At 33.3% G+C, this 55,238-nt stretch carries 58 protein-coding genes and 1 riboswitch (1 of these 59 only partly in view); of the genes, 43 read left to right on the top strand and 15 right to left on the bottom strand.

The annotated features are described in order from the left end of the window. Positions 1-160: 160 nt before the first annotated feature. Positions 161-481 carry a thioredoxin family protein gene (locus RPL90_RS10715; protein WP_313549182.1) on the bottom strand — a complete coding sequence of 107 codons (321 nt, stop codon included), beginning with the start codon at positions 479-481 and terminating at the stop codon, positions 161-163. Positions 482-623: 142 nt separating this feature from the next. Here RPL90_RS10715 and RPL90_RS10710 point away from each other — a divergent pair, with 142 nt between their 5' ends. The 18 genes from RPL90_RS10710 to RPL90_RS10625 all read left to right on the top strand — a co-directional run bounded on the left by RPL90_RS10710 (position 624) and on the right by RPL90_RS10625 (position 17,466). Next, a complete protein-coding gene (locus tag RPL90_RS10710) occupies positions 624-977 on the top strand; it encodes an arsenate reductase family protein (protein WP_313549180.1) in 354 nt (117 codons plus the stop codon). Positions 978-1,128: 151 nt separating this feature from the next. Beyond that, positions 1,129-1,509 carry a glycine cleavage system protein GcvH gene (gene gcvH, locus RPL90_RS10705; protein WP_313549178.1) on the top strand — a complete coding sequence of 127 codons (381 nt, stop codon included), beginning with the start codon at positions 1,129-1,131 and terminating at the stop codon, positions 1,507-1,509. A 174-nt stretch (positions 1,510-1,683) separates the two neighbouring features. Next, positions 1,684-2,076 carry a toprim domain-containing protein gene (locus RPL90_RS10700; RefSeq protein WP_313549175.1) on the top strand — a complete coding sequence of 131 codons (393 nt, stop codon included), beginning with the start codon at positions 1,684-1,686 and terminating at the stop codon, positions 2,074-2,076. Continuing rightward, on the top strand, positions 2,073-2,378 hold the full coding sequence (locus RPL90_RS10695; protein WP_313549171.1) for a thioredoxin family protein: 306 nt from the start codon (positions 2,073-2,075) through the stop codon (positions 2,376-2,378). Before RPL90_RS10700 ends, RPL90_RS10695 begins: the two co-directional genes overlap by 4 nt. Positions 2,379-2,425: 47 nt before the next feature. After that, a riboswitch (SAM riboswitch) is annotated at positions 2,426-2,534 on the top strand. An 81-nt stretch (positions 2,535-2,615) separates the two neighbouring features. Next, a complete protein-coding gene (locus tag RPL90_RS10690) occupies positions 2,616-3,641 on the top strand; it encodes a methionine ABC transporter ATP-binding protein (RefSeq protein WP_313549167.1) in 1,026 nt (341 codons plus the stop codon). Beyond that, on the top strand, positions 3,634-4,329 hold the full coding sequence (locus RPL90_RS10685; RefSeq protein WP_313549163.1) for a methionine ABC transporter permease: 696 nt from the start codon (positions 3,634-3,636) through the stop codon (positions 4,327-4,329). The genes RPL90_RS10690 and RPL90_RS10685 overlap by 8 nt, the downstream gene beginning before the upstream one ends. Positions 4,330-4,347: 18 nt before the next feature. Further along, positions 4,348-5,157 (top strand): MetQ/NlpA family ABC transporter substrate-binding protein, encoded by an 810-nt coding sequence (locus tag RPL90_RS10680; RefSeq protein WP_313549160.1) that lies wholly within the window; start codon positions 4,348-4,350, stop codon positions 5,155-5,157. A 386-nt stretch (positions 5,158-5,543) separates the two neighbouring features. After that, a complete protein-coding gene (gene sufC / locus RPL90_RS10675; protein WP_313549156.1) occupies positions 5,544-6,305 on the top strand; it encodes a Fe-S cluster assembly ATPase SufC in 762 nt (253 codons plus the stop codon). A 94-nt stretch (positions 6,306-6,399) separates the two neighbouring features. Beyond that, positions 6,400-7,707 (top strand): Fe-S cluster assembly protein SufD, encoded by a 1,308-nt coding sequence (sufD, locus tag RPL90_RS10670; RefSeq protein WP_313549150.1) that lies wholly within the window; start codon positions 6,400-6,402, stop codon positions 7,705-7,707. Between the two features lie 120 nt (positions 7,708-7,827). Then, a complete protein-coding gene (locus tag RPL90_RS10665; RefSeq protein WP_313549146.1) occupies positions 7,828-9,066 on the top strand; it encodes a cysteine desulfurase in 1,239 nt (412 codons plus the stop codon). Further along, positions 9,056-9,505: a Fe-S cluster assembly sulfur transfer protein SufU gene (gene sufU, locus RPL90_RS10660; RefSeq protein ID WP_313549142.1), complete on the top strand. Its 450-nt coding sequence runs from the start codon at positions 9,056-9,058 to the stop codon at positions 9,503-9,505. Before RPL90_RS10665 ends, sufU begins: the two co-directional genes overlap by 11 nt. 198 nt (positions 9,506-9,703) lie before the next feature. Continuing rightward, positions 9,704-11,101, top strand: a complete 1,398-nt coding sequence (gene sufB / locus RPL90_RS10655) for a Fe-S cluster assembly protein SufB (protein ID WP_048792649.1) — start codon at positions 9,704-9,706, stop codon at positions 11,099-11,101. A 307-nt stretch (positions 11,102-11,408) separates the two neighbouring features. After that, entirely contained in the window at positions 11,409-12,422 is a 1,014-nt protein-coding gene (locus RPL90_RS10650; protein ID WP_313549135.1) for a hemolysin family protein, read from the top strand. A 23-nt stretch (positions 12,423-12,445) separates the two neighbouring features. Next, entirely contained in the window at positions 12,446-13,507 is a 1,062-nt protein-coding gene (locus RPL90_RS10645) for an NAD(P)H-dependent flavin oxidoreductase (RefSeq protein WP_313549132.1), read from the top strand. A 153-nt stretch (positions 13,508-13,660) separates the two neighbouring features. After that, positions 13,661-14,509 (top strand): DUF72 domain-containing protein, encoded by an 849-nt coding sequence (locus RPL90_RS10640; RefSeq protein ID WP_313549129.1) that lies wholly within the window; start codon positions 13,661-13,663, stop codon positions 14,507-14,509. A gap of 68 nt (positions 14,510-14,577) precedes the next feature. After that, entirely contained in the window at positions 14,578-15,897 is a 1,320-nt protein-coding gene (locus tag RPL90_RS10635) for a bifunctional metallophosphatase/5'-nucleotidase (protein ID WP_313549126.1), read from the top strand. A gap of 82 nt (positions 15,898-15,979) precedes the next feature. Further along, the gene (lipA, locus tag RPL90_RS10630; protein WP_048792654.1) at positions 15,980-16,903 is read left to right on the top strand and encodes a lipoyl synthase; all 924 of its coding nucleotides are present in this window, start codon (positions 15,980-15,982) and stop codon (positions 16,901-16,903) included. 182 nt (positions 16,904-17,085) lie between these two features. Next, positions 17,086-17,466: a YutD family protein gene (locus RPL90_RS10625; RefSeq protein ID WP_313549120.1), complete on the top strand. Its 381-nt coding sequence runs from the start codon at positions 17,086-17,088 to the stop codon at positions 17,464-17,466. Between the two features lie 121 nt (positions 17,467-17,587). Here the strand turns inward: RPL90_RS10625 and RPL90_RS10620 are convergent, their stop codons facing one another. Next, positions 17,588-17,854 (bottom strand): DUF3055 domain-containing protein, encoded by a 267-nt coding sequence (locus tag RPL90_RS10620; protein WP_313549117.1) that lies wholly within the window; start codon positions 17,852-17,854, stop codon positions 17,588-17,590. Between the two features lie 113 nt (positions 17,855-17,967). Here RPL90_RS10620 and RPL90_RS10615 point away from each other — a divergent pair, with 113 nt between their 5' ends. The 8 genes from RPL90_RS10615 (at position 17,968) to dltD (ending at position 24,886) form a co-directional block, all read left to right on the top strand. After that, entirely contained in the window at positions 17,968-18,399 is a 432-nt protein-coding gene (locus RPL90_RS10615; RefSeq protein ID WP_313549111.1) for a DUF86 domain-containing protein, read from the top strand. A 5-nt stretch (positions 18,400-18,404) separates the two neighbouring features. Next, a complete protein-coding gene (locus RPL90_RS10610) occupies positions 18,405-19,184 on the top strand; it encodes a TIGR01457 family HAD-type hydrolase (RefSeq protein ID WP_313549106.1) in 780 nt (259 codons plus the stop codon). Positions 19,185-19,194: 10 nt separating this feature from the next. Continuing rightward, positions 19,195-20,157 carry a 2-hydroxyacid dehydrogenase gene (locus tag RPL90_RS10605; RefSeq protein ID WP_313549103.1) on the top strand — a complete coding sequence of 321 codons (963 nt, stop codon included), beginning with the start codon at positions 19,195-19,197 and terminating at the stop codon, positions 20,155-20,157. A 463-nt stretch (positions 20,158-20,620) separates the two neighbouring features. After that, positions 20,621-20,767: a teichoic acid D-Ala incorporation-associated protein DltX gene (locus tag RPL90_RS10600; RefSeq protein ID WP_313549097.1), complete on the top strand. Its 147-nt coding sequence runs from the start codon at positions 20,621-20,623 to the stop codon at positions 20,765-20,767. Between the two features lie 14 nt (positions 20,768-20,781). Beyond that, complete coding sequence (gene dltA / locus RPL90_RS10595) at positions 20,782-22,242, top strand: D-alanine--poly(phosphoribitol) ligase subunit DltA (RefSeq protein ID WP_313549093.1); 1,461 nt, start codon at positions 20,782-20,784, stop codon at positions 22,240-22,242. Next, positions 22,239-23,453 (top strand): D-alanyl-lipoteichoic acid biosynthesis protein DltB, encoded by a 1,215-nt coding sequence (dltB, locus tag RPL90_RS10590; protein WP_313549088.1) that lies wholly within the window; start codon positions 22,239-22,241, stop codon positions 23,451-23,453. Before dltA ends, dltB begins: the two co-directional genes overlap by 4 nt. 18 nt (positions 23,454-23,471) lie before the next feature. Beyond that, positions 23,472-23,708 carry a D-alanine--poly(phosphoribitol) ligase subunit 2 gene (gene dltC / locus RPL90_RS10585; protein WP_313549083.1) on the top strand — a complete coding sequence of 79 codons (237 nt, stop codon included), beginning with the start codon at positions 23,472-23,474 and terminating at the stop codon, positions 23,706-23,708. After that, positions 23,705-24,886, top strand: a complete 1,182-nt coding sequence (gene dltD / locus RPL90_RS10580) for a D-alanyl-lipoteichoic acid biosynthesis protein DltD (RefSeq protein ID WP_313549079.1) — start codon at positions 23,705-23,707, stop codon at positions 24,884-24,886. Before dltC ends, dltD begins: the two co-directional genes overlap by 4 nt. A 25-nt stretch (positions 24,887-24,911) precedes the next feature. On the opposite strand, the gene RPL90_RS10575 is transcribed toward dltD, so the two are convergent. After that, a complete protein-coding gene (locus tag RPL90_RS10575; protein ID WP_042739763.1) occupies positions 24,912-25,154 on the bottom strand; it encodes a NifU family protein in 243 nt (80 codons plus the stop codon). 105 nt (positions 25,155-25,259) lie between these two features. Between RPL90_RS10575 and RPL90_RS10570 the strand changes: the two genes are divergently transcribed. Beyond that, positions 25,260-25,580 carry a YuzD family protein gene (locus RPL90_RS10570; RefSeq protein ID WP_313549067.1) on the top strand — a complete coding sequence of 107 codons (321 nt, stop codon included), beginning with the start codon at positions 25,260-25,262 and terminating at the stop codon, positions 25,578-25,580. A gap of 29 nt (positions 25,581-25,609) precedes the next feature. On the opposite strand, the gene RPL90_RS10565 is transcribed toward RPL90_RS10570, so the two are convergent. After that, a complete protein-coding gene (locus RPL90_RS10565) occupies positions 25,610-26,674 on the bottom strand; it encodes an NAD(P)/FAD-dependent oxidoreductase (protein WP_313549066.1) in 1,065 nt (354 codons plus the stop codon). Positions 26,675-27,118: 444 nt separating this feature from the next. On the opposite strand from RPL90_RS10565, the gene RPL90_RS10560 reads away from it, so the two are divergent. From RPL90_RS10560 to RPL90_RS10535, 6 genes are all read left to right on the top strand, one after another. Then, a complete protein-coding gene (locus RPL90_RS10560; protein ID WP_313549065.1) occupies positions 27,119-27,355 on the top strand; it encodes a YuzB family protein in 237 nt (78 codons plus the stop codon). Between the two features lie 12 nt (positions 27,356-27,367). Continuing rightward, positions 27,368-27,727 (top strand): HesB/IscA family protein, encoded by a 360-nt coding sequence (locus RPL90_RS10555; protein ID WP_313549063.1) that lies wholly within the window; start codon positions 27,368-27,370, stop codon positions 27,725-27,727. A 290-nt stretch (positions 27,728-28,017) separates the two neighbouring features. Beyond that, entirely contained in the window at positions 28,018-29,226 is a 1,209-nt protein-coding gene (locus tag RPL90_RS10550; RefSeq protein WP_313549060.1) for an NAD(P)/FAD-dependent oxidoreductase, read from the top strand. 110 nt (positions 29,227-29,336) lie between these two features. Then, positions 29,337-30,815 carry a M17 family metallopeptidase gene (locus tag RPL90_RS10545; RefSeq protein ID WP_313549056.1) on the top strand — a complete coding sequence of 493 codons (1,479 nt, stop codon included), beginning with the start codon at positions 29,337-29,339 and terminating at the stop codon, positions 30,813-30,815. A gap of 225 nt (positions 30,816-31,040) precedes the next feature. Beyond that, positions 31,041-32,357 carry a Na+/H+ antiporter family protein gene (locus RPL90_RS10540; RefSeq protein ID WP_313549051.1) on the top strand — a complete coding sequence of 439 codons (1,317 nt, stop codon included), beginning with the start codon at positions 31,041-31,043 and terminating at the stop codon, positions 32,355-32,357. Positions 32,358-32,387: 30 nt separating this feature from the next. Continuing rightward, positions 32,388-32,765, top strand: coding sequence for a PaaI family thioesterase (locus RPL90_RS10535; protein ID WP_313549046.1), 378 nt, complete (start codon positions 32,388-32,390; stop codon positions 32,763-32,765). Between the two features lie 54 nt (positions 32,766-32,819). Here RPL90_RS10535 and RPL90_RS10530 read toward each other — a convergent pair whose 3' ends face one another. From RPL90_RS10530 to kapB, 9 genes are all read right to left on the bottom strand, one after another. After that, positions 32,820-33,965 (bottom strand): FAD/NAD(P)-binding protein, encoded by a 1,146-nt coding sequence (locus tag RPL90_RS10530; protein WP_313549041.1) that lies wholly within the window; start codon positions 33,963-33,965, stop codon positions 32,820-32,822. 124 nt (positions 33,966-34,089) lie between these two features. After that, positions 34,090-34,446: a Na+/H+ antiporter subunit G1 gene (locus RPL90_RS10525; RefSeq protein WP_313549036.1), complete on the bottom strand. Its 357-nt coding sequence runs from the start codon at positions 34,444-34,446 to the stop codon at positions 34,090-34,092. Beyond that, positions 34,424-34,717, bottom strand: coding sequence for a Na(+)/H(+) antiporter subunit F1 (locus RPL90_RS10520; RefSeq protein WP_313549032.1), 294 nt, complete (start codon positions 34,715-34,717; stop codon positions 34,424-34,426). The genes RPL90_RS10525 and RPL90_RS10520 overlap by 23 nt, the downstream gene beginning before the upstream one ends. Further along, positions 34,714-35,196 carry a Na+/H+ antiporter subunit E gene (locus RPL90_RS10515; RefSeq protein WP_313549027.1) on the bottom strand — a complete coding sequence of 161 codons (483 nt, stop codon included), beginning with the start codon at positions 35,194-35,196 and terminating at the stop codon, positions 34,714-34,716. Before RPL90_RS10515 ends, RPL90_RS10520 begins: the two co-directional genes overlap by 4 nt. A gap of 1 nt (position 35,197) precedes the next feature. After that, positions 35,198-36,694 (bottom strand): Na+/H+ antiporter subunit D, encoded by a 1,497-nt coding sequence (locus tag RPL90_RS10510; RefSeq protein WP_313549021.1) that lies wholly within the window; start codon positions 36,692-36,694, stop codon positions 35,198-35,200. Beyond that, positions 36,681-37,028 (bottom strand): Na+/H+ antiporter Mnh1 subunit C, encoded by a 348-nt coding sequence (mnhC1, locus tag RPL90_RS10505; protein WP_103294906.1) that lies wholly within the window; start codon positions 37,026-37,028, stop codon positions 36,681-36,683. Before mnhC1 ends, RPL90_RS10510 begins: the two co-directional genes overlap by 14 nt. Then, entirely contained in the window at positions 37,028-37,456 is a 429-nt protein-coding gene (locus tag RPL90_RS10500; protein WP_061855137.1) for a Na(+)/H(+) antiporter subunit B, read from the bottom strand. Before RPL90_RS10500 ends, mnhC1 begins: the two co-directional genes overlap by 1 nt. After that, positions 37,437-39,854 carry a Na+/H+ antiporter subunit A gene (locus RPL90_RS10495; RefSeq protein ID WP_313549013.1) on the bottom strand — a complete coding sequence of 806 codons (2,418 nt, stop codon included), beginning with the start codon at positions 39,852-39,854 and terminating at the stop codon, positions 37,437-37,439. The genes RPL90_RS10500 and RPL90_RS10495 overlap by 20 nt, the downstream gene beginning before the upstream one ends. A 126-nt stretch (positions 39,855-39,980) precedes the next feature. Then, the gene (gene kapB / locus RPL90_RS10490; RefSeq protein ID WP_313549010.1) at positions 39,981-40,361 is read right to left on the bottom strand and encodes a sporulation phosphorelay system protein KapB; all 381 of its coding nucleotides are present in this window, start codon (positions 40,359-40,361) and stop codon (positions 39,981-39,983) included. Between the two features lie 66 nt (positions 40,362-40,427). Between kapB and RPL90_RS10485 the strand changes: the two genes are divergently transcribed. The 5 genes from RPL90_RS10485 to RPL90_RS10465 all read left to right on the top strand — a co-directional run bounded on the left by RPL90_RS10485 (position 40,428) and on the right by RPL90_RS10465 (position 45,985). Next, complete coding sequence (locus RPL90_RS10485) at positions 40,428-41,024, top strand: peptidylprolyl isomerase (protein ID WP_313549007.1); 597 nt, start codon at positions 40,428-40,430, stop codon at positions 41,022-41,024. Between the two features lie 213 nt (positions 41,025-41,237). Then, on the top strand, positions 41,238-41,618 hold the full coding sequence (ygs, locus tag RPL90_RS10480) for a S1 domain-containing post-transcriptional regulator Ygs (protein ID WP_313549002.1): 381 nt from the start codon (positions 41,238-41,240) through the stop codon (positions 41,616-41,618). A gap of 176 nt (positions 41,619-41,794) precedes the next feature. Next, on the top strand, positions 41,795-42,928 hold the full coding sequence (locus RPL90_RS10475; RefSeq protein ID WP_313548998.1) for an NADH-dependent flavin oxidoreductase: 1,134 nt from the start codon (positions 41,795-41,797) through the stop codon (positions 42,926-42,928). A 510-nt stretch (positions 42,929-43,438) separates the two neighbouring features. Next, the gene (locus tag RPL90_RS10470) at positions 43,439-44,629 is read left to right on the top strand and encodes an ornithine--oxo-acid transaminase (protein ID WP_313548993.1); all 1,191 of its coding nucleotides are present in this window, start codon (positions 43,439-43,441) and stop codon (positions 44,627-44,629) included. Positions 44,630-44,740: 111 nt separating this feature from the next. Beyond that, on the top strand, positions 44,741-45,985 hold the full coding sequence (locus tag RPL90_RS10465) for a Glu/Leu/Phe/Val family dehydrogenase (RefSeq protein WP_313548987.1): 1,245 nt from the start codon (positions 44,741-44,743) through the stop codon (positions 45,983-45,985). Positions 45,986-46,220: 235 nt separating this feature from the next. Here the strand turns inward: RPL90_RS10465 and argH are convergent, their stop codons facing one another. Further along, the gene (argH, locus tag RPL90_RS10460) at positions 46,221-47,597 is read right to left on the bottom strand and encodes an argininosuccinate lyase (RefSeq protein ID WP_313548982.1); all 1,377 of its coding nucleotides are present in this window, start codon (positions 47,595-47,597) and stop codon (positions 46,221-46,223) included. Beyond that, positions 47,590-48,792 (bottom strand): argininosuccinate synthase, encoded by a 1,203-nt coding sequence (locus RPL90_RS10455; RefSeq protein WP_313548976.1) that lies wholly within the window; start codon positions 48,790-48,792, stop codon positions 47,590-47,592. Before RPL90_RS10455 ends, argH begins: the two co-directional genes overlap by 8 nt. 336 nt (positions 48,793-49,128) lie before the next feature. Between RPL90_RS10455 and RPL90_RS10450 the strand changes: the two genes are divergently transcribed. The 5 genes from RPL90_RS10450 to addB form a co-directional block, all read left to right on the top strand. Beyond that, positions 49,129-50,460: a glucose-6-phosphate isomerase gene (locus tag RPL90_RS10450; RefSeq protein WP_313548970.1), complete on the top strand. Its 1,332-nt coding sequence runs from the start codon at positions 49,129-49,131 to the stop codon at positions 50,458-50,460. 227 nt (positions 50,461-50,687) lie between these two features. Continuing rightward, the gene (locus RPL90_RS10445) at positions 50,688-51,263 is read left to right on the top strand and encodes a TVP38/TMEM64 family protein (protein ID WP_313548964.1); all 576 of its coding nucleotides are present in this window, start codon (positions 50,688-50,690) and stop codon (positions 51,261-51,263) included. Between the two features lie 4 nt (positions 51,264-51,267). Continuing rightward, positions 51,268-51,789, top strand: a complete 522-nt coding sequence (gene lepB, locus RPL90_RS10440; RefSeq protein WP_313548958.1) for a signal peptidase I — start codon at positions 51,268-51,270, stop codon at positions 51,787-51,789. A gap of 18 nt (positions 51,790-51,807) precedes the next feature. Then, on the top strand, positions 51,808-52,380 hold the full coding sequence (lepB, locus tag RPL90_RS10435; RefSeq protein WP_313548952.1) for a signal peptidase I: 573 nt from the start codon (positions 51,808-51,810) through the stop codon (positions 52,378-52,380). 129 nt (positions 52,381-52,509) lie between these two features. Next, on the top strand, positions 52,510-55,238 hold the 5' portion of the coding sequence (gene addB, locus RPL90_RS10430; RefSeq protein WP_313548946.1) for a helicase-exonuclease AddAB subunit AddB. The gene runs 745 nt beyond the window's last position; only the first 2,729 of its 3,474 coding nucleotides appear in the window; the start codon lies at positions 52,510-52,512; its stop codon lies off the right edge, out of view.

Below are 55,238 nucleotides of genomic sequence, written 5' to 3'. Positions count from 1 at the left end.
GAATCAAATTGTCGAGTCTATACCTAATGAAGAATTCTACCAAAGTTTTCTTTTTCTATAAAATCAACTCATTTCTAACAGATTCAATCATTGAAATGAGTTATCGTTTATTATGAGCTAGGTTTTCTGTCCTAGACTTTTTATCTAATTAAAAGATGAATTAATTGAAAGTCTCAGCCAAAAAAGACTCAACTTGTTCTGGTGATTTCGCATTTGCTGAATGTAAATGAGCTAATTTTTCTCCATTTTTAAATACTAATAAACTAGGAATACCCATGACTTCATTATCTGCGGCAACATCTTCAAGTTCATCTCTATTTACTGTATACCAATTGTAATCGTTATATTTTTCTTGTATTGGATCAATCCACATATCCATTGCTTTACAATCAGGGCACCAGCCAGCTTCGAATTTAACAATTACTGGATTATCGCTATTTACAGTAGTGTTAAAATCTTCATTTGTTTTAATAGGTTGCATAATAACGCTCCTTTTTATAATTTATTACTTTTTATTATAACGAATAATTAATATTAATTAAAAACTTTAAGCTTAAAATTAAGAGCGTTTTTAATATAATTCTGCTATATTAGTGATAATAACGTATAGGAGGTACAGAAATATGATTAAATTTTACCAATATCCTAATTGTACTACTTGTAAAAAAGCTGCTAAATTTTTACAAGCATATGGTGTGAGTTACGAACCTATTGATATCGTTCAACACACGCCAACAAAAAGTGAATTTAAAGAAATCATTGAACGTACGGGCTTAGAAGTGAACAAATTATTTAATACACACGGCGCAAAATATCGTGAGTTAGAATTAAAAGATAAGTTGAGCTCAATGTCAGACAATGATAAGTTAGACTTGTTAGCTCAAAATGGTATGCTTGTTAAACGCCCATTGGCTATATCTGGAGATAAAGCCACAGTAGGTTTTAATGAAGAAGTTTATAAAGAAACTTGGTTGTAATTAATAGATGTCGAAATTAAGGTGTTTATATATTAGGCACTTTTTTTATCTCTACATGTCGTTTATTATTTTATTTTTATTATAAACAGTTGCCTTTAAGCATTGTCATATGGCATCATAAAAGTGTGAAATCATATAGGAGGGGATACTTGTGGCAGTACCGAGCGAATTAAAATATTCTAAAGATCATGAATGGGTTAAAATTGAGGGTAATACAGCAACAATTGGTATTACTGAATACGCACAAAACGAATTAGGAGATATCGTTTTTGTCGAATTACCAGAGGTTGATGATGAAATTAATGAAGGAGATACTTTTGGTAGCGTAGAATCAGTTAAAACCGTATCAGAATTATATGCACCTATTTCAGGTAAAGTCTTAGAATCAAATGAAGAATTAGAAGATAGCCCTGAATTCGTTAATGAATCACCCTACGAGAAAGCTTGGATGGTTAAAATAGAAATTACTGATGAAAGTCAATTAGACGGTTTATTATCAGCTGAACAATATTCAGAAATGATAGGCGAATAATTAAAAAGTTGAACTCCTTGATATATATATCTGGGAGTTTTTATTATTACTACAAAATTTATTAAAACTTAAGCATATTTTTGGCCGTATGATCATAATTCATGTTTAATGAGTGAATACATCGTGGAATAGTATAATAGCGTATAGATAATCGACTTTGAGAAGGTGGATGTCATGACTATATTAAATAATGTAATTGTCGTTGAAGGTAAATCAGATAAAATGCAAGTAAACAAAGTGCTTGATGAGCCTGTACAAATCATTTGCACTAACGGTACAATGAGTATTGATAAAATTGATAGTATGATAGATACACTTTACGATAAACAAGTATTCATCTTAGTTGATTCAGATGATGAAGGCGAAAAAATTCGTAGTTGGTTCAAAAGATATTTAAGTGAAAGTAAACATATAAAAGTAGATAAACAATATTGTGAAGTGGCAAGATGTCCAAAACAATATTTATCTAGATTATTAGAAAAAAATGGCTTTATAGTTAAAGACGAGGAACAGTTAGACAAAGCACAATTAGAGAATATAGCTGAGAGGGTAAGTTTGATAACATGAACGTAACAAAAGAGCAACGAGTTAATGTAGAAGAACATTTCAATGAAGAAAAGCACTTAATTTTTGGCTATACACCTACATGTGGTACGTGTAAAGTTTCAGAAAGAATGTTAGATATTGCGAACGACATTTTAAAATTACCACTCACTAAGATTGATTTGAATTTACATCCTGATTTTAGTCAGCAATATGAAATTCAGTCAGTGCCTGTTTTAATGGTGATGTCAAAAGGTTCGGAACTAAAAAGATTATACGCTTTTCAGTCCGTTCCTTATTTGTTAGAAAATTTAAAAAGTAATTGACGAAACATTAGTGTAATGGTAGGATTAAAAATAATTAAATTATGTAACTCTTATCGAGAGAGGTGGAGGGATGTGCCCTATGAAACCCGGCAACCGTCTAATTAATAGAAATGGTGCCAATTCACATAAAGTTAAACTAACTTTAAAAGATGAGAGAGGGTATATTGCTTTCTCTATTCTGGATAAGATAGAGGAAGCATTTTTTAATTTATCGAGCATATCAAGGAGGCAATCACAATGATTGAGTTAAATCAAATCGTCAAACGTTATAAGACGAAAAAGCAAGAAGTACTTGCTGTCGATCATGTTGATTTAAACATAGAAACTGGCTCAATTTTTGGCGTGATTGGTTTTTCAGGAGCGGGAAAAAGTACTTTAGTTAGACTTTTAAACAATTTAGAACAGCCAACATCAGGTGATGTCATTATTGATGGAGACAATATAGGACAATTGTCTAAATCGGCATTACGCCAAAAACGTCAAAAAGTAAGCATGATATTTCAACACTTTAATTTATTATGGTCTAGGACCGTATTAAACAATATTACGTTCCCTTTAGAGATTGCTGGCGTATCACGTCAACAAGCTAAAAAGAGAGCACAAGAATTAATCGAACTTGTTGGCTTACAAGGAAGAGAAAACGCCTATCCTGCGCAACTTTCAGGTGGACAGAAGCAGCGTGTAGGTATTGCACGTGCGCTTGCAAATGAGCCAACTGTATTACTTTGCGATGAGGCGACAAGTGCATTAGACCCTCAAACGACAGACGAAATTCTTGATTTACTGTTGAAAGTTAAAGAACAAAGCAATATAACTATCGTAATCATCACTCATGAAATGCATGTAATTCGTCGTATTTGCGATGAAGTTGCTGTAATGGAAAGTGGACGAGTGATTGAACAAGGAGCAGTTAATGATGTTTTTGAACACCCTAAACATCAAGTGACAAAACGTTTTGTTAAAGACGATTTGAATGATGATTTTGATGAATCTATCGATGACTTAGGTGCATTACAACCTGGAGATTACATAGTTAGATTAAATTTTGTAGGCAATAATACTACAGAACCCATCGTTTCATATATAACTAAAACGCATAATATTGATGTGAATATTTTAGAAGCAAATATTAAAAATAGTAAAAATGGATCAATTGGATTTTTAGTATTACATTTGCCAAATGTAGGTACTGATCAATTCGACACTTTCAAAGAAAACTTAGAGTCACAACAAGTATCAGTGGAGGTGTTACGTCATGGGTAAGTCATTTGGAGAAATTTTGCAAGAGATGATAACTATGCCAAATGTACAATGGCCTGAAGTTTGGCAAGCAACATACGAAACGTTATACATGACAGTGATTTCGACTATTTTTGCGTTTGTTTTCGGTATTATTTTAGGCGTACTATTATTTTTATCAGCGAGAAGTAAATCCAAAATTGCGCAAGTGTTTTATTCAATCGTGTCATTTGTCGTTAACTTATTTAGAGCAATTCCGTTCATTATTTTAATTTTGCTACTCATTCCTTTTACAAGCATAGTCTTAGGGACAATTAGTGGACCAACTGGTGCGTTGCCAGCATTAATTATAGGTTCAGCGCCATTCTATGCTAGATTAGTTGAAATTGCATTCAAAGAAATTGATAAGGGTGTTATTGAAGCGGCATGGTCTATGGGTGCCAATACTTGGACGATCGTAAGAAAGGTACTATTACCAGAAGCGATGCCAGCATTAGTTTCAGGTATTACCGTTACTGCAATTGCCTTAGTTGGATCAACTGCAATCGCAGGTGTCATTGGTGCAGGAGGATTAGGGAATTTAGCATATTTAACTGGATTTACGCGTAACCAAAATGATGTCATTTTAGTTTCAACAATTTTAATTTTAATCATAGTATTTATTATCCAATTCATTGGTGATTGGGCTACAAATAAAATCGATAAAAGGTAAGATGAAAGGGGACTTAACATGAAAAAGTTTTTAAGTTTAGCGTTAGTTGCAATTTTAGCAGTCGTATTAGCAGCTTGTGGTAAAGGCGGAGATGATAAAAAAATCACAGTAGGTGCATCTCCATCACCACATGCTGAAATTTTGGAAAAAGCGAAACCTTTATTAAAAGATAAAGGTTATGATTTACAAATTAAAACAATCAACGATTACACAACACCTAACAAATTGTTAGATAAAGGCGAAATCGACGCTAACTATTTCCAACACACACCATATTTAAATACTGAGAAAAAAGACAAGCACTATAAAATTGAATCAGCTGGAGATGTTCATTTAGAACCAATGGCTGTGTATTCTAAAAAATATAAAAGTTTAAAAGATTTACCAAAAGGCGCTACAGTTTATGTTTCAAATAACCCAGCTGAAGAAGGTCGTTTCATTAAATTCTTCCAAGATGCTGGATTAGTTAAAGTTAAAAAAGGCGTGAAAATTCAAGACGCTAAATTTAGCGATATTGTAGAAAACAAAAAAAATATTAAATTTAATAATAAACAATCAGCTGAGTACTTACCTAAGATTTATCAAAATCAAAAAGCGGATGCAGTAATTATCAACTCAAACTTTGCTATTGATCAAAAATTAAGCCCACGTAAAGATTCAATCGCTTTAGAAAAGTCTAAAGACAATCCTTATGCTAACTTAATTGCAGTTAAAGATGGTCATAAAGATGATAAGAAAGTTAAAGCTTTAATGGAAGTTTTACAATCTAAAGAAATCAAAGACTATATTAACAAGAAATATGACGGCGCAGTTGTACCAGCTAAATAATATAGAAATAAACACTCCCTTATCCTATGGAAAGGGAGTGTTTTGTAATATTTCACTACTATCAAATAGAGCGTTGCACATAAGAAAGTAAATGGTTATAGCACATGTTTCGTTGTCATAAATATTAAGTTGAAAGCTTAACTTAAAGAAGCGTTTAGCTATTGAGAACAAACGTTTAATCATTATCAGTTACTTTTAGAAAGTAAGTCTTAATAAAAATTGTTGCTTTATAATAATTATTATAAAATACCACGCCAAAAGGTTTATATTAGCTAGTAAGTGCGTTATAATTAGACGATGTAATACGTTTGCAGTTTTTTGACTGCAGATTAAAATTATTATAAACTAGTAAGGAAAACATATTATTTATTACGGAGGGAATATGTATGCCATCAACATTAGAGATCAAAGACCTACATGTGTCTATTGAAGATAAAGAAATTTTAAAAGGTGTTAATTTAACAATTAATACTGGTGAGATTCATGCAATTATGGGACCAAATGGTACGGGTAAATCAACATTATCATCTGCAATTATGGGGCACCCAAGTTTTGAAGTAACTCAAGGCGAAGTACTTTTAGACGGCGTAAACATTTTAGAACTTGAAGTTGACGAACGTGCAAAAGCTGGTTTGTTCCTAGCTATGCAATATCCTTCAGAAATCACAGGCGTTACAAATGCTGACTTCATGCGTTCTGCAATTAACGCTAAACGTGAAGAAGGAGAAGAAATCAATTTAATGCAATTTATCAAAAAATTAGATAAAGAAATGGATTTCTTAGACATTGACCAAGATATGGCTCAACGTTATTTAAATGAAGGTTTCTCTGGCGGTGAGAAAAAACGTAACGAAATTCTTCAATTATTAATGTTAGAACCAAAATTCGCTATCTTAGACGAAATCGACTCTGGTTTAGACATCGATGCGTTAAAAGTAGTATCTAAAGGTATTAATGAAATGCGTGGAGATGAGTTTGGTTCATTAATCATCACGCACTATCAACGTTTATTAAACTACATTACACCTGATAAAGTACACGTAATGTTCGGCGGAAAAGTCGTTAAATCAGGCGGACCAGAATTAGCTAAGCGTTTAGAAGAAGAAGGTTACGAATGGGTTAAAGAAGAGTTCGGTGCTACAGAATAAGTCTCAACTCATATTAATTTGTATAACTGATTTTTACTAGTCAGTATATCCAAATCAAGGCAACAACTAATCATCTTAATGGGAGGAAAATAGTATGACGACTGAAACTTTGAACATTTCTGAAGCGCAACTTGTTGAATATTCACAAGCCCATAATGAACCTTCGTGGATGACGGAATTACGTAGAGAAGCGTTAAAACTAACTGAAACTTTAGAAATGCCAAAACCAGATAAAACTAAAATAAATAGATGGGATTTTGACTCATTTAAACAATTTGAAACAACAGGTGAAACGTATGACGATTTAGATGCGCTACCTGAAGAAGTAAGCGCAATTATCGATGTTGATAAATCAGAAAACTTGATTATCCAACATAATAATTCATTAGCTTTTACACGTGTTTCTCAATCAGCTAAAAAAGATGGCGTAATTGTAGAAGGCTTATCAGAAGCTCTAGTTAACCATCCTGATTTAGTACAAAAATATTATATGAAAGACGCGGTTTCTGTTGATGAACATCGTATTACTGCTTTACACACAGCACTAACGAATGGTGGGGTCTTCGTCTATGTACCTAAAAACGTAGTCGTAGAACATCCAATTCAATATGTCGTATTACACGATGATGAAAATGCTAGTTTTTATAACCACGTAATCATTGCTACTGAACAAAGTGCTGAAGTAACTTACGTTGAAAACTATCTTTCAACTGCAAGTGGTGAAGGAAACCAGCTTAATATTGTATCAGAAGTAATTGCAGGACCTAACTCAAATATTACTTACGGTTCAGTGGACTATTTAGATAAAGGCTTTACTGGTCATATTATTCGCAGAGGTACTGCAGATGCAGATGCTACGATTAATTGGGCATTAGGCTTAATGAACGAAGGTAGTCAAATTATTGATAATACTACTAACTTAGTAGGTGACCGTTCAACAAGTGAATTAAAATCAGTAGTTGTAGGTACTGGTGATCAAAAAGTAAACCTTACTTCTAAAATTGTTCAATATGGTAAAGAAACAGACGGTTATATTTTAAAACATGGTGTTATGCGTGAAAATGCCTCATCAGTATTTAATGGTATTGGTTACATCAAGCACGGTGGTACAAAATCAATCGCGAACCAAGAATCTCGTGTTTTAATGTTATCTGAAAATGCACGTGGCGATGCTAACCCTATCTTATTAATCGACGAAGATGATGTTGAAGCAGGACATGCTGCATCAGTTGGTCGTGTTGACCCAGAACAACTTTATTATCTAATGAGTCGCGGTATCTCACAAAGGGAAGCCGAAAGACTTGTTATTCACGGTTTCTTAGACCCTGTAGTTAGAGAGTTACCTATTGAAGATGTTAAACGTCAATTACGTGAAGTAATCGAATTAAAAGTAAACAAGTAATAAGCCTTAGCACAGTCACCTTATGAAAAAGTGATTGATATAAAATGTATGAAGTACATGTTAGTAACTTCAACTAAGGTCTAATCAGAGATTCTTAATTAAGAAAGGTCTGTGGGTAATGTGACCGAATCATTAAATGTACAAGAAATTATTAAAGACTTTCCAATTTTAAACCAACAGGTTAATGGGAATCGTCTCGCTTATTTAGATACTACAGCAACAAGTCAAACACCCGTTCAAGTGTTAAACGTACTTGACGATTATTATAAAAAGTATAATTCTAACGTTCATCGTGGTGTACACACATTAGGTTCATTAGCTACTGATGCATATGAAGGTGCACGAGAAACGGTTAGACGTTTTATAAATGCACGTTACTTTGAAGAAATTATCTTCACACGTGGTACAACGGCATCAATAAATGTAGTTGCACGTAGTTACGGTGATGCTAATTTACAACCTGGAGATGAAATTGTTGTTACCGAAATGGAACATCATGCCAATATCGTCCCATGGCAACAATTAGCTAAACGTACTAATGCTAAACTTAAATTTATTCCGATGACAGCTGATGGCGAACTAGATATCGAAGATGTTAAAGCAACAATCAATGATAATACTAAAATTGTAGCTATCGCTCACGTATCAAACGTATTAGGTACGATTAACGATGTTAAAGCAATAGCTGAAGTAGCACATGAACATGGTGCTGTTATAAGTGTTGATGGCGCACAAGCTGCACCTCATTCTGCTTTAGATATGCAAGATTTAGATGTCGACTTTTATAGTTTTAGTGGCCATAAGATGCTTGGACCGACAGGAATAGGTGTTTTATATGGTAAACGAAATTTATTACAAGAAATGGAACCTGTTGAATTTGGAGGAGACATGATTGACTTCGTAAGTAATTACGACGCAACATGGTCAGACCTACCAACTAAATTTGAAGCAGGTACACCATTAATTGCACAAGCTATTGGTCTTGGCGAAGCGATAAAGTATCTAGAAAATTTAGGTTTCGATGCAATTCATGAGCACGAAAAACAATTAACTGAGTATGCTTATGAACAAATGTCTACTGTTGATGGTATAGAAATATATGGACCGCCAAAAGATCGTCGTGCTGGAGTAATTACTTTTAATATTAAAGATATTCATCCACACGATGTAGCTACAGCTGTTGATACTGAAGGCGTAGCTGTACGTGCGGGTCACCATTGTGCGCAACCATTAATGAAATGGTTAAACCAATCATCAACTGCACGCGCTAGTTTTTATATTTACAACACGACTGAAGATATTGATCAATTAGTTGAAGCGTTGAAGCAAACGAAGGAGTTTTTCTCATATGAATTTTAATAATTTAGATCAATTATATCGTTCAGTCATTATGGATCATTATAAAAACCCTAGAAATAAAGGGAAATTAAATAATGGTACGATGACTGTAGATATGAACAATCCAACATGTGGGGATCGTATTAATTTAACGTTTGATATCGAAGATAATGTAATTAAAGACGCTAAATTCGATGGAGAAGGCTGTTCTATTTCTATGTCTAGTGCTTCAATGATGACGGAATCAATTAAAGGCCATACTTTAGCAGAAGCTATGGAAATGAGCCAACAATTCACTAAGATGATGCTTGGTGAAGATTACGACATTACTGAAGATATGGGTGACATTGAAGCGCTACAAGGTGTTTCACAATTCCCTGCACGTATTAAATGTGCAACATTAGCGTGGAAAGCATTAGAAAAAGGCACAGTTGAAAAAGAAGGTAAAACAGAAGAATAATCATTGTAATACGTTGACAAAGTGTAATATGCCATTCAAACTAGAATAAACAACATGAATACGCTAAAGTGATTAAACTAGCAAATGTTTAATGTAACTTGATAGTGGCATAAATGAATATACCATGCAACGTGTTACAATCTTATAGAAATATAACTCGCACGATGAGGTTTTAAATATATAAAAGGAGTGATTAACATGGCTAAGAAAGCACCTGATGTTGGAGATTACAAATATGGTTTCCACGAAGAAGATGTTTCCATTTTCAGATCAGAACGAGGTTTAACAGAAAACATCGTTAAAGAAATTTCCAATATGAAAGAAGAGCCAGAATGGATGCTTGATTTCAGACTTAAAGCATTGAAGTATTTTTACAAAATGCCGATGCCACAGTGGGGTGGAGATTTATCTGAATTAGACTTCGATGATATTACGTATTATGTAAAACCATCTGAACACGCTGAACGTTCATGGGATGAAGTTCCAGAAGAAATTAAACGTACATTTGATAAATTAGGTATTCCAGAAGCAGAACAAAAATACCTTGCAGGTGTATCTGCGCAATATGAATCTGAAGTTGTTTACCATAATATGGAAAAAGAACTTGAAGAAAAAGGTATTATCTTTAAAGATACAGATAGTGCTTTAAGAGAAAATGAAGAATTATTCAAAGAGTATTTTGCTTCAGTAGTACCTGCTGCTGACAATAAGTTTTCTGCATTAAACTCAGCTGTATGGTCTGGTGGTTCATTTATTTATGTTCCTAAAAACATTAAATTAGACACACCATTACAAGCATATTTCCGTATTAACTCAGAAAATATGGGTCAATTCGAACGTACGCTAATTATTGCTGACGAAGGCGCTTCAGTCAACTACGTAGAAGGCTGTACTGCACCAGTTTACACAACAAGTTCATTACACTCAGCGGTCGTTGAAATTATTGTTCATAAAGATGCTCACGTGCGTTATACTACAATTCAAAACTGGGCTAATAACGTTTATAACTTAGTTACTAAACGTACATTAGTTTATGAGAATGGTAATATGGAATGGGTAGACGGTAACTTAGGTTCTAAATTAACAATGAAATACCCTAACTGTGTGCTTATGGGTGAAGGCGCTAAAGGTAGTACTTTATCAATTGCCTTTGCAGGTAAAGGTCAAGTACAAGATGCCGGCGCGAAAATGATTCACAAAGCACCAAATACGTCTTCAACAATTGTTTCAAAATCTATTTCTAAAGATGGCGGAAAAGTTGTTTATCGTGGTATCGTTCACTTCGGACGTAAAGCGAAAGGTGCACGTTCAAATATTGAATGTGATACGTTGATTTTAGATAATGAATCAACTTCAGATACTATTCCTTACAACGAAGTATTTAACGACAACATCTCATTAGAGCACGAAGCGAAAGTGTCTAAAGTGTCTGAAGAACAGTTATTCTATCTAATGAGCCGTGGTATTTCAGAAGAAGAAGCGACAGAAATGATCGTAATGGGCTTCATTGAACCATTTACGAAAGAACTACCAATGGAATATGCAGTTGAAATGAACCGTCTAATCAAATTCGAAATGGAAGGTTCAATCGGTTAATAAATCGAGCTGAATGTTTATTGATAATATGAAGAGGTGCCTCTGGGGCGCCTCTTTTTTATCGTTATAGCAATTGAACAATGTGCAAATTTCAATATGAGAACATAAATCAATTTTGCTTTATGCCATGTTATGTTTAACAATGAGTATAGCTATCGTGTTAAACTATGTAGTGTACAAATACATTCTTATGAAGAACAATGTGTGTTAGAATGAATTTATTTCATCAATAAAGTAGTTTTTAGTCAAAGTCTTAGGGAATAAGAATTCAAACAGCAAATAAAACGTAACGAAGGGGATATGCTTTTTGGTTATATCGATAATCATTTTATTGTTTGCCTCGTTTTTCTTTTCAAGTAGTGAAACAGCATTGACTGCTATAAACAAAATTAAATTAAGTGAAGAAGCACAACAAGGAAATAAAAAAGCACAAAAATTATTAGATTTTTTACATAAACCCAGTGATTTTATCACGACAATTTTAGTGTGCAACACAATAGCGAATCTATTAATTTTAACGCTAATGACTATTGTCGCAATTAATCATAACTTAAATATTATTGGGACAATTATACTGTCAATTATCGTAGTTATACTAATAGGTGAAGTCTTTCCGAAATCTATTGCGGCATCAATACCGAATGCTGTCGGCCGATTTAATTATGGTCCACTAAAATTAATAACGATGGTTTTTAAACCGATCACGATGATTCTAAATGGATTAACGGATAGTATACACCACGCATTAACAAAAAATCAGGAAAATGATCAAAAATATTCTAAAGAAGAAATACGACAACTTGTAACAATCGCTGGTAGCGAAGGTGCATTTAATGAGATGGAGAGCAAACGTATTCAAGGTGTTATGGATTTTGATAAATTAAAAATCAATGATGTTAATACTACCCCAAGAATCAATGTAACTGCATTTTCGGACGATGCGAGCTATAAAGAAGTATATGAAACGGTAAAATCCAACCCATATACTAGGTACCCAGTTTACGAAGGCGACATTGATAATATAGTTGGGGTCTTTCATTCTAAGTATTTATTAGCGTGGAATCATGAACAAGATAAATCCATTATTGATTATACCTCCGTGCCATTATTTGTTAACGAGCATAATAAAGCTGAGTGGGTATTAAGAAAAATGACCGTAACACGTAAACATTTAGCAATTGTACTAGATGAATATGGTGGAACGGATGGTATCGTTTCTCATGAGGATTTAATTGAGGAAATGCTTGGCATGGAAATTGAAGATGAAATGGACGAAGAAGAAGAAGAAAAATTATCTTCAAACATAAAGAAAAATAATTAGCCATTGATCGTGAGGTGTTAAAGATGCAATTATCAACACAACTTACCAAACGTTTAAATATAGATTATCCAATAATTCAAGCAGGTATGGCTGGGAGTACAACGCCAGAATTAGTCGCTGCGGTATGTAATGCAGGTGGTTTAGGTATGATCGGTGCCGGTTACTTTGATGGTGAAAAACTGGAAAGTGAAATTGATGCTGTAAATGACTTAACGACTAAACCTTTTGCAGTGAATTTATTCGTTCCAAGTAATAATGAAATAGATAATGGACTCATAGAACATATGCAAGCTTGGCTTAAACCTTATCGCAAGGCGTTTAATTTAGAAGAACCCGTTGTGAATATCACTGAACAACAACAATTTGAACGTGCCATAGACATTATAATTAATAAGCAAGTTCCTATTGTCGCTTTTACTTTTGGTATTCCAGATCAAGGGACTATTGCCAAATTAAAAGCACATGACATTACTTTATTAGGGACTGCTACATCGGTTGACGAAGCCAAAGCTAACGAAGATGCAGGTATTGATATTGTCGTTGCACAGGGTAGTGAAGCGGGTGGTCATCGCGGGTCGTTTATAGACACGAGCCATAATGGCGCCCTCGTAGGTACGATGTCATTAGTACCACAAATTGTCGATAATATTTCTATACCCGTAGTTGCTGCTGGTGGCATTATGGATGGCAGAGGTTTAATTGCGAGTATGGCATTAGGCGCGCAAGCCGTACAGATGGGTACAGCGTTTTTGACTACATTAGAAAGTGGTGCCAATAACGTTTTACGCAACGCTATTTTGAATAGTAAAGAAACAGATACGGTAGTTACACCTGTGTTTAGTGGTAAGCCGGCTCGTGGTATAGATAATGAATTTATTCATGAAATGAATAATTATGACGACGCCATTCCGAGTTATCCTATACAAAATCAGCTAACAAATGCTATTCGGAAGGCTGCCGTGCAAAAAGGCGATGCCGATATGACGCATTTATGGAGTGGACAAAGTCCAAGACTCGCTCAAGCAGTTAGTGTTGATGACTTAATGCAACACATCCTTGAGCAATCAAAAAAAGTATTACAATAATAATTGGATAAGCACCATTACATTGAAAGATAGTTTTTAGCTGAAAATTATGCATTAGTGTAGTGGTGCTTTTTATATATGAAAAGCGAGTTATTAAGCTTAAACAAGTGAATGAATTATTATATGTATGGTATTATGTAGTCGGTGATATGAATGATAAATATTGGACTCACTGGTTGGGGTGATCATGATACATTATATGAAGATCTACAACGGAAATCAGATAAGCTAAAAAAATATGCGAGTCATTTTCCAATTGTCGAACTTGATGCATCATATTATGCCATTCAACCAGAAAGAAATATTTTAAAATGGATTAAAGAAACACCCGAAAAATTTAAATTCATAGTAAAAATACATCAAGCACTAACTTTACATGCAGACTATAAAGAGTACGCAGATTCTAGGCAAGAATTAATAGACCAATTTAAACTAATGTTACAACCATTAAAGCAAGAAAACAAATTAGCGATGGTATTAGTTCAATTTCCACCATGGTTTGATTGTACTGCTCAGAATATTACATACATTAGGTTCATTAGAGAACAATTAAAGGCATTTCCTATTTGCGTTGAATTCCGACATCAATCTTGGTTTTCTGATGATTTTAAAGAACAAACATTGTCATTTTTAACAGAGCAAAATATTATCCATTCTGTATGTGATGAACCTCAAGTAGGACAAGGTTCTATACCATTAGTGAACAGAATTACTAATAGCGTTGCATTTGTGAGATACCATGGACGTAATACGCATGGTTGGACCAAACAAGACATGACAGATGAAAAGTGGCGTGATGTACGTTATTTATATAATTATAGCCAAGAAGAATTAACTAATTTAGCAAATAAAGTAAAAGTGTTGGATCAAAAAGCTAGCGAAGTTTACGTTGTGTTTAACAATAATTCTGGAGGACACGCAGCGAACAACGCTAAATCATATCAGACCATATTAGGTATAGATTATGATGGTTTGGCACCGCAACAATTACGTTTATTTTAGTGAAGTATTATAGAGCATTATCTGAAGTTTAAATTTGTAACTTTGTAAGTTATCAGGAGAGGATATAGATGCAATTAACTATTTATCATACAAATGATATACATAGTCATCTACACGAATATTCAAGAATTTCTGCGTATTTAGCTGATGTAAGACCACAATTAACACACCCCTCTCTGTACTTAGATATTGGAGATCACGTAGATTTATCGGCACCGGTGACTGAAGCAACGATGGGGATTAAAAACGTAGATTTATTAAATGAAGCACATTGCGATATAGCAACAATTGGTAACAATGAAGGCATGACAATATCACACGAGGCACTGAATAATTTATATAATGACGCACATTTTGCAGTGACATGTGCTAATGTTTTTGATAAAGAGGGAAATTTACCACATAATATTTCGTCATCTTATATAAAGACTATCGATGGCGTACGTATATTATTTGTGGCTGCTACTGCACCGTTTACGCCGTTTTATAGAGCATTAGATTGGGTTGTAACAAATCCGTTAGAAGCCATTAAAGATGAAATTCATGCCAATAAAGGTCAATATGATGTATTGATCATTATGAGTCATGTCGGTGTCTTTTTTGATGAAAAATTATGCCAAGAAATGCCTGAGATAGATGTGATCTTAGGAAGTCATACACATCATTATTTTGAAAATGGCGAAGTCAATAATGGTGTATTAATGGCAGCGGCAGGAAAGTATGGTAACTATTTAGGCGAAGTAACTTTAGAAATAAACAACAGCAAAGTAACGTCCAAAAAAGCTACGATTCATCCTCTCGAGACGTTACCTGAAACAGAAACACATTTTGCCGAAGAAGGGCAAGTATTAATGGATGAGCCTGTTACAGATAGACCTGTATCTCTACCACGAGAAACAAACTTCATTAGTGAAACAGCATATTTGCTTGCAGAAAGTTTACAATATTTTACTGGTGCAGATTGTACGATAATCAATGCAGGATTAATCGTAAATGCAATAGACGATAAGATCGTTACAGAATATGACATCCATCAAATGTTACCGCATCCAATTAATGCAGTTAGAATTAAACTTTCAGGTAAAGTGTTAAAAGAAGTTGTATTTAAAAGTCAAAAACAAGAATATATTAACGTGCAAGCACAAGGTTTAGGATTTAGAGGAAATATCTTTGGTGGATATATCCTATATAACGTTGGTTTCATTGAATCTGAAAATCGCTATTTTATCGCTGACGAAGAAATTATTGATGACCATACTTATACGTTAGGGACTGTTGATATGTATACATTTGGAAGATATTTTCCAATGTTAAAAGATCAACAAATAGAATACTTGATGCCGGACTTTTTAAGAGATATATTTAAGAAGAAATTGTTACAATATTAATTTATGCCTCAATTACGTTTTAATTTGGTGTAAAGTTAGTTATAATAGTTAGAGATATTTATACAGGAGGGTAAGCGTTGTTATGGCTACTAAAAATGAAGAAATATTACGTAAACCAGATTGGTTAAAAATAAAGCTTAACACGAATGAAAATTACACTGGCCTCAAGAAAATGATGCGTGAAAAGAACTTACATACAGTTTGTGAAGAAGCAAAGTGTCCAAATATACATGAATGTTGGGGTGAACGTCGAACTGCAACATTTATGATTTTAGGTGCGGTTTGTACCCGTGCTTGTAGATTCTGTGCTGTTAAAACAGGATTACCGAACGAATTAGATTTAGGTGAACCCGAAAGAGTTGCTGAATCAGTAGAATTAATGAACTTAAAACACGTAGTTATCACAGCAGTAGCAAGAGATGACCTAAGAGATGCGGGTTCAAACGTATATGCTGAAACAGTACGTAAAGTACGTGCCCGCAACCCTTATACAACGATTGAAATATTACCTTCAGATATGGGGGGAGATTACGAAGCTTTAGAAACATTAATGGCTTCTAAACCAGATATTTTAAACCACAATATAGAAACAGTACGTCGCTTAACGCCAAGAGTTCGTGCACGTGCCACTTATGATAGAACTTTAGAATTTTTAAGACGTTCAAAAGAATTACAACCAGAAATACCTACAAAATCTAGCTTTATGGTAGGTCTAGGCGAAACTTACGAAGAAATTTATGAAACAATGGATGATTTACGTGCCAATGACGTAGATATTTTAACCATCGGTCAATATTTACAACCATCACGTAAACACTTAAAAGTTGAAAAATACTATACACCATTAGAATTTGGTAAATTACGTAAAATTGCTATGGATAAAGGCTTTAAACACTGTCAAGCCGGCCCACTTGTAAGAAGTTCATATCACGCAGATGAACAAGTAAACGAAGCGGCTAAAGAAAAACAACGTCTTGGTGAAGCCCAACTAAACGCAGAACAATAATTAAATAGGATTTAATTTTAGACTTAGTTTACACGTATGTATCTTTGACATATGGTGGACTAAGTCTTTATAGTAACAAATTAAAATAATTAGTTACTGTCTAACCTGTGACAATATGTCTTATCAATAGCCAGCTAATGTTGTAACATATTTGAGCTAATATAAAATCAAGGTGAAATATAATGATAAAAGTAAATGATCAGTTTTTTGAACTAATTGAAGAATATAGAGAGTGTTTTGATGAAGAAAAATTTGTTGGGCGCTATTCTGATATTTTAGATAAATACGACTTTGTAGTAGGTGATTTCGGCTATGACCAGCTTCGCCTAAAAGGTTTCTACAAAGATTCCAATAAAAAAGCTGAGTTAAGTAAACGTTTCTCAACAATTCAAGATTACTTGCTAGAGTATTGTAACTTTGGGTGCCCATATTTTATTGCTCAAAATGTGACAGCCGAAGTAACGAAAAATAATACGTCAGAGCAAACATCTGTAGAAGAAACTCCGGAAGATAAATTAAAAGATGTTAAAATTCAACCTACAATTCAAAATACTGAAGAATAACTAATACTTTCATAGAGAGATTAAGAAATATTATTAGTTTATATTTTAAAAAGGCAATTTCTATCAACATCAAATAGAAATTGCCTTTTGTTTGCATTTAAATGCATTACTTAATTAATTTTTACTGAATCTTTTCTGATAAAAAGGCATTTAATTCATTACCTTCGTCTTCATTGACACCTAGTATGTAAGCAATATAGCCTTCTTCTTCTAAATCATCTGTTCCTATAATGCCAAATTTATTCGTTTGCATATTTAATACTATGGTTTTACCAAAATGACGATCGGTTTGCACTAGCATCAAATCATAACGACTTTCTTCGCCAACAAACCCAACAAATTGCACTTGTGCAGACTCGTCATCATCATATAAATACATATCTATCATAAAACGACCTTCTTTCTATATTTTATTTTTGCAAATCTTTAGTTCTCAGTATAACCAGTAATGAATTTAACTTCAAAATTGTGATATTATTGAAGTATTGAGAGGTGACGGTTATGTACTTTGTAAATAAAGAACAATTAAATGCGAAATTAAATTATATTCAACAATTAACCGAGGATTATGAAAATAATAAAGGCAATACATATGCATTTGAACGTATTGCTCAAATGCTAATTGAATCATCTGTGGATATTGGTAACATGATTATTGATGGATTTATTTTAAGAGATCCAGGTAATTATAAAGATGTTATTGATATTTTAGCTTTGGAAAAAGTGATTTCAACCGCAACACAAGAACAAATTAATCAAACGATTGATGTAAGAAAACAATTTGTTCATTTTTATGATCAACTTGAAGATAATAATTTAATGCCTCTGTTTGATCAAGCAATGCCTTATTATCAACAGTTTATTGCAGAAGTAATAAACTTTTTAAAAAGTGAAAACGTACCAGTGACAGCATTCGGAGATAAAGGAGAATAACTTAAATGAAGCAGTATAGCGCGTATTTATTAGATTTGGATGGCACAATGTATAAAGGCGATGACGTTATTGACGGTGCAGTCGAATTTATAGATTACTTAAGTAAACGTAATATTCCTTATTTATTCGTCACTAATAATTCATCAAAAGAACCTATTGAAGTAGCCGAAAGACTTAATAGATTAGGCATAAAGGCTACAGCTGATGATATTATTACTTCAGCAGTTGCTACGGCGGATTACATTTCTAACGAACAACAAGATGCAACGGTATATATGGTTGGTGGCAACGGTTTAAAAACTGCACTAAATAATAAAGGGTTACAGCTTAAAGATGATGAATTTGTCGATTATGTTGTGATAGGTCTTGATGAAGCTATCACTTATGAAAAATTAGGCACTGCGACATTAGGGGTACGCAACGGAGCCAAATTTATATCAACAAATAAAGACGTTTCTATACCGAAAGAAAGAGGTTTTATGCCTGGAAACGGTGCTTTAACTAGTGTAGTATCAGTTTCAACAGGACAAGAACCCGTATTTATTGGCAAACCAGAACCAGTAATAATGAATATGGCCTTGGCTGTGCTAGATCTTCCTAAAGATGAAGTAGCAATGGTAGGCGATTTATATGATACAGATATTTTATCAGGTATTAACGTAAATATTGATACGATTCACGTACAAACAGGGGTAACAACATTAGAAGAAATTGAACAAAAAGAGCAACCACCAACGTACTCTTTTAAAGATTTAAACGAAGTTATAGTCGAATTAGAAAGGTAGGTCGATTGGGATGGGTAAAATTATTGTTACAAGAAAAGTACCAGAAAAATTTATTGAGCAGTTAGAAGCGATTGATACAGTTGAACTTTGGGATGATGCGTATACGCCTATGCCAAGAGATAAGTTTTTAAAAGCTTTGTCAGAGGCGACCGCATGTTTTATAACTTTATCAGAGCAAATTGATGAAGAAGCTTTAAACGCTGCCCCAAATTTGAAAATTATAGCAAATATGGCGGTGGGCTTTGATAATATAGATGTACAATTAGCTCACGATCATAATATTGTTGTTACGAATACGCCTGACGTCTTAACTGAGACGACAGCTGAATTAGGCGTGTCATTAACGTTAAGTGTAGCGCGTCGAATTGTTGAAGCAGAACGTTTTGTACAAGATGGTCAATGGCAAAGTTGGAGCCCATATTTATTAGCAGGCAAAGATTTATATAGAGCTAAAGTTGGTATTTTTGGTATGGGTGATATTGGTAAAGCAGTAGCCCGTAGGTTAAAAGGTTTTGAAGCCAATATTATGTACCACAATCGTTCTAGACATATTGATGCTGAAGAAGAATTAGGTGCATTGTACGTTTCGTTTGATACGTTACTAAAAAATAGTGACTTTATTATATCTACAGCACCACTTACCGAAGAAACAAAAGATATATTTGATAAACAAGCATTTGAAAAAATGAAAAAAGAAGCAGTATTTATTAATATTGGTAGAGGTGCCGTTGTTGATGAAGATGCACTTATTCATGCACTAAATGAAGGGCAGATATGGGCCTGTGGACTTGACGTCTTAAGGGAAGAGCCAATTGATATGGCCAACCCATTATTAAATATGAAAAATGCTGTCATCGTACCACATATTGGTAGTGCATCTATTGTAACTAGAGATCGTATGATTCAATTATGTATAGATAATATTAAATTAGTATTAGCCGGACAAGCACCATTAACACCGGTTAGAAAATAATCAATAAAAAAATATAAAGTAAAGCAGCTCAACATATGTAGTTGGGCTGCTTATTTATTTTGGGTCATAATTTTACAAATTTTACAAGAATGTTACAACCTGAGACTGAGTTTTTTTATAATAAAATTTTGTATAACTAGTCTATACGAATAAAAAAATAAATGGAGCTACGTTAAATACGTATATAAATATGTAAAGAATATGTAAAAATATTTTAAAAATTTATTTGAAAGCCTTTTATAATTATGTTATAAATATAGCGGCAATAAATATATTGCGATACGCATTTTGTCGTTAGGTTAGGTAATATACGTCTTAACAACAATGTAAAATATTTATACAATTGTAAAGTTATAAGAAAAAATGTATAATGAATTTGTAAAGAATGATGATAGACAACGATTGTAAATTTTCGTCATTTAAATTGTGAGAATGAATCGTTGATTTTATTACGAGGTGGACAATGTCAAAAATTAAACTTAAATTCTTGCAATATAGTGCTGTGAAGGCAACAGGACTAACTGTATTGTATTTTATAATATTAATCGCTTTATATTTGATATATGGGTCAGGCGATACCCACAATAACTTTATTTATAATGAATTTTAAAGAGGAGTAAAGAGATGGATATCTTAACAACAGTTAAACAACACGCATCATTTCACCCTGATCAAGCAGCAGTCAAATATAATGGCGAAATTTTAACTTATAAAGAACTAGAACAACACTCTAACGCATTAGCAAAGCGTATAGAAAATGCTAACAAGCCGCTGTTATTATATGGACATATGTCGCCATTTATGATTGTAGGAATGTTAGCAAGTATGAAAGCAGGATGCGGCTATGTACCAGTGGATACGTCTTTGCCTGAAGATAGGGTCGCATCGATTATTAATAAAATAGAACCACAATATATCTTCAATACGACTTCGCAGTCACTCACATTAGCAATTGGCGAAGAAATTTTTATAGCATCTTTACGTCAACTGGCTACTGTTGAACATTATGAAGCGCATATTGCAAGCGATGATATTGTTTATACAATCTTTACTAGTGGTTCAACAGGTGAACCTAAAGGAGTGCAAATAAAATATAGTAGTTTAAATGAATTTGCAGACTGGGTGATTGAGTTAAATCAAGCAGGTGAACACCAACAATGGTTAAATCAAGCGCCATTTTCTTTCGATTTATCGGTTATGGCTATTTATCCATGTTTACTATCTGCAGGTACACTTAACCTAGTTGATAAAAATATGATTAACAAACCTAAATTGTTAAATGAGTTACTTGAAAATAATGACGTTAACGTATGGGTTTCAACACCGTCATTTTTAGAAATGTGTTTATTATTGCCACATTTTGATGAACAAAAATATTCTCAACTAAAACAATTTTATTTCTGTGGAGAAATATTAGCGCATAAAACGGCAACAATATTGAATAATAAATTCCCACACGCAACAATTTACAATACTTATGGTCCAACTGAAGCAACTGTAGCGATTACTAGTATTCAAATCACCAAAGATATCATCGATAGATATAATCCACTTCCAGTGGGTGTCCCGAAAAATGGCACAGTTTTGGATATAACAGAAGAAGGTGAGTTAGTCATTACGGGGAATTGTGTAAGTGCTGGTTATTTTAAAGATGAAGATAGAAGTAAAAAAGTATTTAAGTATAATGGTCACACTAGAAGTTATTATACAGGAGATAAAGCAGTTCAAAAAAACGGGCAATGGTTTATCCAAGGACGTATTGATTATCAAATTAAATTGAACGGCTATCGCATCGAATTAGAAGAAATTGAATTTCAATTAAGACATATTGATAAAATACGAGAAGCTATTGTAGTGCCAGTGTATAACAAAGATAAAGTATCAAAAATTATTGGTGTTATTACGTTAACGCAGAATACGCCACAAAATGTTGATATTAATGAGTTATCTCATGAAATTAAAGAACAATTAAAACAATATGTACCGGTATATATGATTCCGAGCAAATTCGAAGTCATTGATCAAATGCCTATGACAGTGAATGGTAAAGTAGATAGAAAGCAGATTGCTGAGGTTACAACATGATACCTTATGGAACTTTCACCTTTTTCTTAATAGCTCTCATTGTATTAATTCCAGTAATCATATTGGGGCTTATGGGTAAGAGAAGTTACATATATAATGGTTTGTCTACATTCTTTATGCTTGTAATTATTTTCTCTTCTCATAAACATAATTTATTTGGAATTAGCTATATTAGTACGCAACTTGTAAGCTTTATTATCTATATTATATGGCAAGTATGTATCATTATGACTTATTGGAAAACAAAGGCGAAGCATAATTCATTCGCAAAATTTGTAGTCGTCATAACTTTATCTATTTTACCTTTAGTATTGGTAAAAGTTATACAAAGCTCATGGTTAGGACGTTACCAAATTTTATTACATGAAAGTAAAGTTGTGTCATTCATTGGCTTTTTAGGTATTTCCTACGTGACTTTTAAAAGCGTGCAATTACTTATGGAAATACGAGATGGTTCAATTAAAGAAGTTAAATTTTGGAAACTAATTCAATTTATTTCGTTCTTTCCAACTATTTCGTCTGGTCCTATAGATAGATATAAACGTTTTGTCAAAGACGATAAAAAAGTCCCAACTGGTGGAGAATATAATAACTTACTAATTAAAGCGGTTCATTATATTATGATGGGCTTTTTATATAAATATATTATTGCTTACTTAATTCAAAAATATGCCGTTGCGCCATTAACAATAGAATTAACTACGTTTACCGGCAAATGGCTATATATGTATGCCTATAGTATGTATTTATTCTTTGATTTTGCAGGTTATAGTTTGTTTGCAATCGCCTTTAGTTATTTATACGGAGTGAAATCACCTGAAAACTTTAATCGACCGTTCAAAGCCAAAAATATTAAAGATTTTTGGAATAGATGGCATATGACATTGTCATTTTGGTTTAGAGATTGTATTTATATGCGCGCACTATTTTATATGTCTAAAAAAAGAATGTTTAAAAGCCAACTCTTAATGTCAAATATCGCATTTTTCATCAACTTTTTTATTATGGGAGTTTGGCATGGTTTAGAAGCACATTATATTGCTTATGGTTTATATCATGGCCTGATGTTTATAGGTTATGGCTATTACGAGCGTTGGAAAAAACAACATCCGCCTAGATGGCAAAATAAATTTACTCAAGCATTGAGTATCGTCATAACGTTCCACTTTGTAGCTTTTGGTTTTCTTATCTTTTCAGGTAAACTGTTTTAATTTTTAGGAGGAATTTATATGGAATTTAGAGCACAAGTATTAGATTTATTAGCCGATGTATCAGAAAATAACATCGTGAAAGAGCAACCAGATATCGAAATTTTTGAAGAGGGTATTATTGATTCGTTTAAAACTGTGGAACTCTTACTAGAGATTCAAAATAAATTAGATATTGAAGTTTCTATTATGGACTTCGACAGAGACGAATGGGCGACACCAAATAAAATTGTTGCAGTACTTGAACAACAAAAATGAAGTTAAAACCATACATTCCTATATTGGTTAGCTTAGTATTGTTTGGCGTTTTTCTACTATTACCTGCAAGTTGGTTTACAAGTTTAATCTCAAATAAAGCAGTAGCTGATCAAAGATTGTCACTGAATGAACAAGTGTTAAAAGGAACCCTCATTCAAAATAAATTATTTGAATCGAATCATTATTACCCTATTTATGGATCGAGTGAACTTGGTAAAGATGATCCATTTAATCCTGGAGTTGTGATGCATAATCATAAATACGCGCCACAACAACCGTATTTAATCGGTACTGGCGGTTCAACTGATTTAATCAATGCCGTTGGATTAGCGTCTCAATATAATAATTTAAAAGGTAAGAAGCTAGCTTTTATTATCTCACCACAGTGGTTTACAAATCACGGCTTAACTAATGTTAATTTCAATGCTAGGATTTCTCAAACTCAAATAGATAAATTGTTTGAACAGCCCAATTTAAGTCCAGAGCTTAAGCAACGTTATGCTAAAAGGCTATTACATTTTAAAAATGTTCAAAACAAACCATTTTTAAGACAAGTAGCTAAAAATCCGGATAACATCAAACATTCCTATGTTTCTTCGTTTAAAGCAAACCAATTATTAAAAATAGAGGCTATTAAATCAGCTTATCCTTTGGCACCCTCACCACTCGAAAACGTTAAACCACTTAACGATAACTACAAATCGTGGAAGGCTATGAGGAAAGATGCAGAAGCATATGGCGGTGAACATACTAAATCTAATAACTTTGGTATTAGAGATAAATATTGGGATTTGATTAAATCACGTAAAAGAAAAATTAATCGAAATTACGAATTTAATAAACACTCTCCAGAATTTACGGATTTAGCATTATTAGTAGATACAATGCGTGCAGCTGGTGCGGATGTACAATACATTAGCATTCCAGCAAATGGTAAATGGTATGATCATATTGGTATAGACTCTGAACGTCGACAAGGTGTTTATAAAAAAATTAATCATACTGTCACATCACGAGAAGGTAAATTGTATGACATGACAGACAAAGATTATGAACCTTTTGTTATTAGTGATGCTGTTCATATTGGTTGGAAAGGTTGGGTTTATATTAACCAATGTATCAACCATCATATGCATGAAAAAACACAAAAATATAAAAAAGAGCGCTCATTAAGCTGAGCGCTCTTAGTATATTTAATGTCGGTTAGAATACTTGTTCTACTTCTATAACACCCGGTACTTCTTCGTGTAATGCACGTTCAATACCAGCTTTTAAAGTAATAGTAGAACTTGGACAAGTACCACATGCACCGTGTAATTGTAATTTAACAATCCCGTCTTCTACATCGACTAGGGAACAATCTCCTCCATCACGTAGTAGGAATGGACGTAATCTCTCTATGACTTCAGCTACTTGATCAAACATAGTTGCGTTCTCAGTTGGCATACATATGCCTCCTTTCAAGTAAAAAAATTTCAACTTGTACTCATTTATTTATTATAATAGAAAATGGAAGAAAAATCTATAATTGAAACTAAAGGGGGATTTAACTTGAACAAGGTGAGTGTCGTCGTGTATGGAGCGGAAAATGTATGTGCAAGTTGTGTCAATGCACCTACGTCTAAAAACACGTATGAATGGTTACAACCATTATTAGCTAGGAAATACCCAAACATTCAGTTTGAATACACATATATTGATATAGAAAATGATGATGATAATTTATCAGATCATGATCAGCATTTTATCGAACAAATTCAAGAAGATGAATTGTTTTATCCACTTATAACAATGAATGATGAATATGTGGCTGACGGTTATATCCAATTAAAAGATTTAACTCGATTTGTAAATAAACTTGAAGCACAATAAAAGACTGCTCTTAAATGAGCAGTCTTTTTTTAACCATTATGGTATTTATACATCCAAAGTACGCCAGATTTTAATATGGAAGCTAAGCGTCCAGTTACAGTTCTATCCATAATGTATGCAAATCCTTTTTTATCTCCTAATGAGCCTAGGAAGCCCTGTACTTTAATTTCAGGCATTTTTTCAGGTAATTTTTTGTTTTGCCATTGTAATTTCATAACATCAGCAATTTGGTCTCCTTGATATTCTGCCAATTGCGCACTTGGAGCATGAGGTAGTTCTGCACAATCTCCAACTACGTAAACGTTAGGATATGTTGGCACTTGGTGATATTGGTTTAAAATAACTCGACCACTCTTACTAATATCGATAGGTAAATTTCTAACGATTTCGACTGGTTGAATACCCGCTGTCCAAACGATTAAATCTAAATCTTCTGGGACATCACAGTTATAGATACGGCCAGGTTCTACTTTGTTAATATCTGAATTTGGTACGACGTTCACATTGTTTTTCTTAAACCATTTTTCAATATAATTACTTAATTTTTCTGGGAAACGAGATAAGATACGTTCACCACGATCATATAGGTAAATATCTAAATCTTCACGACTTTCACGTAATTCACTCGCTAATTCGATACCACTAAGACCTGCACCAACAATACCAACTTTAGCACCGTTTGGTAGTTCGCTAATATGATGGAATGTTTCACGAGATTTAGATAATGTTTGAATACTATGTGTATACTCCTCTGCACCAGGAACGTTATGATATTTATCTTCACAACCTAAGCCGATAACTAGTTCATCATAATCAACTTTTGTATGTCCGGCTGTAACGATTTGATCTTCTAAATTAATATCATTGATTTCCCCGTAAACGATGTTCACTCGTTCAGAATTTGGGAAATTCATACGCACTTCTTTATCAGATTTTGTACCTGCTGCCAATTCATAAAATTCAGGTTTCAAACTATGATACGGCATACGGTCGATTAGTGTTAGTGAGTAATTGTCAGGCAAGGCGTTTGGTAAAATGTGAGACATAATACGCATGTTGCCGTAACCGCCGCCTAATAAAACTAAATTCTTCATTTTGATACCCCTCTAATAATAAATGTGTTTACAGATTTCAACAAAAGACATTGTACTCAGTTTCAGCCCGTTTGAATAAAATACATTTAAGTCTAAAAGTTTCAATCTATTTGCTAAGGTGAAAAATAAATAGGTGTCAGTGACCATCTCATTTTTCAAAATAAATGACTCGCTTATATTATATGCTTTTTTTAATTGTTCTACAAATAACTTAGACACATGTTAGTCAAAAATTAAATGATTATAGTAATCAAAATCGTTTAAAGAAAAGATGATTATAGACTCGAAAAAGTTGATAAATAACCATTTCTCTAGAAATTATTAATATTTATTTATAAATATGTTAGTTTGAAAATTTAATGAGATGAAGCAAAGCAAGAACATAGTCATTAGAAGTGAAAGTTGTTATAATGTTATAACTGATTATTAATAAGAAGGTGTATTATGAATCCAATAGTAGAGTTCTGCATTTCGAACATGGCGAAAGGTGGAGATTATGTATATAACCAACTTGATAATGATCCGGTTGTAGATGTTCTAGAATATGGGTGTCTGCAAAATTGTGGATTATGCTCAAGTACCTTGTATGCATTGGTAAATGGTGATATCGTTGAAGGTGAATCACCAGATGATTTATTACAAAAAATTTATGCACATATAGAAGAAACTTGGATTTTTTAGGAGGGACACATTATGGCAGTTATAAATTTGACTGAAGCAGCAGCTTATGAAGTTAAAGACATGCTTAAACAAAATGATATGTCAGACGGATATTTAAAGATTAAAGTTAACGGTGGTGGATGCACTGGTCTAACTTACGGTATGTCAGCCGAAGAATCTAAAGGTGACAACGATGAAGTATTTGAATTTTACGGTTTGAAAGTATTAGTCGATAAAGATGATAAACCCGTATTAGAAGGGACGACTGTAGATTTCAAACAATCATTAATGGGTGGCGGCTTCCAAATAGATAACCCTAATGCTATTGCATCATGTGGTTGTGGTAGTTCATTTAGAACTGCTAAAGTTGCGGGATCACCAGAAGATTGTTAATTATATTGAGTTGGGACACCATCACGTTATAATGGTCACGACCCTAATGAATAACAGTAAAGTTGTTATAGATAGAGGCTAAGTTGACTATTAGAGTATGGCTGTTCCAACTTTTTTCTGGAATGATTTGTGAAAAAATAAACAATATGCATGTAAGTGCTTGAAAATATACCTTAAAAAATATAAAATTATTAATGGATGAAAGATTGTCTTTAATGAGTTGAATTACTCTTATTAGGTCTTACTAAAGACGGTTGCAAGAAAAAATTATGAAAGCTTAGGTGAATAAAATGGCACAAAATCGTAAAAAAGTTCTAGTTTTAGGTGCTGGTTATGCTGGCTTACAAACTGTTACTAAATTGCAAAAACAAATTTCAGCTGACGAAGCAGAAATTACATTAATCAATAAAAATGATTACCACTATGAAGCTACTTGGTTACATGAAGCTTCAGCTGGTACGATTAGCTATGAAGATTTACTTTACCCAGTTAAAAGCGTAATTAACGAAGATAAAGTAAACTTTGTAAAAGCAGAAGTAACTAAAATTGACCGTAATGCTAAAAAAGTAGAAACTGATGCAGGTATTTTTGATTTCGATATTTTAGTAGTAGGTTTAGGTTTCGAAAGTGAAACTTTCGGTATCAAAGGTATGAAAGATCACGCTTTCCAAATCGAAAATGTTTTAACTTCTCGTCGATTAGCTCGTCATATCGAAGACAAATTTGCAAATTACGCAGCATCTAAAGACAAAGATGATCGTGATTTAGCTATTTTAGTAGGTGGCGCTGGTTTCACTGGAATTGAATTCTTAGGTGAATTAACAGACCGCATTCCTGAATTATGTAATAAATATGGTGTTGAACAAAGCAAAGTTAAAATCACTTGTGTAGAAGCTGCGCCTAAAATGTTACCAATGTTCTCAGACGACCTTGTTAACCACGCTGTTAACTACCTTGAAAATAAAGGCGTTGAGTTCAAAATTGCAACACCAATCGTAGCTTGTAACGAAAAAGGTTTCGTTGTTAAAGTTAATGATGAAGAACAACAATTAGAAGCTAATACAGCTGTATGGGCAGCTGGTGTACGTGGTAGTCAATTAATGGAAGAATCATTTGATGGCGTTAAACGTGGTAGAATTGTAAACGAACAAGATTTAACTATCGCTGGTCATGACGATATCTTCGTAATTGGTGACTGTGCAGCATTTATTCCTGCTGGTGAAGAACGTCCATTACCAACAACTGCTCAAATCGCTATGCAACAAGGTGAGCACGTTGCTAAAAATATCAAACAAATTCTTGAAGGACAACCAACACAAGAATTTACTTACGTAGACAGAGGTACTGTATGTTCATTAGGTTCTAATGACGGTGTAGGTATCGTTTATGGTAGAGATATTGCTGGTAAAAAAGCTGCTTTCATGAAGAAAGTTATCGATACACGTGCTGTATTTAAATTAGGCGGTATCGGCCTTGCATTCAAAAAAGGTAAATTTTAATTGTTAAATTAATAATACGACAGTAGTATCTAGTTAGGATATGCTGTGTAACAAAAAGCCTATCTGATTAAGATAGGCTTTTTATTTTTAATTAAAGGGGAATGATATTAATGAACATTCAATTTAACACAAAGGACAAAGCATTTGATCAAACGTTGATCGTTGGAGTAGCAGGACATTTAAATCAATTAACGCAACCTATTGTAGTAGATGACGTAGATATTACAGAAGACTTATCACAGCTGAAACATGATCATATAGTCGGAAGTCAAGTAGGAAAAATATATCAGACGCAACTGCAAATTAATGATAAGAAGTACCGACTGATAACCATTGGATTAGCTAATTTAAAACAATTGGCGTCATCTGATATTGCAGAAGTATTTGGCAATTTATTCCAATTTTTAAAAGCTGAAAATGTAACAACAGCATCAGTGTTATTTGATAGCTTTGACGCAAAAGCATTGCCAATAGAAAGAATAGCAGAATTGTTAGGACAACAAAGCATGCGTGCAATATATGAATTTGATAATTATAAAACGACGAAAAAAGCACCTTATGAATTAGTAATCAATTTACATAGTGAGAATCAACACATCATAACTTCTGTGCAACAGGGGCAAGCAATAGGCCAGGCGATAAATTTAGCAAGAGATTATAGTAACATGCCTCCTAATATTTTAACACCTAGTTATTATGAAGAAGTATTAACTGAGCATTTTAAAGATACAGTAGTACAATTGGATGTTAAAAATGAAACGCAATTACAAAATGAAGGTTTTGGACTAGTTCACGCAGTAAGTAAAGGTTCGAGTAATCCTGCGCGCGTATTTACGCTTACTTATAATGGAACATCAAGTGATGAGGCACCGATTGCATTAGTAGGTAAAGGTATTACGTATGATTCTGGTGGTTATTCAATTAAATCAAAATTAGGTATGCAGACTATGAAATATGATATGTGTGGTTCTGCAAATGTAATTGGCATGATTGAAGCGGCACGTTTACTTAAATTAAAAATTAATATTGTTGGTGTTATCGTAGCTTCGGAAAATATGATAAATGGTGAAGCAATGAAACCAGACGATGTTTTCACGGCGTTGAGTGGTGAAACAGTGGAAGTGTTAAATACTGATGCAGAAGGTAGACTCGTATTAGGAGATGCAGTCTTTTATGCAAATCAGTTTAAACCACAAGTTATATTAGATTTTGCTACTTTAACAGGTGCAGCTGTAGTAGCATTAGGAGAAGATAAAGCAGCAGTTTTTAAGAATAATGATAAAGCCCCGTTAGCTACGATTTTAGAACATGCTAGTGAAGTGGATGAGTTGGTCTTTGAATTACCGATGACGGCAACAGAGCAACGTTTAATCCGACAAACAGATGTCGCTGATTTGGTAAATCATACAAATGGACACGGTAAAGCATTATTTGCAGCTACGTTTATTAGCCATTTCGCTGGTGATACACCCCATTTACATTTTGATATTGCTGGTCCAGCTACGACACATAAAGCATCATTTAATGGTCCTAAAGGGCCAACGGGTTATATGATCCCTACAATCGTACAGTGGTTAAGAAGCTTATAATATAAAATCATAAGTTGAACTATATCTAACTTATACACATATTGACAATACAAATTAAATTAATAAATAGATAAGTATTGATACAGTGTTAAGTAATAAAGGTAGTAGTTCAACTTTTTATATTGATTATGATTTGTTTTATTTTTATTGACAAAGGTAATACAGATTGATAATATAAATTTCATGATGCTTTAGTTCGATAATGTGGTAAAGGAGTTTTGAATTGTGTTTAATGCAGTCGTTGTAGCCGTCGTAGTAATGATTATTCTATGTTTATGTAGATTAAATGTAGTTATTAGTTTATTCATTAGTGCGCTAGTGGGTGGCTTGATAGCCGGAATGAGTGTCGCAGATATTGTGACCGTATTCGGTAAAAATATTGTAGATGGTGCTGAGGTTGCACTAAGTTATGCTTTATTAGGAGGTTTCGCTGCTTTAATATCTTATAGTGGTATTACAGATTACCTTGTGTTAAAAATTATTAAAGCAATACGTGCTGAGAATTCGAAAATGTCACGTGTCAAAGTTAAAGTAATTATTATGATTGCATTATTAGTATTAAGTATTATGAGTCAAAACGTAATACCAGTACACATTGCATTTATTCCAATAGTGATACCACCATTAATTAGTTTATTTAATGAGTTGAATATTGATAGACGTCAAATTGCCTTGATTATAGGATTTGGACTATGTTTCCCATACGTGCTACTACCATTTGGTTTTGGTCAAATTTTCCACCAAATTATTTTGAAAGGATTTACGAAGGCACATCATCCAATAGAAATGAGTATGATTTGGAAAGCTATGATTATACCTTCAATGGGGTATATTGTAGGTTTAATTGTAGGTTTAATTTATTATCGTAAACCAAGAAAATATATTGAGCATAAAGATGAAAGTGAAGTAGCAGAAGTAACTTTAAAACCTTATGTCATTGTTATTACAATCATTGCCATTATCGCAACGTTTACAGTTCAAACGCTAACAGATTCTATGATATTTGGTTCCTTAGCGGGTGTCTTAACATTCTTTGTTTCTGGAGCTTATAACTGGAAAGATTTGGATCAAAAATTTGTCGACGGTATTCAAATTATGGCTTACATTGGTGTCGTTATTTTGACAGCTAATGGTTTTGCCGGGGTTATGAATAAGACAGGAGACATTAGCCAATTAGTACATAGTTTAAGTGATATTACTGGCGGTAACAAACTGCTTAGTATTATTTTAATGTATATAATCGGTTTAATCGTGACATTAGGTATTGGTTCTTCATTTGCGACTATACCGATTATCGCAACGTTATTTATTCCGTTAGGCGAATCTTTAGGTTTAAGTACAATGGCACTTATCGCATTAATCGGTACAGCGAGTGCACTTGGTGATTCAGGTTCACCTGCGAGTGATTCTACTTTAGGTCCAACAGCCGGTTTAAATGTTGATGGACAGCATGACCATGTGCGTGATACGTGTGTACCTAATTTTATATTCTATAACGTACCTTTAATCATTTTCGGAACAATAGCCGCTATGATATTATAATGAGTAAGTTAATAAAAGGGGTGTTGCGTGATGAGTACGATGTTAGATGCTTTAGAGATGAAGATTGAAAAGCAAGAGCATGGATTAATGGTCGTTTCTATGCCAGTCACTGATAAGGTTAAACAACCATTTGGTTACTTACATGGAGGTGCAAGTTTAGCATTAGGTGAAACTGCATGCTCAATGGGAGCAGCATATATTATAGATACTGATCATTATATACCGCTTGGTTTAGAAATGAATGCTAATCACATTGGTTCTACTGTGGAAGGTACAATCTATGCCACCGCAACGATTATCCATGAAGGTAAAACGACACAAGTTTGGAACATCGAAATTAAAGACGATACGGACAGATTAATTTGTATCATGAGAGGTACAATGGCAATCAAAGAACGTAAAGGCTAATAAAAAGGTTGAACAATTAAATCTTAATTGTTCAGCCTTTTTAAATAGGAATTTTTAACTCGCGTATACACTTCTATGATATACCGTTGCTATGCGTTTAGCAGCTTCTCGACCGCCGGCAATATTACGTGCGAAAGGTCCTAATTTTAAATCAGCTAATGCACCACTAACATGCAAGTTTGGTAGCCAAGCTAGGTCATCTGTTAATTGTGGTAAACCACATTTAGCCATTGGTGCATGATAGTTTAAAATTAACTTTTTAATAAGTGGTAGTTGATATATGCTGTTACTAAATCCTGTGGCTAATATGATATGATCATAAAATATTTTGTTAGCGTCTGTAATGATGTGATGTTGCTTCACATCATTTATTTTATCTTGATGAATAATCAATCGACCTTGTTCTTGATAATGTTTTAATTTTAAATACAATTCCCTTGGCATAGACCCTTTGTGACGTTCTTTGTTAAGTAGTAATAAACGTTGATGAGAATCAGTAATGGATTCAAAGTAAGTCATTTTTTTAGGGCCTAACCAACCTGGATCTGCGTCAAAATCATGAATCGAGAGCGTTTTATTTAGCCATAAATGAACGATACGCTCATCTTGTTTTAGTAGTTTATTTACTATATGAGCGGCGGAAATACCGCTCCCAACAACATGAGAACTTCCTTCGAAATTAATATGATTATCATCGAATATATGTTGAATGTCAGGTTGTTGCTGAAATATTGATGGTATATTTTTATCATGATAACTACCAAATGCAATGATGACATTGTTAGTAGTTATTTTCGTATTATTATCTAGTAATATTGACCATTGGTTATCAATACGTGAAATATCAGTTGCAGAGGCTGATATATGACAATGATTTAAATTAAATTGATGTATGAGCATATGTATATGGTCCATAAACATCTCTGTTTGAGGTCGTTGATATTTTCCTAAGGTACAGTTGGTATACTGATTAATTTTAGCAAATTGTTTTAAATGAAAAGGATCTGGATGTACATGGTGTACACATGGTGAACGTAAGAAGGGCATATTAATTTTACTTGTTCGTTCGGCAAATTGTTCACATAAATTATTATGTGGGTCAATAATCGTTAACTGATGTTGTGCTAGCCCCATAGATCTTAATTTGAGGGCGATAGTAACAGCGTGAATGCCACCACCAATAATAGTCCATTGTTGCATAAATACACTCCTTGTTTAAATAGGAATAATTACGATTTATAATAATGGATAATATAAAAAAAAGCAATAAAAAACGTCCAAATTAACTTAGTAAGGGTACCAAGTAATTTAGACGTTTAAATATTTATATTTTTTTATCTTTCAAAGTTTCTGGAATATCATCTTGTTTGAGTCGTTTAGATGATGGTGTTTCTAAATTATATGCAGCTTTAATAATTAAATGACTGGCTAGTGGACCTGTAATTAATATGAATAAGATACCTATTATTAACTGCATATTTGCATAGCCTTCTTTACCGATAAAGAATAAAAACACACCGGCTAATAGGAAGATAGAACCTAACGTTGCTGCCTTACCTGCTGCATGAGCTCGGGAGTATACATCTTCTAAACGTAATATACCTATGGCTGCTAGGGCACTAATTAATGCGCCTAAGATAACGAATATAAGGGAAATACTAATGATTATTGTCGTTATCATGTTCAATCACCTTACCTTTATCCATATATTTGGCGAATACCGCTGTGCCTAAAAAGGCGATAATACCTATTAATAAAATAGCTACTATCATATAAGTTGTACCTAAAAAAATACTAAATAATGCGATGATAGCCATTAATTGAATGCCCATGGCATCTAACGCGACAACTCTATCGGCAAGAGAAGGGCCTTTAATTACACGAATTAGCATTGCTAACATCGATAACGACACGATGATAAGTGCGATAATTATAATAATTGAATAATTCATGTTGTTTCGCCTACCTCTCTTACCACTTTTTCAAGTGATGATTTTATGCCTTCGGTTTCTTCTTCTGTTGTACTGAAATCAATACAGTGGACGAAAATTTTTGTGCGATCATCACTTATACCTAAGACAATAGTACCTGGAGTTAAAGTGATTAACGTAGATAAGAGTACGATTTGCCAATCTGTTTTTAAATCAGTGTTATAAGTGAAAAATGCGGGCTCATTAGTAATCTTGCGCTTGGTCACAATTTTGATAACATCAAGATTTGCTTTGATAAGTTCTATAAAGAAAACGACGACTAATTTAATGATTTTATATAACGTTACGATGTACAATCTACCAGGGAAAATACTGCGTAAAAGTATTACGAGAATAAGCCCAAATATATAACCTAGAATAAAATTATTTAACGTATAACTGCCTGTTAAGAAGAACCACAGAATGGCTAACATTAAGTTGACTAATATTTGAATGGCCATATTATTTACCTCCTAACACGTGAGATACATATTCACTTGGGTCATAGAAAGTTAATGCTGCATCTTTAATCATTGGTTGTAATACGTCTGCTGATAAACCAAAAATGATTGTGAGTACAATGGTAACAACAGAAATTGTTAATGTACTGCGATATTGTAATTTTGGATTATAGTCATATCCAGAAGATAGACCGAAAAATCCTTTTAAGAAAATACGTACGACTGAATATAATACGACTAAACTTGATAGTAAGACGACAATACCACTTAAATAAAATCCTTTTTGGAAAGTTGCTTCCACAATGTAATATTTACCATAAAAACCACTAAATGGAGGTATGCCTGCCAAACTTAATGCTGCTATAAAGAATGTCCAACCTAAAATAGGATAATGTTTAATTAACCCACTAAAGTGCTTCAAATCATAAGAGCCAGTTATTTTATAAATAACACCAATTAAGAAAAATAGACCCGCTTTAATTAACATGTCGTGAAGCGTATAGTAAATCGCGCCCATCATACCTGCTTGATTCATCATTGCCACACCGACTAATATAACGCCAATAGCAATCATAATATTATATAGGATGATTTTCTTAATATCACTGTAACTAATAGCACCTAAACAACCGAATATTATCGTTAATATAGCTAAGAATAATAATAGGTAGTAGGGTAGTGATGAGGTATCGCGGAAAAATAAACTTATTGTTCTAGCGATAGCGTATACCCCGACTTTCGTTAGTAATGCACCAAAGAAAGCGATAATCGCAGTTGGTGGCGCATAGTAAGCTCCCGGTAACCATATGTACATTGGGAATACGCCAGCTTTAGTAGCGAAAACAAAAATAAACACGACGAATATGATAATTACGACGTTACTGTCTTTTGGTGATAATTGGCTAAGTTTGTCGCTAATATCTGCTAAGTTTAATGTACCAACGACCGAGTAAAGCATACCTACGGCAATAACGAAAAAGGCCGAAGAAGTTACATTAACCAGTACATATTTAATCGTTTCACTTAATTGTATTTGCGTGCCACCAATTACTAATAAAATGTATGAAGATATTAAAAAGACTTCGAAGAATACGAATAAGTTAAAAATATCTCCAGTCATAAACGCGCCGTTAACACCAGTAATCATAAACATAATTGCGAAGTAATAATAAAATCTTTCCCGTTCGATACCAACTGTTTTATATGAATATAAGATGATTAATGCGGTGATGATTAAACTTGTAACAATAAGTAAACCACTGAATAAATCTAAAACAAAGACAATACTATAAGGTGCCTTCCAAGAACCGAGTTCAAGTTTGATTGGACCATCTTTATAGACGTGGTATAAATTTATTAAACTAAAGCACAAGGTAATTAACGTGCCACCTAAGGCAATGTAACGTTTGATCATGGGGCGTTTGCCAAGAAAAATTAACAATATACTTGTCAACAATGGGATTACCAATGCTGACATAAGTAAGTTACTCGCTATCACTTTCAAGCACTCCTCTCATCTGTTCGACGTTATCTGTGCCCAGTTCTTTATAACTTCTAAATGCAAGCACTAAAAAGAATGCTGTTACAGAAAATGAAATTACTATTGCTGTTAAGATGAGGGCTTGTGGGATAGGATCAACATATTGAGTGATGCCCTTTTCATAAATTGGAACGCCACCTTGTTTTAAGCCGCCCATAGTGATTAAAAATAAATTTGCCGTATGCGTTTGTAGCGTTGTCCCTAAAATGATACGGATTAAACTTTTAGAGAGAATGAGGTAGACGCTCATTGCAGTGAGAAAGCCACAAACAAATATCATCAATATTTCCATTATTCATTCTCCCCAATCGATAATATAATAGTCATAACTGTGCCAATTACTGCAAACATAACACCTAAATCAAAAAACGTAGCTGTATGTAAATGCATTGGCTTTAAAATGATAAGTGGTATTTCAAATGGTTTATGAGTAAAGAAGTTTTTATCATAAAACCAACTTGCCATAGGTGTAGCTACACAAAATAACAAACCAATGCCAATTAAAATTTTAAAATCCCAAGGAAAGATTTTGCGCATTGTTTTAATATCAAATGCGACTGCAATGATAACCAGTGCACTTGAAAGTAGTAAGCCACCTACGAAGCCACCACCCGGCGTATAATGTCCTGCTAAAAACAGTGAAAGTCCGAACATGACGATTAAAAAGAAGATAACAATAGCTGAATATTGAAAAATTAAATTATTTTTCTGTCTGTTCATTATTATTACCTCCTTTAATACTTGTATTTTTCTTAGAACGTAATTTAATCATTGTATACACACCTAAGCCTGCTATACCTAAAACAGAAGATTCGAACAAAGTATCGGTACCACGGAAGTCGACAAGTATGACGTTTACCATGTTTTTACCATGAGCTAAATCATGAACGTGTGCTTTATAATAATTAGCGATAGATGCAAAATGTCTATTTCCATAAGCAATTAAACCGATAATAGTGACTACTAAACCTGCGCCAATTGATATTAAGACATTGACTGTTTTGAAGCTTTTAGATTCGTTATAACGATTTAAGTTTGGTAAATGATAGAAACATAATAAGAACAATGCTGTTGAAATAGTTTCTACTACGAATTGCGTTAACGCTAAATCTGGCGCACCAAAATAAATAAAGAATACCGCTACAGCATATCCAATAGCACTAGCCATTAAAATACTAAAGAGTCTGGAATGTGCTAAGACCATCATCGTTGCAGCTACACAAATTAATATAACGATAACGACTTCAAATCCTCTAATATTGCTGACATCTTTAAAATTAATAGAAACAGGTGAAACAAATAACACAATAGCTGACATTATAATTAAAGTTAGAAAAATAATAACTAAGTTATTACGTGTAAATCCTGTAACATAAGTATCTGTAAATTTACTAGAGTATGATTGAACAGATTGACCACTATTGTTGTACCAGTAGTTGATTGTTAATTTATCAGGTTGTGCTTGTAGTAAACGCACCCAATAACTAAATGTCAAAATAAGTATAATTCCCAACACATATATTAAGAGTGTAGAGAAAAATGCTGGTGTGAAGCCATGGAAAAAATGAAATTCTGCTGGTTCACTTACAGATTTACTAATTGAATTGACTGCAGGATCTATGATTGAACCCGTAATCAAATTAGGGAAAAAGCCAAATACGACAACTAATAAAGCCAAGATAGTAGGAGATATTAGCATTAATAGTGATGATTCGTGTGCTTTTTTCGGTAATTTATCTTCGTGATAACTACCTAAGAAAATTTGACCGATAAATCTTACAGAATACACAAATGTGAAAATACTACCGATAATAGCGACGATGGGTAATAATAGACCAATAGAATTTAAGTTATATAAATTAACATGTGTGATTTCAATAACACTTTCTAAAAAAGATTCTTTAGATAAGAAGCCGTTGAACGGTGGCACACCTGCCATACTTAAAGCTGTAACTAAAGTCAGTGTGAATGAAATAGGCATGATAGTCACGAGGCCACCAAGTTTTTTTACATCACGTGTACCTGTGCTATGGTCTACAGCACCAGTAATCATAAAGAGTGCGCCTTTAAATGTAGCATGGTTGATTAAATGGAATATAGCTGCAGTAAATGCCGCGCTATAAATTTGACTATCAGAACCCTCAAAATGATAACTAACAGCTCCGATACCTAACATTGCCATTATCATGCCAAGCTGCGACACTGTTGAAAAGGCGAGAATACCTTTTAAATCTTGTTGCTTTGTGGCATTTAAAGAAGCCCAGAAAAGTGTCACAAGTCCTATCATCGTCACTGCCCAAATCCAACCTTGAGAAACTGCGAAAATCGGGGTCATACGTGCGACTAAGTATAAACCAGCCTTAACCATAGTTGCTGAATGCAGATAAGCACTTACAGGTGTTGGCGCTTCCATGGCATCTGGTAACCATACGTAGAATGGGAATTGTGCAGATTTTGTCATAGCACCAATTAATACAAGTACCATTGATAAAATAAAATACGGACTAGTTTGAATATTGTCTGCATTGGCAATCATTTCGTGAATGCTTGTTGTGTGTGTGGCTATTGATAATAAAATCAAACCACCTAACAAACATAGCCCGCCTAAGACTGTAATGAGCATTGATTTTTGTGCACCGTATATAGACGCTGAATTATCACGCCAAAATGAGATAAGTAAAAAGCTAGAAAAAGACGTTAATTCCCAAAATAAATATAGAACGATGATATTATCAGATAAGACCACGCCTAACATTGCACCCATGAATAATAATAGATAACAGTAAAAATTCCCTAATTGTTCTTTTCGACTTAAATAACTGATTGAATAAAGCACGACTAACGTACCAATTCCAGTAATAAGCAAACTAAATAATAAACTTAAACCATCTATGTAAAGATCATAGTTCATACCGAACTTTGGCATCCAGTTTGCTTCTAGTAAAACGGTATCACCCGACATTGTTGTGCTTATGTATGAGATAAAATAAATAAATAAGACTAATGGTATTGGTAATACGAACCAGCCTAAATGAATCCGTTTATGAAGTCGATACACAAAAGGAATAATGAGGGCAAATATTAACGGTAACAATACCGCTATATGCAACAAGCTCATTAAATATGCCTCCCTTAAAAAAGTATATAACAACATTATACATGATTAATACTATTCTGAAAAACGTCAATCGCTTATATATAAAGGATTTCAGTGTACTATTAAATAAGAAGAAAGTAAGTGTTTTTATTTAAATTTTTCTTTATATTGAATAGAATAATCTTCTTTTAAATTTTGTAAATTTTCTAATGAACGTCGTGCGTATTCATCTTGCTTGTGTTGTAGGCGTTCTTCTAATTTACTAATTGCAAGTTGCAATGATTCGACATAAGGAAGCGGTTCTTCGTTAAATTCTTTCAATTGAGATTGAGAAGTATAACGCTTTTCGAATTGACTTAAAGCTTTACGTTCATGAAAAAATACATTTTTTGTTGCTTTAGGATTATGTAAATCACCTTGTTTAGGGTGTTTAATGACTTGTTCGATTTGTACTAATATTTGATTGTTTTGTTCTTCTACGATACTAACGCCGTAAACGCCAGTTTTATGTGCAAAACGGTATAACATATTCAATACTTCCTTTCATTTATGTTAGAATACTATTATCATATTAACATGAAATGGAGAATTAAAATGACAAACTACCCTCAATTAGATAACGCAGTAAAAGACAATGAAATTAAATTAGTGATGCATACAAATAAAGGTGATATGACATTCAAATTATTACCTGATGTAGCACCTAAAACTGTAGAAAACTTTGTTACGCACGCTAAAAATGGTTACTACGATGGCATTACTTTCCACCGTGTAATTAATGACTTTATGGTACAAGGTGGAGACCCTACAGCTACTGGTATGGGTGGCGAAAGTATTTATGGTAAACCATTTGAAGATGAATTTTCTCTAGAAGCTTTCAATATTTATGGTGCGTTATCAATGGCGAATTCGGGACCAAACACAAATGGGTCACAATTTTTCATCGTTCAAATGAATGAAGTGCCAGAATCAATGTTAAGTCAATTAGCAGATGGTGGTTGGCCACAACCAATTGTCGATAGATATGCAGAAAAAGGCGGTACACCTTGGTTAGATCAAAAACATACAGTTTTTGGCCAATTAATAGAAGGTGAAACTACGTTAGAAGATATTGCGCGCACTAAAGTAGGACCTCAAGACAAACCATTACATGATATTACTATCGATTCAATTGATGTTTTAGATAAATAAAAATAAAGTTCAAACATTTTAAAGTTATAAATATAATGCGTTTCATATTATAAGTAGCCGGAAACATTTAGTTTTCGGCTTTTTTATAGCATGATTTTATAAACAGTACTATTTTTTACCAAATGAAGTAATTTTTTCACTAAACATTAGTCCCTTATTATTATTTATGCTATTATTAGATTGTTAAGTATAACGATATAAGGGGTTATCAAGGTGGATCATCATTATAAAATTGGTCAACACATTAAAGTACGTGTGACTGGTATTCAACCGTATGGCGCATTTGTTGAAACCCCTGATAATATTGAAGGCTTGATCCATATATCTGAAATCATGGATGATTATGTGCATAATTTGAAAAAATTCTTATCGGAAGGGCAAATTGTTAGAGCTAAAGTTATTTCTATAGATAATGAAGGTAAATTGAATTTGTCTTTAAAAGATAATGATTATTTCAAAAATTATGAGCGTAAAAAAGAAAAGCAATCAGTATTGGATGAAATCAAAGAAACTGAAAAATATGGGTTTCAAACAATTAAAGAACGCTTACCGGTTTGGATAAAACAGTCGAAAGACGATATGAAACAAGATTAAGAGTCTTGGGAGACTAACACTTTAATAAGAAGTGTTAGTTTTTTTACTTTCTAATATGTATGCGCAAGCATATAATTTCACCTCAATTATTTTTTCAGTTATTATGAATAAGCAGTTAACTAGTATCGTTAATATTGGCGTGCTATAGTAATGGAATCATTAAGGAGGAAAATAATATGAATGAAAGATTTACCCCTTTATTTGAAAGTGTAACTTTGCCTAATAAAGTAGTTTTGAAAAATAAATTTGTCTTAGCGCCTTTAACACACATATCATCAAACGATGACGGTACGGCATCAGAAGACGAAATTAATTACATGGAACAACGTTCACAAGATGTTGGTTTAGCTATTTCAGCAGCAAGTAATGTGACTGATTTAGGTAAGGCATTCCCTGGCCAACCTTCAGTAGCACATGATACAGATTTAGAAGGTTTGAAAAAATTAGCACACGTAATGAAAAAAAATGGTGCTAAAGCAGTTGTTCAAATTCACCATGGTGGAGCGCAGGCATTACCAAACTTAACACCTGGTGGAGATGTAGCTGCGCCTACACCAATTTCACTTAAAAGTTTTGGCCAACAAGAAGAACATGATGCGCGTGAAATAACTGAAGATGAAATTCATGAAACAATTAAAGCATTTGGTGAAGCAACAAGAAGAGTAGCTCAAGCAGGATTCGATGGCGTGGAAATACATGGTGCCAATCACTATCTTATTCATCAATTCGTATCACCATATTACAATAGAAGAACTGACGAGTGGGGAACAGATAAATTAAAATTCCCAACTGCAGTGGTAGATGAAGTGTTAAAAGCTAAAGAACAATATGCTGACGATTCATTTATCGTTGGTTATAGATTTTCACCTGAAGAAGCAGAATCACCAGGCATCAGTATGGAAATTACTGAATCATTAGTTAAAACACTTATAGAAAAACCTTTAGATTATTTACATGTATCTTTAATGGATGTTCATTCTAAGACGCGCGATGGTAAATATGCTGGTGAAGAAAGAGTTAAGTTATTACATCAATGGATAGACGGACGTATGCCATTAATAGGTATTGGTTCTATTTTCACAGCAGAACAAGCATTAGAAGCTATCCAATCAGGTAATGTTGACTTAATTGCTTTAGGTAGAGAAATTTTATTAGACTATCAATTTGTTGGTAAAATTGAAAATGGTAAAGAAGATGACATCGTGTCATACTTCGATCCAGAAAGAACTGATAAACATGAATTACCTCCAAAATTATGGGACCAATTTAATATAGGATTTTATCCTTTACCAAGAAAAGATGAACAATAAATCGCAAGTTTGATTTGAAATATAAGCCTAAATTAAAACAACTTATTTCACTGATGTATTCAGAATGAAATAAGTTGTTTTTTTATTTTGGTCAACAGCGCAACTAAATTAATTAGCTTCATGCAAAGATTATTAGTTATTATCGATGTTACTATTTTTCTATTCATAGTTACCTTGTAAGTTTATGTGGTCTTTAATCGAACAAAATTGATTGGATTTTAAAATATAGGGAGTGTTATATAGAACAAAATAGGTTGAAATAATGATAATTTTATAATCATTACTTTTGAATAAAAATAAGGTTTGTCTGTGTCAAAATAAATTTCTTATAGATAAATATACAAATTATTATATCGTTTATTCAAAGTTACTTTCATTACATTGAAACACTATCATTAAAGGTTAAGATTTACTTAGGAAAATAGTTTCAGTTATCCACTAAATACGTTATGCTAAGGATATGATTGATTGTGGCTTTATAGCCCATAATAACTTTAAAGGGGAGATATCATGACAAGATCAGAAGAAATCATCGAGGTTACAAATCATTATGGGGCGCATAACTATGTTCCATTACCAATTGTTATCTCGGAAGCTGAAGGGGTATGGGTAAAAGATCCTGAAGGAAATAAATATATGGATATGCTAGCTGCATATTCAGCTGTTAACCAAGGACATCGACACCCTAAAGTAGTTCAAGCGTTGAAAGATCAAGCTGATAAAGTAACGCTTGTATCTAGAGCTTTCCATAGCGACAACTTAGGTGCATGGTATGAAAAAATATGTAAACTTGCAGGAAAAGAAAAAGCACTACCAATGAACACTGGTGCTGAAGCGGTTGAAACTGCACTTAAAGCTGCAAGACGTTGGGCTTATGAAGTAAAAAATATTGAACCAGATAAAGCAGAAATTGTGGCATTCAATGGCAACTTTCATGGCCGTACTATGGCACCAGTTTCTTTATCATCTGAAGCAGAATATCAACGTGGCTATGGTCCTTTATTAGAAGGTTTCCGTAAAGTTGATTTTGGTGATATTGAAGCATTAAAATCTGCTATTAATGAAAATACAGCTGCTGTCCTTATCGAACCAATCCAAGGTGAAGCAGGCATTAATGTACCTCCAGAAGGTTATTTAAAAGAAATTAGAGAATTATGTGATAAACATAATATTTTATTTATTGCCGATGAAATCCAAGCAGGTTTAGGTCGTTCAGGTAAATTATTTGCGACTGACTGGGATGACGTTAAAGCAGATGTTTATATTTTAGGTAAAGCATTAGGTGGCGGTGTACTACCAATTTCAGTTGTATTAGCTGACGAAGAAGTATTAGGCGTATTCACGCCTGGCTCTCACGGTTCTACATTTGGTGGTAATCCATTAGCTTGTGCTGCTTCCATTGCTGCACTAGACGTTATTATAGATGAAGATTTACCTGGCCGTTCATTAGAATTGGGTAACTATTTCAAAGAAGCGTTACAAAAGATTGATCATCCTGCTATTAAAGAAGTAAGAGGTCGTGGTTTATTCATAGGAATTGAATTGAACGAAAACGCTAGACCTTATTGTGAAGCTTTAAAAGAGCAAGGAATTCTATGTAAAGAAACGCACGATACGGTTATTCGCTTTGCACCACCTTTAGTTATTACTAAGGAAGAAATTGACTACGCATTAGACAAAGTAAAAGCAGTTTTTAAATAGCATAAAAGTTCATCAAACTAGTATAGTAATTACACTTTAAAAAGCTAAAAGTTATGTTACAATTACTATGAAAGCGAAATCATTAGTTACGAAAAAGAGGCGAAATGAATCATGACTGAGAATAATAATTTGGTTACTTCTACACAAGATATTATTAAGGAAGCTTTGCACAAATTGGGTTTTGATGATGGAATGTACGACTTAATCAAAGAACCATTAAGATTTTTACAAGTAAGAATACCAGTAAGAATGGATGATGGGACTGTTAAAACTTTTACTGGTTACCGTGCACAGCATAACGATGCTGTAGGACCAACTAAAGGTGGAGTTAGATTCCACCCAGATGTTGATGAAGAAGAAGTAAAAGCATTATCAATGTGGATGTCACTAAAATGTGGAATTGTTAACTTACCATATGGTGGCGGTAAAGGCGGCATCGTCTGCGACCCACGTCAAATGAGTATTCATGAGGTTGAACGTTTATCTCGTGGATATGTTAGAGCGATTTCTCAATTTGTAGGGCCTACTAAAGATATTCCGGCACCGGATGTTTTTACAAATTCTCAAATTATGGCATGGATGATGGATGAATATAGTTCTCTAGATAAATTTAACTCACCAGGATTTATTACAGGTAAACCAATTGTATTAGGTGGTTCACAAGGACGTGACCGTTCTACTGCATTAGGTGTAGTTATTGCTATTGAACAAGCGGCTAAAAGAAGAAATAAACAAATCGAAGGTGCTCGTGTAGTTATTCAAGGTTTTGGTAACGCGGGTAGCTTTTTAGCTAAATTCTTATATGATATGGGTGCTAAAATTGTAGGTATTTCAGATGCTTATGGTGCATTACATGATCCTGAAGGTTTAGATATTGATTATTTATTAGACCGCAGAGACAGTTTCGGTACTGTTACTAATCTATTTGAAGAAACGATTTCAAACAAAGAATTATTTGAAATTGATTGTGATGTTTTAGTTCCTGCAGCGATTGCAAACCAAATTACTGCTGATAATGCACATGACATTAAAGCAGACGTAGTAGTAGAAGCTGCGAACGGTCCTACAACGCCAGAAGGTACTAGAATATTAACTGAACGTGGCATATTACTTGTACCAGACGTACTAGCAAGTGCTGGTGGCGTTACAGTTTCTTATTTCGAATGGGTTCAAAATAACCAAGGTTATTACTGGACAGAAGAAGAAGTTAACGAAAAATTACGTGAAAAATTAATCACAGCATTTGATACAATTTATGAATTAGCTCAAAATCGTAAAATTGATATGCGCTTAGCTGCATACATTGTAGGTATTAAACGGACTGCAGAAGCAGCACGTTACCGTGGTTGGGCATAATATTTAAACGACATGCAAGTATTGATAATAGTTCAATACTTGCATGTTTTGTATAACAAACATGCAAAAATGAGCCTGAGACTTCATTGTCTTCAGGCTCTACTTTTATATGGGCAGTCGATGACTGAAATAAAAATGCGCTTGTATCAAGCTGCTTTCAACGCTAGTCATCTTTGCTGGGGCGGGACTACAAAACTTCTTATAAAAATAAGATTTTTGTTCCGTTTCCATTTTTTTAATGCAATTGATTTTTAATAATTTTTAATTGTTGCTGTACTGCATCTTGACCAGTAGAACCATAACTGATTCTTCGACTAACGCAATTTTCAGGTTTTAAGAAAGAATATATATCTTCTTCAATCGAAGAGTGGGCTTCTTGGTATTGATCAAGTGGTACATCTAATAAATATTTATTATTTTGTATACACCATAATACAATTTTGCCAACTATTTCATGTGCTGTTCTAAAGGGAACGTCTTTAGTAACTAAATAATCTGCAAGTTCTGTAGCGTTAGAAAAGTCATTGTTTACAGTTTCTTTTAATTGGTCAACGTTAATAGTCATTGAATCAACCATACCTTCAAAAATTCTTAAAGAACCTTTAATGGTATGAACAGCGTCGAACAAACCTTCTTTATCTTCTTGCATATCTTTATTGTACGCAAGTGGTAAGCCCTTTAAAGTCATTAACATACTTGTTAAATGACCTGCAGTTCGACCAACTTTACCTCTGATTAACTCAGCCATATCTGGATTTTTCTTTTGTGGCATAATTGAAGAACCAGTAGAAAATGCATCGGATAAAGTAACGAAATTGGCTTCTGCTGAAGACCAAAAAATAATTTCTTCCGCAAAACGAGATAGGTGGACCATAGTTAAAGAAATATTGTGTAGCGTTTCAACAATGTAATCTCTATCACTAACCGCATCCATACTGTTTTCGTATAAAGCATCAAATCCTAATAACGCTTGTGTCATTTGACGATCAATAGGGTAAGTTGTGCCGCTCAAAGCGGCTGCACCAAGTGGTGATATATCGATTCTTTTCAAACTATCATGAAATCTACCTTTATCTCTTTCCAACATCCAGTAATAAGTTAAAAGATGATGCGCAAACGAAATAGGTTGAGCTCTTTGCAAATGAGTATATCCAGGCATAATAGTATCAACATGCTGTTCTGCAACGTTTACGATGGTTGTTTGAAATGACGTAATTAATTCGATAATCGTTGAGACTTGTTCTTTTGTATATAAGTGCATATCCGTCGCAACTTGATCATTTCTACTACGTCCCGTATGCAATTTTCCTCCAGTATCACCGATACGTTTAATTAATTCATGTTCTATATTTAAGTGAATATCTTCTAACGATACATCAAATTTAATATTGCCTGCTTCATAATCAGTTAATATTTGTTCTAAGCCTGCAACAATATCATCGCTCTCCTTAGGAGCAATGATATTTTGATTGGCTAACATCTTAGCATGAGCAATACTACCTTCAATGTCTTGTTTAATTAAAGTCTTATCAAAGTGAATAGATGCGTTAAATTCATCAACCCAATCTTCAGGCTTTTCTTTGAATCTGCCACCCCAAGCTTTCTCACTCATTGTGATAACCTCCATGAAGCATAGAATTTACTTGTGTTGGTAAACCGTAAATTTCTATGAAACCTACTGCAGACTCTTGATTAAATGCGTCTTCTTTTGTATACGTAGCTAATTTTTCATTGTATAAAGTAAATGGAGACTTTCTACCATTAACGACAGCATTACCTTTATAAAGTTTGATTCTTACTTCACCAGTAACGTGGTCTTGTGTACTATCAATGAATGTTTTTAAGCTATCTGTTAATGGTGAGAACCATAAAGCATTATACACTTGCTCTGACAATTGTTTTTCGATAACTGGTTTAAAGTGAGCAACATCTTTAGTTAAGGTAATTGTTTCTAGCGCTTTATGTGCTTTAACGATAACTTCAGCAGCCGGCGTTTCATAAACTTCTCTCGATTTAATACCTACAAGTCTATTTTCTACGTGGTCGATTCTGCCGATACCATGTTTACCCGCAATTTTATTTAATTTTAAGATTAATTTAGTTAATGAAAGTGTTTCGCCGTTTAAAGCTGTGGGTAACCCTTTTTCAAAAGATAACACTAATTCTTCAGCTTGATCTGGCGTATTTTCTAAAGCGTTCGTTAAATCATAGGCATCTTCTGGTGGTGTTGCATAAGGATCTTCTAATATGCCACATTCATTACTTCTCCCCCATAAGTTTTGATCGATAGAATACGGTGAGTCATGTTGGATAGGTACAGGGATGTTGTGTTTAATTGCATAGTCAATTTCTTCTTCACGACTCCATGCCCATTCTCTCACTGGCGCAAATACTTTTAATTCAGGATTTAGCGCTTTTATAGATACTTCGAAACGAACTTGGTCATTACCTTTACCAGTACAACCATGAGCAATACCAACTGCATCCGTTTTGTCAGCAATTTCTACTAATTTTTTTGAAATTAATGGTCTTGAAAGTGCTGATACTAACGGGTATGCACCTTCATACATTAAATTACCTTTGATTGCATAGGAGACATAATCTTGACTAAATTCTTCTGTAGCATCAATAATGTGGCATTCTACAGCGCCCATATCCAATGCTTTTTGATATACAACGTCTAAATCCTTTCCTTCGCCAACATCTAAGCAACAAGCTACTACATCATAGCCTTTCTCGATTAACCAATGTACTGCTACGCTTGTATCTAAACCGCCTGAATATGCTAAAACTATTTTTTGTTTCATATAAGACACCTCATTTGTAATTTTTATTTTGTAAGTTAATAAAACTAGAATAACAAAAAGTAAATGAAAATTAAACCATTTTTTTACATAAATATACAAATATTTTAATTTTCTGCTGTTTTTCCTTCTAGCATTTGAATGATATATATTTATAGTAATGCTTTTATAGTAGAGTGAGTAAAATGTATATTTTTATGCATATAATATGAAAATGTGATATACATTTAACTAACTCGTTTTTCTTGCTATATAAATATGGGATAGGCTAGTTGTTTGAATACTAATTACAAAGTGAGTAAAATAATATATGAATCCAATATACAGGAGGCAATTTACATGACTCATATACAGTTAGATTATGGTAAAACTTTAGAATTTTTTAACGAACATGAATTAGAACAACAAAAAGATATCGTTAAAGCAATTCATCATACTATTCACGAAGGTACAGGTGCTGGCAATGATTTCTTAGGCTGGATAGATCTTCCTGTTGATTATGATAAAGAAGAATTTTCACGTATTTTAGAAGCGTCTAAACGCGTTAAAGCACATTCAGATGTTTTTGTAGTTATTGGTATCGGTGGTTCTTATTTAGGTGCTCGTGCAGCAATTGAAATGTTGACTTCATCATTTAGAAATAGTGATGAATATCCTGAAATTGTATTTGTAGGTAATCATTTATCTTCTTCTTACACACAAGAATTAATAAATTATTTAGATGGTAAAGATTTCTCAGTAAACGTCATTTCTAAATCAGGTACAACTACAGAACCTGCTGTAGCGTTTAGATTATTTAAACAATTAGTAGAAGACAAATATGGTAAAGATGAAGCGAAAAAACGTATCTTTGCTACAACTGATAAAGAAAAAGGTGCTTTAAAACAATTAGCTACAAACGAAGGCTATGAAACTTTCGTCGTTCCTGATGACGTTGGTGGACGTTACTCAGTATTAACTGCAGTAGGCTTATTACCAATCGCCGTAGCAGGCATCGATATTGAAACGATGATGCAAGGTGCTGCTAAAGCGAGAGAAGAACTTTCTTCTGAGAACTTAGAAGATAATATTGCATATCAATATGCGACAATCCGTAATATTTTATATGCAAAAGGTTATACAACTGAAATGCTTATTAACTATGAACCTTCTATGCAATACTTTAATGAATGGTGGAAGCAATTATTTGGTGAATCTGAAGGGAAAGATTATAAAGGTATATATCCATCAAGTGCTAACTACACTACTGACTTACACTCATTAGGTCAATATGTTCAAGAAGGTAGACGTTTCTTATTCGAAACAGTAGTTAAAGTTAATAATCCAAAACATAATATTACGATTGACGAAGACAAAGATGACTTAGATGGTCTTAACTATTTAGCTGGCAAAACAATCGATGAAGTTAACACTAAAGCCTTCGAAGGTACTTTGTTAGCTCATACAGATGGTGGTGTTCCTAATTTAGTTGTGAATATTCCTAAATTAGACGAAGAAACATTTGGTTATGTTGTTTACTTCTTCGAACTTGCATGTGCGATGAGTGGTTACCAGTTAGGTGTTAATCCATTTAACCAACCTGGTGTTGAAGCATATAAACAAAATATGTTTGCGCTATTAGGTAAACCAGGCTTTGAAGATAAAAAACAAGAATTAGAACAACGTCTATAATTTAACGATTATATTAAACGCAAGATATAGATAAATAAAATAAGAGCGGTGATAGAATCTACACAGTCTAGATGATGTCATCGCTTTTTTATATCGTTTATCAGACATACATACGAAAAGGGACTACTACTGCAGCATGAATTATTTATACATGAAGTGTTAAGTATTTAAAAACGTTACAAAAAAACATATAATATAAATCAATAGTAGGGATGAGGATTGATTGAATGTCGACTGAACAAGTTAATGAATGGTTTGATGCATTTGGAAGTATGGGGTATCTTGTTGGATTTTTATTACCATTTATTGAAGCATTTATACCTATTTTACCGTTGATAGTATTTGTTATAGTAAATGTAAATGCCTATGGTTTTGCAATAGGAATGATACTGGCATGGTTAGGTACAGTGCTTGGTAGCTTTATTATGTTTTTAATCTTTCGGAGATTGTCTAATTCTAAATATATGAAACGACTAAAGCAACGTAAGTCTGCAGAAAGATTAATTAAGTATATTGATGAACATGGCGTTATACCAATATTTATTTTGTTTTGTTTTCCTTTTACACCGAGTGCTTTAGTGAATTTAATCGCTAGCGTTACAAACATTAAATCTGTACATTATTTTTGGGTATTAGCATTATCAAAATTAGTCATGATTAGTCTTGTAGGTTGGTTAGGAAAAGATATAGCTACATTATTTACTAATCCTATACGTATAACGCTTGTCGTGATTGTTGTAATTATTGTTTGGTTTATAGGAAGAAAGTTAGAAAAACACTTTATGCATTCATCAAAGGAGTGACGCCATGAAAAAAATAATAAATCATTTGATTTCTATTATTTTTGCGATTATTATAGTTTTATTGCTACAAGCATTTGTAATTACAGGCATAGTTATGCACAATAGCAATATGACTCCTATTTTGAAGAGTGGAGATCGTTTAATCGTAAATAAAATAACTACGACTTTTAACCTATTGAAAAACAACGACATTATTATGTATCATCATAATGGACATACTTATGTTGCACGAATTATTGGGGAACCCGGTCAGTCTATCGTCTTTAAAAATGGAAAGTTACGCCGTGATGATAGACATGTAGATGAACCGTATATTAAAAGCAATAACATTGATAATTTGGTGTTACGTCAAATTAAAGGTTCTGAAAGTGATATCGTACCTAGTAACAATTATTTTGTGTTGAATGATCAACGACAAAATAAAGACGATTCAAGAAATTTTGGTTATATTAATAAAAAAGATATCATTGGTGAGGTATCTTTACGGTATTACCCATTTAAGGCATTCACTGTAGATTTTAAATAAATAGATGAGGTGTGAAACGTGAAAAAAGAAATAACTGAATGGATTATATCAATCGTTGTGGCAGTAGCATTGGTATTATTCATTATCAATTTTGTCGCAAAGTCATATACTGTGAAAGGTGACTCGATGGATCCAACATTAAAAGATGGTCAACATGTTATTGTTAACTTATTTGACTATAGATTTAATGATATTAAAAAAGGTAATGTTATCGTATTCCATGCTAATAAAACTGATGACTACGTTAAGCGTGTAATTGGAACGCCAGGAGATAATATCGAATATAAAAAAGATAAATTATATGTTAATGGTCACCAAGTAAAAGAACCATACCTAGACTACAATGAAAAACATAAGCAATATGAATACATTACAGGAAGTTTCAAAACGAAAGATTTACCAAATGCGCATGGTAGTAAAATACCTAAAGGTAAATTATTAGTGTTAGGTGACAACCGTGAAGTAAGTAAAGATAGTCGTTCATTCGGTTTAATAGATAAAGATACAGTAGTAGGTAAAGTATCATTTAGATTTTGGCCATTTAGTGATTTTAAATTTGGCTTCGATCCAGATACGAATTATAATAAATAATAAATAATGAAGAATTAGTTGACATGTACAAGTTTAAAGTTAACTAATTCTTCTTTTTTATACTTATAGCGCACAATGATTTTTTAGCTTGATGTGTTAAAATATGACTCAAAGGAGTGGAGCGAGTTCATGGAATTAAATGCATATATAGGAAGAGCAGGAACAGGAAAATCTCATAAAATGATAGAAACGATTAAAGCGGATATGAAACAAAATCCGTTAGGCGATCCTATTGTTTTAATCGCACCAACACAAAATACATTCCAACTAGAACAAGCATTTGTTAATGATCCAGAATTGAATGGGAGTTTAAGAACCGAAGTGCTACACTTTGAGCGTTTAAGCTATCGTGTCTTTCAAGAAGTTGGGGGACTAATGGAAGAACAATTATCAAAAGCTGCTACACAAATGATGATTTATGATATTATTCAACAACATAAAAATGATTTGAAGTTATATCAATCACAAGTTAAATATTATGGTTTTAGTGAAAAATTATATGAACAAATTCAAGATTTTAAAAAATATGCAGTTTCTCCACAACAACTAGAAGCATATATTGCTGAAAACAACTTACAAACAAGAACGCAACATAAATTACAGGATATCGCTTTAGTTTATAAACAATTAGAGCACCGTATTAATGGTCAATATGTTTCTACTGAAGATACATTACAACGTTTTATCACTATGATGGATCAATCTGAATGGTTAAGTCGTGCACAAATATATATAGATGGCTTCCACAATTTTTCTACATTAGAATATGAAATTATTAAAGGATTAGTTAAGCAATGTCAACAAGTTACAATTCTTTTGACAACAGATGGTGATAAAGATCCATTTAGTTTATATAGAAAGCCATCAGAATCTTTAACACATGTCGAAGCAATCGCTCAAGAACTCAATATTTCATTAAACATCAAGACTTTTTCACAACAGCAAAGATTTGAGAATAAAGATTTACAACACTTAGAACAAAATTTTAACGCCTTACAATTTGAACCACAACAATCACACCAACATCTTAAAATTTATGAGTCGTCTAATATGCGTGAAGAAATAAATGAAATAGCACGTCAAATTTTACGTGAAAATAGGGAATTAGGCAGACGGTTCCAAGATATCGCAATTTTATATAGAGATGAATCTTATGCTTATTTAATAGAGTCAATCTTTCCACAATATGATATTCCTTATCATATTGATTTGAAAAAGCCGATGACACATCATCCGGTAATGGAAATGTTCCGCTCGTTAATCGAAGTGTTACAAACGAATTGGCGTTTTGAACCGTTGATGCGTCTGTTTAAAACGGATGTATTAACTCAAAATGTAGCACATAGTGATTATCTTATTAGTATCTTAGAAAATTTCGTGTTAGAACGAGGTATATATGGTAAGCGTTGGTTAGATGACAAATATTTTGATATTGAACGTTTTAATAAGATGGGCATCAAGCGTCAACCTTTGACCGATGAGGAACGTGAAACTTTTGAACGTGTTGTTAAATTGAAAGACAATGTCGTTAATAAAATTATGGCGTTTGAAGAACGATTGGGCGATGCGCAAACTGCGGTTGATTTCGCACGTTCATTTTATGAAGCAATCGAATCTTTTGACTTACCGAGTCAACTAATGGCAGAAAGAGATAGATTAGATGCTACACAACTACATACAGAAGCGGAAGAGTTAGACCAAGTATGGAATGGATTTATTCAAACATTAGATGATTTAGTTTCTGTGTTCAAAGAACAACAAATGTCGAAAACAAGATTTTTAGAACTGTTAGATATTGGTTTAGAACAGTTAGAGTTTAGAATGATTCCCCAAATGATAGATCAAGTAAGTGTAGGGACAATGGACTTAGCTAAAGTAGACAATAAAGCTAAAGTTTACCTTGTTGGTGTTAATGACGGGGTCATACCTCAATCAGTGCAAGCATCTGGATTAATGACAGATGATGAAAAGAAATATTTCCAAACACAGTCCCAACTTGAACTAAGTCCTACAGCTGACATCTTACAAATGGATGAGGCTTTCGTGTGTTATATTGCGATGACAAGAGCACATACAGATGTCACATTTTCTTATAGCTTAATGGGCACAAGTGGAGATGAAAAGGAACTGAGTCCTTTTATTACACAAATTCAAGCACTGTATAGTAATTTAGAAATTCAAAATATACATCATTTACATCAAATGAATCCTTTAACGTTAATGGAGCATCCACATCAAACGAAAATTGCGCTGTTTGAAGCTTTAAAAGCATGGTTAGATGATGAAATTGTCGCTGAAACGTGGTTAGATACATACCAAGTTATGCAAAATGATGAACGTTTAAATCAAGGTTTAGATTATCTACTAACGGCATTAACTTATGATAATGAAACGGTGCAATTAAGTGAATCTTTATCTAAATCATTATATGGAGAGAAAATTAATGCGAGTGTGTCTCGTTTCGAAGGATATTTGGCTTGTCCATTTAAACATTTTGCGTCACATGGATTACGTTTGAATGAACGCACTAAATACAAATTAGAAAACTTTGATTTAGGAGATATTTTCCACCAAGTATTAAAGTATATTTCAGAGCAAGTTAACGGTCAATTTAACAAATTAACACATAAGGCAATCCATGAATTGACGACAAAAGCACTAGAAGAAATATTACCGGAAGTGCAATTTAATGTGCTTAACTCCACGGCATATTATCGTTATTTATCTCAACGTATTGGCGCAATAGTAGAAACGACATTAACGGCACTTCAGTATCAAGGCAGCCATTCTAAATTTATTCCGACAAAATTTGAAGCAAGCTTTAGAAAAAATCCTAAAAATAATGAAGAACTATATGC

Origin of the sequence: Staphylococcus kloosii (assembly GCF_032139365.1) — a bacterium.
Classification (GTDB): domain Bacteria; phylum Bacillota; class Bacilli; order Staphylococcales; family Staphylococcaceae; genus Staphylococcus; species Staphylococcus kloosii_A.
This window is presented reverse-complemented; position numbering and strand designations above follow the sequence as displayed.

Bases quoted from the DNA above. Each gene is read 5' to 3' on its own strand.
- RPL90_RS10715 (WP_313549182.1), bottom strand. From the start codon at position 481: ATGCAACCTATTAAAACAAATGAAGATTTTAACACTACTGTAAATAGC.
- RPL90_RS10710 (WP_313549180.1), top strand. From the start codon at position 624: ATGATTAAATTTTACCAATATCCTAATTGTACTACTTGTAAAAAAGCT.
- RPL90_RS10700 (WP_313549175.1), top strand. From the start codon at position 1,684: ATGACTATATTAAATAATGTAATTGTCGTTGAAGGTAAATCAGATAAA.
- RPL90_RS10695 (WP_313549171.1), top strand. From the start codon at position 2,073: ATGAACGTAACAAAAGAGCAACGAGTTAATGTAGAAGAACATTTCAAT.
- RPL90_RS10690 (WP_313549167.1), top strand. From the start codon at position 2,616: ATGATTGAGTTAAATCAAATCGTCAAACGTTATAAGACGAAAAAGCAA.
- RPL90_RS10685 (WP_313549163.1), top strand. From the start codon at position 3,634: ATGGGTAAGTCATTTGGAGAAATTTTGCAAGAGATGATAACTATGCCA.
- RPL90_RS10680 (WP_313549160.1), top strand. From the start codon at position 4,348: ATGAAAAAGTTTTTAAGTTTAGCGTTAGTTGCAATTTTAGCAGTCGTA.
- sufC (WP_313549156.1), top strand. From the start codon at position 5,544: ATGCCATCAACATTAGAGATCAAAGACCTACATGTGTCTATTGAAGAT.
- sufD (WP_313549150.1), top strand. From the start codon at position 6,400: ATGACGACTGAAACTTTGAACATTTCTGAAGCGCAACTTGTTGAATAT.
- sufU (WP_313549142.1), top strand. From the start codon at position 9,056: ATGAATTTTAATAATTTAGATCAATTATATCGTTCAGTCATTATGGAT.
- sufB (WP_048792649.1), top strand. From the start codon at position 9,704: ATGGCTAAGAAAGCACCTGATGTTGGAGATTACAAATATGGTTTCCAC.
- RPL90_RS10645 (WP_313549132.1), top strand. From the start codon at position 12,446: ATGCAATTATCAACACAACTTACCAAACGTTTAAATATAGATTATCCA.
- RPL90_RS10640 (WP_313549129.1), top strand. From the start codon at position 13,661: ATGATAAATATTGGACTCACTGGTTGGGGTGATCATGATACATTATAT.
- RPL90_RS10635 (WP_313549126.1), top strand. From the start codon at position 14,578: ATGCAATTAACTATTTATCATACAAATGATATACATAGTCATCTACAC.
- lipA (WP_048792654.1), top strand. From the start codon at position 15,980: ATGGCTACTAAAAATGAAGAAATATTACGTAAACCAGATTGGTTAAAA.
- RPL90_RS10625 (WP_313549120.1), top strand. From the start codon at position 17,086: ATGATAAAAGTAAATGATCAGTTTTTTGAACTAATTGAAGAATATAGA.
- RPL90_RS10620 (WP_313549117.1), bottom strand. From the start codon at position 17,854: ATGATAGATATGTATTTATATGATGATGACGAGTCTGCACAAGTGCAA.
- RPL90_RS10615 (WP_313549111.1), top strand. From the start codon at position 17,968: ATGTACTTTGTAAATAAAGAACAATTAAATGCGAAATTAAATTATATT.
- RPL90_RS10610 (WP_313549106.1), top strand. From the start codon at position 18,405: ATGAAGCAGTATAGCGCGTATTTATTAGATTTGGATGGCACAATGTAT.
- RPL90_RS10605 (WP_313549103.1), top strand. From the start codon at position 19,195: ATGGGTAAAATTATTGTTACAAGAAAAGTACCAGAAAAATTTATTGAG.
- RPL90_RS10600 (WP_313549097.1), top strand. From the start codon at position 20,621: ATGTCAAAAATTAAACTTAAATTCTTGCAATATAGTGCTGTGAAGGCA.
- dltA (WP_313549093.1), top strand. From the start codon at position 20,782: ATGGATATCTTAACAACAGTTAAACAACACGCATCATTTCACCCTGAT.
- dltB (WP_313549088.1), top strand. From the start codon at position 22,239: ATGATACCTTATGGAACTTTCACCTTTTTCTTAATAGCTCTCATTGTA.
- dltC (WP_313549083.1), top strand. From the start codon at position 23,472: ATGGAATTTAGAGCACAAGTATTAGATTTATTAGCCGATGTATCAGAA.
- dltD (WP_313549079.1), top strand. From the start codon at position 23,705: ATGAAGTTAAAACCATACATTCCTATATTGGTTAGCTTAGTATTGTTT.
- RPL90_RS10575 (WP_042739763.1), bottom strand. From the start codon at position 25,154: ATGCCAACTGAGAACGCAACTATGTTTGATCAAGTAGCTGAAGTCATA.
- RPL90_RS10565 (WP_313549066.1), bottom strand. From the start codon at position 26,674: ATGAAGAATTTAGTTTTATTAGGCGGCGGTTACGGCAACATGCGTATT.
- RPL90_RS10560 (WP_313549065.1), top strand. From the start codon at position 27,119: ATGAATCCAATAGTAGAGTTCTGCATTTCGAACATGGCGAAAGGTGGA.
- RPL90_RS10555 (WP_313549063.1), top strand. From the start codon at position 27,368: ATGGCAGTTATAAATTTGACTGAAGCAGCAGCTTATGAAGTTAAAGAC.
- RPL90_RS10550 (WP_313549060.1), top strand. From the start codon at position 28,018: ATGGCACAAAATCGTAAAAAAGTTCTAGTTTTAGGTGCTGGTTATGCT.
- RPL90_RS10545 (WP_313549056.1), top strand. From the start codon at position 29,337: ATGAACATTCAATTTAACACAAAGGACAAAGCATTTGATCAAACGTTG.
- RPL90_RS10535 (WP_313549046.1), top strand. From the start codon at position 32,388: ATGAGTACGATGTTAGATGCTTTAGAGATGAAGATTGAAAAGCAAGAG.
- RPL90_RS10530 (WP_313549041.1), bottom strand. From the start codon at position 33,965: ATGCAACAATGGACTATTATTGGTGGTGGCATTCACGCTGTTACTATC.
- RPL90_RS10525 (WP_313549036.1), bottom strand. From the start codon at position 34,446: ATGATAACGACAATAATCATTAGTATTTCCCTTATATTCGTTATCTTA.
- RPL90_RS10520 (WP_313549032.1), bottom strand. From the start codon at position 34,717: ATGAATTATTCAATTATTATAATTATCGCACTTATCATCGTGTCGTTA.
- RPL90_RS10515 (WP_313549027.1), bottom strand. From the start codon at position 35,196: ATGGCCATTCAAATATTAGTCAACTTAATGTTAGCCATTCTGTGGTTC.
- mnhC1 (WP_103294906.1), bottom strand. From the start codon at position 37,028: ATGGAAATATTGATGATATTTGTTTGTGGCTTTCTCACTGCAATGAGC.
- RPL90_RS10500 (WP_061855137.1), bottom strand. From the start codon at position 37,456: ATGAACAGACAGAAAAATAATTTAATTTTTCAATATTCAGCTATTGTT.
- RPL90_RS10495 (WP_313549013.1), bottom strand. From the start codon at position 39,854: ATGAGCTTGTTGCATATAGCGGTATTGTTACCGTTAATATTTGCCCTC.
- kapB (WP_313549010.1), bottom strand. From the start codon at position 40,361: ATGTTATACCGTTTTGCACATAAAACTGGCGTTTACGGCGTTAGTATC.
- RPL90_RS10485 (WP_313549007.1), top strand. From the start codon at position 40,428: ATGACAAACTACCCTCAATTAGATAACGCAGTAAAAGACAATGAAATT.
- RPL90_RS10475 (WP_313548998.1), top strand. From the start codon at position 41,795: ATGAATGAAAGATTTACCCCTTTATTTGAAAGTGTAACTTTGCCTAAT.
- RPL90_RS10470 (WP_313548993.1), top strand. From the start codon at position 43,439: ATGACAAGATCAGAAGAAATCATCGAGGTTACAAATCATTATGGGGCG.
- RPL90_RS10465 (WP_313548987.1), top strand. From the start codon at position 44,741: ATGACTGAGAATAATAATTTGGTTACTTCTACACAAGATATTATTAAG.
- argH (WP_313548982.1), bottom strand. From the start codon at position 47,597: ATGAGTGAGAAAGCTTGGGGTGGCAGATTCAAAGAAAAGCCTGAAGAT.
- RPL90_RS10455 (WP_313548976.1), bottom strand. From the start codon at position 48,792: ATGAAACAAAAAATAGTTTTAGCATATTCAGGCGGTTTAGATACAAGC.
- RPL90_RS10450 (WP_313548970.1), top strand. From the start codon at position 49,129: ATGACTCATATACAGTTAGATTATGGTAAAACTTTAGAATTTTTTAAC.
- RPL90_RS10445 (WP_313548964.1), top strand. From the start codon at position 50,688: ATGTCGACTGAACAAGTTAATGAATGGTTTGATGCATTTGGAAGTATG.
- lepB (WP_313548958.1), top strand. From the start codon at position 51,268: ATGAAAAAAATAATAAATCATTTGATTTCTATTATTTTTGCGATTATT.